Origin of the sequence: Pedobacter sp. AJM (assembly GCF_002197755.1) — a bacterium.
GTDB lineage: Bacteria > Bacteroidota > Bacteroidia > Sphingobacteriales > Sphingobacteriaceae > Pedobacter.
In genome coordinates this window covers 1-57671 of record NZ_NHOT01000017.1, presented here as the reverse complement: position 1 = coordinate 57671, position 57671 = coordinate 1, and the positions used below count along the sequence as shown (strand labels likewise).

Below are 57671 nucleotides of genomic sequence, written 5' to 3'. Positions count from 1 at the left end.
CAGGATTATTGGCAGGAAAACAGCCGGCAACAAATGATGGCCCTCATAAATATGCTGATAAATTCCACGCCCCGTTAAAGCTGAATGCATATTTCGATTACAAGGAAGGACTAGCTGCTGCAAAAAAACTGAACAAGCCCTTGCTGATCGATTTTACCGGACATGCCTGCGTAAACTGCCGAAAAATGGAGGCTAACGTTTGGCCGGACAAAGATATTTATAATATGCTTAGCAATGATTATGTACTGATCCAGCTGTATGTAGATGATAAATCAGAAGTAGATCCAGCAGATATAGTCGTTACCCCGGAAGGCAGGAAACTGAATACGATTGGCAAAAAATGGAGCGACCTTCAGGCAAGAAAGTTCAAGTCCAATTCACAGCCATTTTATGTGCTGCTTAACCCAAGATCAGAAGAGATTTTAATTCAGCCTCAAGGTGCAGATTACGAAATAGCCCACTATAAAAAATTTCTGGAAAATGGCTTAAAGGCGTATAACAGATAAAAACACTGGTGTTGTAGCAATCATCAATATCTTATTCTTCAATAATTTTTCAAAATTTACTATCGCTTCAAAATCTTCATACAAGTTCGATTTCTAGCGGATTACTCTACTGCTTGGAAGCTCATCGAAAGATGGGCTTTTTTGTTTAGAGGGAAGTAGTTTTGCACACGCGGCACGCGTGCGCCAGCGAAGGGCAGATTACGAAATAGCCCACTATAAAAAATTTCTGGAAAATGGCTTAAAGGCGTATAACAGATAAAAACACTGGTGTTGTAGCAATCATCAATATCTTGTTCTTCAATAATTTTTCAAAATTTACTATCGCTTCAAAATCTTCATACAAGTTCGATTTCTAGCGGTTTAACTCTACTAATTGGAAGCTCATCGAAAGATGAGCTTTTTTTGTTTAGAGGGAAGTAGTTTTGCACACGCGGCACGCGTGCGCCAGCGAAGGTCTATGATCCCATCCCCAACTTCGAATGCAGATAACCAAGAATCTCCTCAAGAAAACACTTAATATTTGAGGCTTTTAAATGATGTTAAAGTGTATAAACCCCTCTAGCGCACGCGTGCCGCGTGTGCTTTCCAACTCACCTCCACTCCCGGCAATCCAAATACATCATACTCTTCAAAATTTGTTGCGCAGAAGCCATTTCGCTCTCTAAAACACCAAGTTGATGCAAACCGCATAATTTAAGTTTCGCTAAACACCTGATTTCAAGCACGCCAGCATAAGGATTAGCTGCTTTACCTTTGAAATTGATTTTCAATTCGTTAAGCAAACGCCATAGTTTATGTTTGATGATGGCAAAAAGTGTCAATAAAGCATTTTTCATATTAATTGAGTAAACCTAAGATCAGTAGATTATAAACCTAAATAGCTTGCAATGATCACTAAACATATATAATACTGCCGTAAGATCAAAAAATGGCAGTATGGTTATTAAAATTAATTATCAATACTTTGCCTCATAATAGAGATATTTATATAGTCATGTTAATCAATAACTTATTTGGTACTTTCCTTCCCTTTCTTTTGTAAACATTCCAGTGCATTTGCAACATATACCAAAGGCGCATTCCAATTAATGGCTATTTCATTACTGGCATAAGAAGCCACATTATCCAGGTAAGACAATTCCGGTTCTGCAGATTCATATTTTAGTCCATCCTGCTTTTCCGGATTGGGGCCACCAACCAACATCCCTGGAACCGGATCAGCCACACCATCAGCAAAAGAAATCCGGTGATGTGGGTTCATGGGTGAATAGGTACCAATACCGGTAACAAAAGAATAACCGGTTGCATTTCTTCCCAGGATATAATCCAGGTTTCCAGCGGCGGCATTCAGATAATCTTTATTTTGGGTGAATAAGTAAGCATTAATGAGCAAAACAGACTGGTTCATGGCAACCGAGTTACTTCCCCATACAAAATCCGATCGTGAACTGCCCATTACTGAGCCATAGGCACTTGTCTTGCCTTCCAGCAAATAGCGGTCTGCAATAGAAAGTACCTTTTTCTTCAATATACTGGTGATGCTGCTGTAACTTACAGGAAGTTTATCATGACACCTGATCAGTGAATAATACCCTAAAATACCTACGGAACTCCAGCTGGGTAAATTTACTTTTGCATTCAGGCGCGCAAAGAAAGCCTCATAATATGGCGACTCACCGGTAGTGGCCAGGAGTTCAGCCGCAGCCCAGCTCCATTCATCTTCAAAATCCTTGTCGCCATAAGCACCTGTAGTAACTTTCAGATCAGTTGTCTTGTTCACCAGCTCCTGATCATAAGGCAGATTTGGATTTTTAAGTGCCCATTTCCAGGCTAGAATTGCGGCAGCGCGACAACTGTCGGCCAGGCCGGGGTACTGTTCAGGAAAATCCCTTAAAATCCGGGATGCCTGAGCGGCAACCGCAGCAAGGTTCAATGTTGCGGCAGTACCTTTTGCCACCACATATCTGGGTGCCAAAGCCTGCGCAGGCATAACCATCGCATCGAAACTGAGATTTGTACACTTATTGTATACACCACCATCATGTGGATCCTGCATTTTCAGCATCCAGCGTAAATTGTAAATGGCCTCGGTTAATATATCCGGCACCCTGTTCTTCGCATCTGGAAGCCTTGTTTTCAGCTTCAGGAAATAGTCAGGAAAGTCCTCGTAAGCGGATAGTAAGGTAGCAGTAGAAATCCCGCTGTTGACGATATACTTATTATAGTCGCCCGCATCATACCAGCCGCCCGCCACATTAATCCGGCTTCCGGCTACCCTGTTTTTAGTGGCCGCAGATGGATGAATCAATACTGCGGTATCCGGATGTCCGGATGCGCGATACCATTTCCCGGCATAATCTTTATCCAGGGCCGAAGAAGCCCGTTGGTAATAGAAAGCTTTCAAGCCAGCCAAAGCGAGATCCTGATGCACACTGTCGGCGATCCTGAAAACCGGAGAGTCACCTACACCTGGAACCCGGATCAAATAGTTTCCGGGCTGCTGGAAACTGCTAAAACCGGCAATCCTGGTCTTTATTCCGGAATAGCCGGTGCTTTTTAACCCGGAGAGCGACCCGGTATAGACCGGCTTTCCCGCCGGCATGGCAATCAGTTCAAAACCATCGCCCGCAGCAGCTTCGATAATGACAGCCCTTTTATCCAGACCTGGATAAAAACCTGACTGATCTACAAGGATTCCCTGATGCCCGGCCTTTTGGGCCTGCGCTTCGGTTAACCCCATACTGATCAGCATGAGCAGCACAATATAAATTTTCATAGGCTTATAAATATTTCTCATAATCGGCCTGGCTAATCACTTTAAGACTAACATCATCAACGAACATGGTACCCGATACATAACCCAAAGCAAACAAGAGTTTGATACCCGTAGTACCTGGCGGAACAATATATGCACGTTCATAAAGCTTCCAATCCTGATCGCCGGTAACTGAAGTAATATTAATCCCTTCCCCGATTTTGGCTTCGCCCTTTCCCAGCATTTCAAAAAGGAAGAGTGCACCATTCCAGTCTTCCTTTCCGGTACTTACACCATCTGCTTTGATCCTGGCAGACATCAAAATATACGGTGCATTTTTAGGCAGCGCAACAATTTGATGCATGCCCGTCCATTTAGAAGGATCGCCGGAGAATAAAGCAGCACTCATTTTTCCGGTACTGAAAATATAGGGTGTAGCTTTTGCAGAATAGTCTACCCATCCGCTCAGTTCATCTTCAAAGCCCCCATTTGTCACCAGGTTTTTTTGTGCCATGCTGGTGTAATTCACGGTTAGCATCAGGATCCCAACAGCTGCATATTTTATTATATTCATGACTATAAATTTTATTTTAATAGACTAAAGAAGGGGCTGTTTCATAAATCAATTTATCATTGAACTTGTACCGAATCTTCGGAAAGCTCAACGTGACAGGTTCAGGATGACATTTTGTATTTATGAGACAGCCTCTTTTTCATCAGATTATTTTTGACAGCAAGAATTAATATACACCGATATCATCCAGGAAGATCGTTTCCGGCGCATTACCACTCAACTCCTGAAAGCCAATCCAGTTGAGGCTGGTTGGTTTACCTGGCTGGCTGGCATTTTGGAAACGCTCCAAAGGCACTACATAGGTTGTCCATTTACCGGCATGTAATACAATGCTGACCTGACGGTTGTCGAAATCATTCAATCCGATCTTTACCACCTTGCCTTCGGTTCCGGTTGTTCCATATATCGAGAATTTAACATAAGTTTTATCGCTCAGGTCTACAGGATCATTGCTACCCACAGCATATCCGGCATAATTACCGGTGTACGTAAGTTTGATGGCATGGCTGCCCCTTTTAACCATCTCTGTGTTACTTACATCTCCACTGGCACCGCCAAAATTGAAATCGTAACCTGCTGTGATCTGATCGTCGTAAAACAAGTGTTTAAATCCAAATGGCAATAATATCGGCACTGCCGTTCCATCATAAGATACATACGGACCAGTACTGGTTCCTCCCGGGGTAGTTACACTTACCGCACCAAGGCCACCGTTAGGTACGGTTACCTTTAGTTCTGTACTTTTCGAGGAAACTATCCTCGCTTCAACCGTCCCAAATTTAACACTGGATACCTGATCGAAACGTAAGCCGGTAATGGTTAACTCATCGCCTGCATTTCCGGCAAACTGGCTTAAGTCAGTAATTACCGGAGGTGGTTGTTTGATGCTAAAATCAAAACTTACCGTTCCAGATGCATTAGTCAGCACCAATTTACCGGTTTGATTGATCCAGGAAGCTGTGGCAGGAATCATCACCACGATACTGTTATCGCTGAACAGGGCAGTATTCAAATAGGCTGATATGCCATTAAATTCCACTTTGTTTGTACTCTTCAGGTTTGCACCTTCAATTACATAAGTCACGCCGACATCACCTGAGGTGACTGTAGAATCTAAAGCCGTTGGTTGAGCCACTCCAGGCTTCACCAGGGTGCGCACCCTGGTGATAGCGGGCATGCCTTGCCCCTCTACCTCCTTTTTGCAGGAGGCGATAAATATCAACATGAAAAATAGTCCTGTCAGAGAAATGACTATAGGGTTTTTATATATGATTTTCATAATAACTATTTAAAATTGTAAGGTACCGGTGGCAATAATAATTTAGGATTAAGGGTAGATTCTGTTGTAGGGTATGGCAAACGGAAATTGGCATCAGTGGGCGTATATTTTTGTCCCCAGATGACTACAGGCGTAGTATTGCTGTAAATGCCCCTTTCCTGGTTGGCAATAATGGCGATGGCCTTAGGATGGGAAGTGACATTAAACCCGTCTAACCTGCCCAGATCAAACCAATAATCAGCCTCAAATACAAATTCCATACGGCGTTCCTGATAGATATCCATAATGGAAATAGAGGTTTTAGGAATCAGCCCGGCCCGTTGTCTGATTTTATTAAAGGGCACCAGTGCTGCAGCATCTGATGTACTTTGCGCACCAGCAAGAACGGCTTCCGCTTCAATCAGAAGCACATCTGCATAACGCATCAGATAAGTATTATTCGCTGTTGAAAACGAAGCACCTTTACCGCCATTGTCTGCCGGAGTGCCTACCACATACTTTTTGATAAATGCAGGCATTCCCTGTGCAACTGCTCCCGCCGGTAAGGTGTAACCGCCTTTGGCCTGGTTAATTTCAGGGTAAACATCACCCTGCATCATCACCGTAGGTTTTCTTCTTAAATCACCCGGCTCAAAAGCTGTTAGCAAATCAATGGATGGCGTTACGCTGCCATATCCATCTCCGGTACCCGTAATTTCAGAGTTATAGGCCAGGAAAGATTGTAAGGCATTCCCATGTCCGTAGGCAGATCCGCCCAGCCATTGTATAGCAGCGATACTTTCTTCATTGTTGTTATTGGCTGTTTTAAATAAGTCAGCATAGGTCTTCCCGGAAACATCGATCCCGTACAATTTGAACTCTCCGCTATTGATGACCTGTTCTGCTTTCAAACGGGCATTCGGATAATCACGCATGTACAGATAAACTTTGGCTAAAAGTGCAGACGCAGATCCGCTGGATACCTTACCCTGAGAAACAGATCCGGTTCTGATCATTTTGTCGCAGTTCACTTCGGCAAACTTCAGGTCATTGATGATAAAGGTATACACATCGGTTACCGGATTGGTATTGATCTGATAGTTGCTGACATGGTCCAGGCTATTTTCTATAATCGGCACATTTCCCCAGGTTCTCACCAGATAGAAATAAGCCATGGCCCGCATAAACCGGGCCTCCCCAATGGCATTATTCACTACGGCAGTTGGTACACTGGCCGGAACTTTAGATTTCAGATTGTTGATGAGTGCATTGGATTGGGCCACTACACTGAACAGGGAATTCCAGGCCGACAACAATTGGGTATTGTCGCCCGTTACCGAGAAGTTTCCAAAATTGATCACATCCGGAGAATAGGTATGCGCATTGCCGCTCAACAACTCGGAGATACACCAGGATGCTTTTGCATTCCAGTCAAACCACGGGGAGTTGTACAAAGCAATCGTGCTGGCCTGTACCTGCTCGGTATTCTGATAAAAATTATCCGCACTAAGCGCATCCTGCGGCGGAATATTAAAAAAGTCCTTTTTACAGCTACTGCTAATGGTGGCTATGAAGACTAATATATATAGGAGATATGATTTCATTTTTTTACAATAATTTATGGTCACTAAAATTGTGCGTTGATGCCAAATGTGATGGTCCGGGCAATCGGGTATCTGCCCAGGTCAATGTTATTCAGGATAGCACTTTGGTTAATTGCACCGATTTCCGGATCGTACCCTTTGTATTTCGTAAAGGTGTACAGGTTCTGCACACTGGAATATACTTTCAGGTTGCTGAATTTAAATTTCCTGATCCAGGCGGCGGGCACTTTATAACCAAGACTCATATTTTGAATCCTTAAAAAAGAACCGCTCTCTACATACCGGTCAGATACGACCAGATTTGGATTATCAATACCAATTTTTGGGGCAGGAATATTGGAGTCCGGGTTTTGAGGTGTCCAGAAATTGCTGTAAGCAGCATATTGGTTTTGATAAACGTTCGCCAGGTTGCCCATGGTGTTGTTCAGCAAATTCATGATCTTAGCTCCATAAGATCCATTTAAAAACACAGTGAAATCAAAAGCCTTGTAGCTGAACGTATTGGTAATCCCATAGGTAAATTTAGGATTCGGATTCCCGATCGCGGTGCGGTCTTTCTCGTTCACTACGCCATCACCGTTTACATCTTCATATTGCACATCACCCAGCCAGGTGCTGTTGCTGTTATTGGCAATCGTTCTGCCAAACTGAACCGGTGCAGCACGCAGCTGATCCTCTGTTTTAAAAATTCCTTTTACCCGGTAACCATAAAATTCACCTACTGATCGGCCTACAACCGTACGCGTAACAGGTGTTTGCAGGTAAGCATTGGTTACCGTACCAAATAATTCGGTAAGCCCGTTGCCCAATTCCTTCACTTCATTTTTATAATGGGATAAAACCACATTGGTATTCCATTTAAAATGATCATTATCAATATTGCGGGTATTGATGGTCAAATCAAAACCTACGTTATCAATTTTACCCAGATTGACGTAAGGCGGATTAATGCCACCCAGGTAATCAGGTCCGCCTACCAGGTATGCCGGTAGTGTCAGCTGAAACAAAAAATCTTTTGATGTTTTTTTATAAATATCTATACTGGTGTTGATCTTCCCGTTCAGAAAACTCATGTCCAAACCAGCATTATATTGAATAGAGGTTTGCCACTTTAAGGCCTTATTGTCAATTCGTCCGGCAAGAAAACCAGTACCCAAACCGGTCTGAGATGACCTCAATAAAGAACTGTACAGATAATTGGGAACATCCTGATTACCAACCTCTCCATATCCAAGACGAATTTTAACCCCGCTCACCACCTTATTGATTCCCTTCATAAAAGATTCATCAGACAATTTCCAGGAGGCAGCAAAAGAAGGGAAATAACCAGACTGTGATCCTTCTGCAAATTTAGAGGTCTTGTCTTTACGGATGGTTGAAGTCAGGCTATATTTTGAACCATAGGTATAAATGGCACGGGCATATACAGATTCCTGTCGCTGTGTTCCAATGTACTCATCATTGGTGGCTGTGATGGCCTGCCCTAAGTTTAATGATTGCACATCATTACTGAAAAATCCCTGCCTTCTTCCTTCTATACCTCTCCACGTGGATTCCTGAACTTCATAACCTAAAATTGCACTCAGGTTGTGTTTTCCGAATGTCTGGTTGTAATTCAGGTATTCTTTCCAGATCAGAAATGTACTTTGCTGATGGCGTTCCTGCAGTGAAGCTGTTGGGTTGGTAAAGCGGCCCCATGAATAACTTGGCGTAAACACATTATTGTCAGAGAAATTAAAGTCGCCACCCAGTTCCGATCTTAAAGACAGGGGTTTAAGTACCTTGATTTCATTATAGATATTTGTATTGATGTTGCTCCTGTTTAGTTTATTTTTAATTTGCTGCGCCTGGGCCACTGGATTTAATGCCGCAGCGGCAGCCAGGGGATCTGACAAAGGCGGCCCGGTATAGGAACCATCAAGATTGGTTACTGCGAGGTCAGGTCCCTGCAACAGGGCATTGTAAATGATTCCATTGTTGTCACTTGTGATTACGTTTTCGGCAGAACGGCTGGCCGTAAGTGTAATACCCAGCTTAAACCATTCTTTAACCTGGGCATCCACATTGGTACGCAGGCTGTAACGACGGAAATCAGACCCGATAACGGTACCATCCTGCCCGAGATATCCACCTGAAATATAATAGTTCAAGCCCTCTTTACCGCCAGAAACAGCGATCTGGTGACTTTGCTGAGCCGCAGTCCTGAAGATTTCTTTTTGCCAGTTGGTACCTTCTCCTAATATGGAAGGATCTGCAAATTCAACTCTTCTTCCCGTTCCATAGATGTCGCCCAGCGAGTTCTGCAATCTGGCATATTGCTTAAGGTCCATGACATCCATATACTTCGCTACGCGCTGGAAACCGTAATAGCCATCGTAATTAATAGCCGAGTTTCCTGTTTTTCCTCTTTTTGTAGTGATGATGATCACGCCATTAGAAGCCCTGTTCCCATAAATTGCAGTGGCTGAGGCATCCTTTAACACATCGATAGATTCAATGTCATTTGGGTTGATCAGCGACAAAGGACTAACGGTAGTTTGAGAATTGGCATTTGAAGAAGAGGCCTGTAAGGGTGATCTTCCACTTGTACTTTGGTTGCTGGCATCACCTGAAATGGGTACACCATCAATCACATATAAAGGTTCATTACTCCCGCTTAACGAAGTTATCCCGCGCACACGAACGGATGTATTACTGCCGGGTGCCCCTGAATTCTGGCTGATGGTTAGTCCTGAAGCCCTGCCCTGTAACATCTGGTCGATGCTCACCTGGGGTACATTTTCGATATCTGAAGCCTTGACAGAAGAAATTGATCCGTTAATGTCCGAACGTTTCTGAGTACCATAGCCAATTACCACCACATCGCTGAGTACTGTATTTTGGTTCTTCAAAACCACATTTAATGTGTTTCTTTTACCAGGGACAATTTCCTGGGTTTCCATGCCTACAAAAGAAAATACCAGAATCGATGTAGCGGATGGAACAGAGATTTTATACCTCCCGTTGATATCGGTTACTGCGGTCACTTTCGAATCCTTCACTTTAACCGCGACGCCGGGAAGTGTTACCCCCTTCTCATCGCTGACCGTTCCGGAAACCTCGATTTCCTGAATTTGTATCTGCGTTGATGGCAAATAGGTTCTTTTCTTGAGAATAATTGTTTTTTTAATAATCTTAAAATCCAGGTTTGTATTTTTTAAAACCATCACCATGGCCTGCTCAACAGGCATGTTGATTACATTTACATTGATTTTGGATTTCTCATCAATATCGGCACGCCTGAAAAGCAAATGGTAGCCACTCTGTTTTTCGATTTGCTTAAGAACAGAAAAAATGTCGGCATTGGTATGTTTAAGCGTTAAATTCTGACTAAAGCTACTTGCGCTCACCTGCATTAAAGTCAGAATAAAAAGAAGCACGGTTAGTCTCATTGTTAATAAAATCTGGTAAGAATCACGGCGCAATAGCAGCCTGATCCTATAAAATAAATTCATATCTTTATAGGGTTTGGGTTAAATTATAATGTCGTCTGAATGGGCTTGTAAGTAACCTTTACAATGACCGGATGTGCTGCAAACACAATCCGGTCTTTTTTAAAAACGGTTACGCCGGTTGATTATGCAGTGTTGTAGTAGTTGCTCATATTTGGTTATTTATATTGGTTAAATTATTGGTTAAGCAGTTTTTTCCATTATTCTATAATGGTGAGCACATGGTCGTTCAATTCGTATTTTAATCCTGTAAACTGGAGCATACTCAGCATTTCGGAAAGCGCTACATCTTTAGCTATGGTACCGGTGTAGGAAACTTTTGAAGGGGTTCCTTTAAATACCACCCGGATATCATACCATCGGGAAAGTTGCCGGGCAATTTCTTTGATCTCCATATCCTTAAAAATGAAAAGGTCGTTTCTCCAGGCCATTACCGCTTCGAGATCAGTATTGTCGCTGACTTTAATCGCGGATGACGGATTTACACTGGCTTGCTGACCAGGTTTCAACAGTTTTGAAAAGTTTCCTGAGGATAAATGAATACGACCTTCCAGCAGTGTTGTTTTCTGATCAGCTTCATCGTCGTAGGCCATCACGTTAAAATGTGTTCCGAGCACACTGATTTCGGTTCCGCCGGATCGCACTTTAAAAGGTTGCTTCGGATTCTTCACGACCTCAAAATATACCTCACCGGTCATTTGTACATTTCTTTCTGCACCAGTAAATGAAGTCGGGAACCTCAGACTAGACTTGGCATTTAGCCAGACTTTACTTCCATCCGGCAATATCACGCTGTATTTTCCGCCAACAGGTGTTGTGATGGTGTTGTATACCATTTCAGAAGGATTTTCTCCCTTCCTTTTCTTATAGCTCAGCTCTCCTTCAGCGGTTTTGACCACACTCATATCGTACTGATCAGCCACCTTGCCCAGGTTTGCATCAGTAAGTACCAATGAAGATCCGTCATCAAGGGTGAGTACGGCCTTATTTCCTCCCGGGAGGATGCTTGCAGATTGACTTGATTTAAAGCTTTTCTCCGGAGAAAATGAGGAGGAGTATTGCATCCAGAGCAAAGCCATGCTTAAGCATAAAAACAGTGATGCGGCAACTGCAAGAACTTTCCAGGAATAGCTTGACTTTTCAGGTATGAAGATTGGTTTTTGATGCGACTCTGCTTCGATGTTCCGGAGGATGCGTTCAAAGATTTTGGTTTCCATCAGCACACGCTCCTCATCTGTCAGACCTGAAATATGATCTGGCACGGCATCCATCAGATCAAACCAATGTTCAACCGTTGCGGCTTCACTGGCCGTACAGCTGCCTGAAAGATATTTTCTGATTAAGGACAAGGCTATTGATTTGCCCATATTGGTTTTCAATTATATTTGGTTGGTTAATGGTATAGTCGGTTGGACAGGCTTTTGCCCCCAAAAAAAAATAAAAAAATTTTAGTGCGGCTAAAACAGCAGCCAGGCGAAGGATGAAGCGATCAGAACTTCCTTAAAGTGCAACCTGAAAAGTTTCAGTGCATTGGTGATATGGTTTTCCACTGTTTTCTCAGAGATGCCTAATAATTCAGCGATTTCCTTATTTGATTTATGATGCTGCCTGCTCAATTCAAACACCCGCCGGCACTTTGCAGGTAATTTCGAGATCACCTGGTTGATTCCATCTTCTACCTCATGCAAAAACACCGTCTCTTCAGTAGTATTGGCTGTTTCCGTATAACTAAAAGAAAGCAATTCCAGGTAATTGTTCCGGGTTGCTTCCCTGGCCAGGTAATCAATCACCGAATAACGGATGGAAGTATGGAGATAAGCCTTTAAGGCACCCCTGATGTTTATTTTTTTGCGATTGATCCAGAACAGGGTAAAAAAATTCTGGATAATTTCTTCGGAAGCTTCTTTAGACCTCAGCCGCTTATTGGAAATCAGATACAAATCATACCAATACCGGACATAAATCTCCTTGAAAGCAACCATGTCGTTTTCCTTCAAAAGGATGACAAGTTCCTCATCGGTATGTTTATGCCCGTTGCTCATAGTGAGTAAAAGTATAAAAAAATAGTTTCATTCAGCATGCTGATTTTGTTTGCTGAAAAATATCAACAGCAATGTTTATCACCAGAAGAAATCGGGTTTAATATTGCGTTTAAATCCTGGTGTAAAAGCCAGTATTCAGGTAGATGAGGAGGTAGATTCCGGGAACCTACCCTTCACCTTTGCAAGATGAGAGGAACCTTTATCACAGCCTATCTAAAAACTTTTTCACTCCATAAATAAAAATTACACATGCTCTCCGAGAAACAAAATTGCAAGAAACTTTTTTTTGTTTCTCGATAAATTGTTTCTCCAACCCGAAACACTTTTCCTTGAAACTTTTTTTTGTTTCGGGAAAAAGGGTTTCAAATCATCTATCCAAAATGGTAAAGTCAGCCTCTGCTTACACTCTGTTCTTGAAAATTATCTAGTGAATTAAATTTTTGTCTTTTAAATTGGCGATGCAAATCAATAATCAATAAAATTTATAACATTAACTTAACTTTTCAGCCGAAATGACCAATATCTAAAAAATGGTTTTATGACTGGCTGGCCGATTACGATGCCTTGGCATACTACTTTAAACAAAGGATTCAAATTAATTGATAGGTTATTCGCTACACCCCTCCTTTTTTCAAAAGAGGGGAGCCTGCTGGGCGGGGTGGTTCATATCTAATTGCCTATTCTTTGTATCACTACAAGGAGATTGTTTTGCCAGCTGAAAAAGCCAGCTCGCAGTGACTTGTTCACGAATAAGTTTCAAGATAGCAATTGCCTGATCAATTCTGAAGTACTGCAAAATTTAAGAGAATCGTTCATTTGAATATTTGGAAAATGTTCCAAGATCGTGATGGATGAATAAGCTTTGCTATAACTACTGGCGTGATTTAGCAAACTACCGCTGATATCTGATAATTAAAAAGGTCAAAATAGCCACCCCTTTTCTGCATCAGCTGTTCATGAGTGCCCACTTCTGCTACTTGACCATTTTTCATGAAAATGATTTGATCTGCATTCATGATGGTACTCAGGCGGTGCGCAATGATTAAAACTGTTTTATCTTTAAAATTTCTCCAAAGGTTTTCCATCACACGGTATTCTGTTTTGGCATCCAGTGCACTAGTGGCTTCATCAAAAATCAATATCTCTGGTGTGTTGTACACAGCCCTGGCAATGAGTAACCTCTGGTATTGCCCTTTGCTCAAGTTAATTCCAGATTGTGACAGGTTGGTGTGGTAGCCATTTCCCAATGTATTGATGTAGCTGTCTATTTCGGCAATTTCACAGGCCCAGCGAACCCTATCCAGATGAACTGCGGATTGATCCAAACAGATATTATTGATAATACTATCAGAAAAGATCATCCCGTCCTGAAACACTGCCCCGCAGATTTTACGCCAATGATCGGGTGCCACTTCACTCAAATCCTGGCTTCCATAAAAAATTTCGCCCTGATCGACTTCCAGCAACCTGAGCAGAATTTTTGCAATGGTACTCTTTCCACTTCCGCTTTCCCCTACAATCGCGGTGACTTCACCAACTTTCAGGTCCAGGTCAAAGTTATGCAATACCGGTGTCATGGTCAGGATGTCGTAAGAGAAGCTGATATTCCGGAATGAAATGTATTGATCTGAGAGAGCTGTACTGTGCTTTAATTGCTGAATATGGTTGGTGCTGTTTGCGGGGATTTCCTTCTCTTTAGCAAAAATTGAGTTAATCCGCTTTCCGCTGATATGTGCATTGATATAGGCGTTGAAAAAGGTAGATAGGAACTCGATGGGTACACTGAGTTGCCCGACAATAAAAGCAATACTAAAAAATTGTCCCAGGCTGAGTTCATTCCTGGTGACCATAATTGCGCCAATCGCGGTAAAACAACAAAGGTTAAGAATCCCTAAGGCTTTAAAACCAAGGCTTTCAATGCTGTTTAACCTGAATGAGCGTAAGTTAATGGCATATTCTTTTTGCTGCTTCGCTTCCCAGGTATTCAGCCGTTGTTCTACACCCTGGTACAATTTGATTTCCTGCATGCCGATGATGAATTCGTAGAGGAAACTGGTCTGATCAACATCTACATCATAACGCTGGTAATTGATGAGCTTCTTCTTCTCATTAAAAACAGACATCCAGCCTGCACTAAGAAAACTGTAGGCTAACATCCAAAAGAACAAATAGTGGTTAATGGGAAACAAGATAATGGAATAGAAAATATACATACTAAAATTGAAGATCAGTTGAGGAAATACCTGGGTATTGAATTCTTCAATTTTATTATGATCATCCATTTTCTGTACCAGCTCGGATATTTTATGCTGTTCAAAAAACCTGGGTGTAATTACCGTCAGCCTTTTAAGAAATCTTCTCAGGTTGCGAATAAAAAGTTTGTTGGCTGATTTTTGGATAATAAACTGATGCAGCACTTCAGAAAACACTTTTGAAATGGAAGCCAGAAATAAAAAAGATACGATGCCAATAATGAGCATGTGGTCTTTTTTAACAATGCCCAAATCAATCAACCATTGATTGGTTCTAACTGTTCCGTAGCTGAGCAAGCCGGTGATGAAAAGGATAAATGTGGTGGCAATAATGGTATTTTTAAACTGGAGTACCTGTTTCCAAAGATAATTTTCATACCGTGAGGGCTTCTGATGTTTTTGATAGAGTTTCTCTTCATCAGCAATATCAAATGCAACTGCATAGCCAAATTCCTGTCCGGCAGGATACCATTTCTCCAGAAAATCTTGCTCATTGAGCCTGATTTTTCCATAAGCCGGATCAGCAATATGATAATAGCTTTTCCCTTTGGACATTGAGATGCGATAGAGTACCACATAATGGCGGGATGACCAATGCAGGATGCACGGCAAATCTACCATCTCCCTCAGGTTTTCAGCATCAATTTGTATTTCAGCAGTTTCCAGGCCAATCAGGTTGGCTGCTTTACGGATATGCAGGAAGGTCACTCCACCACGCTGTTCGCCACAGCTCTTACGAATGTATTCCAATGGAATATCTGCACCATAGTGTGATGCAATCATTTGAATGCAGGTATGTCCGCAGTCAGATGACTCTTCTTGGATGTGTGCTTTAAAACGCTTCAAGTTGATAGGTTCCTTTAGGGTTTAGTTTTAATGGGTTTTGTGAGAAGAGAGCATAACGAAGCTCATTGCCTTTGAAATCTTCAATCTGATCATTAGACACGTCCCACCACTGCCTGAAATCTGCTCTAGATATGATTGCTGTCAGGGACTGCTCGAAAATATTCCCGAATGACTGTTGGTGTAGCAGGCAGTTTTTCACTCCGCCATTCGCTTCAATCTCCACCCGTTTATAAAAGTAAGGATGATGATTGCTGGAAAGCAGAAAATACTTTCTGTTCACCAGGTATTTATCAACTGGGAAGGGCTTAGCATACACTGTCGAAGCGGCTTCCCTGAAAAAGGAAATATCTTCTGCATGGCCTGAAGGAATTTCTTTCTGATACCCCAGTACATTGATACTGTCGATCTTGGGGAATTGCTGGTAAAGTTCTTTTAATCTGGATAAAGTTAAATGCTCATCCGCTTCAAGGTAAACAGCTATTGAGCGGAGCGTGCTCGATGATAATCCCAGCAGCATTACAGATAAATCATCCAGGCTTTCAACACCCGCAGGCACCCTGATCTCAAGGTTTTTGCAAAGGCTTTCGTTCAGCTGCAGAATGAAATTTTGATAATCTTTTGTTGGGTTAAATTCCAAAACGCAGTAACTAATGTGCTCTGGTACGAAATACTCTGCAGGCATTTTAGGAAATGCATGCGGTTCGTTGGTATAAAAGGCCAGTTGATGTTCCCTGAGGTAATTAACATATTCATCAAAGGTCTCCCGGTCGTCTCCTTCCAATTCATCCCTGACGCTTGCAACCGGTCTTTCGGATAATTCCTCCAGCAGTTCGTTCAGGCTATTTGGAATAAAAGACAATGTGCCTTTTTTAAAATTGTAAATAACGCTTCTTTCGTTTCCCTTAACATTTCGGTTGTGGGAATAAAGGATCAGGTGGCTTCCGCTTTTAATCATGGCTTTGTTCTTCTATTAGGATGTTGGAATAAGGATTCACCGGAGTATATTGGATATACTCTCTTGAAAAATGCACCTCTGATTGGCTAAACCTGGTATGGGTGTACATTTCCCCAATGGAAGAAGTGTCCGTTAAAATCATGTAACGATAAAAGACTGGTAGTTTCTGAAGAAACTCCTCTTCGAATATCGTTACGTAAGAAACGCTTAAGTTTGGTATTGCTTCGCTCATTTGTCATTATTAATTAGCCATTCGGCGATGTGCTTTTCTACATTTAAATTATTTCGTTCTGATGGTGCTGAGTACTGTCCACCGGGATTCACTTCTAAGAAATAGTATTCCCCCGTATAAGACCTGAGCAGATCGATACTGCCCGTGTTCAAGCCCACACGTTTCATGAGCTCCCGGAGCTTATCCTCAATATTTGCAGGTAATTGATAGTTTACCCAGTGGAGAAAGTCTTCAGAATAATTCATTTTTATATCGGCTGGTCGGCTTTCGCTATCAAATACAGCAGCTGAAGAATAAAATTCACCATCCAGGTAAAAACTTCTGACCTCATAATGTGCGTCTACCTTTTGCTGGAAAAAGGAGTAACTGAAATTCAGTGGAAGCTGATCGATCATTTGCTGATCCATGGTGGTGGTATAGGTTGCAAAAGTTTGTGAACCAGCCCTGAAAAAACCGCTGAATTCAATGGGCTTGGTAATAACTGCACCATTGCGTTTGTGAAAGGCTTTCACTTCCTCCCGGCTGTTGGTAACAATAGTTTCCGGGGTTTTAAGACCGATTGAATGCGCACACGTCTGTACATTTATTTTGTTGATACTGCCAAGCCTGGGGTTCATTAGCCACTTCTTTTCACTCAACAGATCATATAAAGAATCCTGAAAGGAATCCTGTTCTCTATTAAGTTCATAAATTGACTGGGTGTAGGGCCACTGGTTATACCTTACGAAATCAGTCTTTTCAGAAAAGCGTCTGCACCAAACACTATTGATCTTTGGGAAATAATCGGTACCCATCACCATCAATTTTTTATTCAGGTAGTCGATTGAAAAATCCATATCCTGCCGATAAAGATCTTTGGTGGTGATTTTCAGAAAGTCAGCTTTGTAGTACAGGAGCCAGTCGATTACCGGATCTGTCCCCTGTTCAAAGCTTCCGTAAGAAAGTACTAGAATCATCTTTGAGATTTTAAACTGGTTAATTCTTTTTGAAATGGTCGCCTTTTGTGGTATCTGTTTTATCAGAAGATACTGCACCTTTCTTTTTTTTCTTTTTCTTGTCGTTATGACCGCCGTAGACGTTTTTGCAGGCTTCACTATCCATAATGAAGGCTGTGAGTTTTTCAAGTTTTTTCATAAGGTGTATTTTATTCGTAATCCCTCCAATAAGTATCTTGAGAAACGGTATCCACATCTTTCTTTTCAGAAGAGATGGTATCTCCGTCCCCGTGGTCCTTTTTTTCAGAATCGATCAAAAGACTGTCAAGTCCGCCTTTGATTTTTCCGCAGTTTTGTAATGAAAGGCGGAAGTCTTCCAATTTTTCGAGTTTTTTCATGTCATTTTTGCCAATCGGCATTTAGCGTTAAAGATTTATACTAATCAAGAGTGACCGGAATGTAGTCCGGCCCTCTTACAGAAAATTACCAGTCCTTAGTTCCATAAGGGCTGGTAGTAAACTGGTTTAATCGTAATGATCGTTGGAAGCTGTATCCTGACTTGTAGAATCCACATCTTTTTTCTTACTATCCACAGTTGATTCTACCGGAGCGGTAATTCCACCAACTACAGATTTTAACATCTCATTGTTATTGATGAGGTATTGGTTTAGTTTTTCAAATTTTGGTTGTTTCATTTTCTTGAAATTTTAGGTGATTAATCATTTTTTTGGAGAGTCCTGGCTGGTCGAATCGACATCTTTTTTGGAGGTGTCAGTGGTCGCTGTGACAGGTGCTTCAATCAGGCCTCCTTGGATCCTGGCTATAAGCCCATGGTTAAGGATTTTGAAACTGTTTAGCTTCTCCAGCCTTCTTTCAGGCTTAATCGTAGTGGTCATTCGATGCTGTATCCTGTTTTTCCGAATCAACGTCTTTTTTCTTGGTATCCACGCTTGATTCAGCAATGGCCGCAAGACCTCCAGTAAGTGAACTCAGCATTTGGCTGCTCCTCATAATGAATGGGGCAAGTTTTTCAAACTTTGACTTTTTCATGTTCTTTTCAGGTTTGAGATTGAACGTTTTTAATTTTACGTTTACAGTCCAGGATTATGAGTCGTAGTGGTCGTTTGAAGCTGTATCCTGTTTTTCAGAATCAACATCTTTTTTCTTTGAATCTGTGGAGGACTCGGCTGGCACCTGAAGTCCGCCTACAATAGAACGCAGAGCTGCGCCATTTTTGATTGAGAAAGCTGCCAGTTTCTCTAAATTTTGTTTTTTCATTTTTTGAAAATTTTGGTGAATAAATAATTAATTAACGCTTCTAAAAGATTAATTCCGTATCCGGGATTCATCATCATCGAAGTTTTTCTTGGTCCTGTTTTTATTATTGGATATCCATTTCTTATTGTTATCAAAGCTCCACACGATCCTGAGCCATCCCCTGCTGTAGTCATGCCGCTGATCCAAGAATATATATTGGTTACTAAGCGTTGTAGATACCCGCTCGCGCTGGGTATTGAAAATGTCGTTGATGCCAAACTGGAAAGCAAAAGCTTTGTATTTTTTCTGGAAAGATGCATTCAACCTGCCCATGGTCTGGTACCGGTCTATTCCCGTAGAAGAAGGCCCATTGAGCCAGCCACCAAGGCTGAATGTGAAACTTTTACTCAGGGTAAAATTATTGTACAGATTCAGGCTCCAGGATGAAATTTTATTGTCGATCCGGTACTGTGCATAATCTCCCTGGAAAATATTCCTGTTAAAGTTTACTGACCAACTCATATTCCACCATTTCGAAAAATCGCTCTGGCCGCTTAAATTGGCATATAGGTTACGCTCGCGGGCAAGATTTCCTTTGAATGCAATTACTGCCAGATCGGAGTCATTCCTCCTGGTCAAATCGGTGATGACATTGCTTCCGAAGCTGTAGCCCATGGTCAGATAAAAAGAATCCCAGAAACTCAGTTCAGTCTCTATATTATCAATGAAATAGGGACGCAGAAATGGATTACCTTCTGTATAACTATATGGATCAAAATAATACCTGAAAGGATTTAAATCCCTGAAATCAGGCCTAAGAATACGTTTGCTGTAATTTGCCGATAAGCCGATATTTTCAGAGATGGGCAAGCTCAAGTATGCAGTTGGGAAAAGCTTGAAGTAGGTGGAATCCAGCGCAACATTTTCCAGGGGGTCTGCCCCATCATAATGCGTAAGTTCTCCCCGGAGACCAAGTTTAAATTCCACTTTCTTCCATTTGAAGGCATAACTTAAGTACGCTGCAAAATTATCTTCGCCATACCGGAAGTCATTGGACTGATCAGCCATGTTATTAGAGATAAAGCCAAAGTTCGACCGGTTTTCTAATCTTGAATATTTAAGGCCTGCTTCCAGGTTCTGACCCTTTTTGGACTGATTGGAATAATCAGCGGAAAGCCCGATCAACCTTCCCTTGAAATTATTGGTGATGTCATTAAATTCCTCGTTTTGAGAGGGAGTCCCGTTTTGTAGAAAAAACTTGTTATTCACCAATGAGTGCCTTGGGTTATGGTTAGAAAAAAGGGAAGCGCTGAGCTCGAGCTTGTTTTTTTTCAAAGTATCAAGATCAGCGCTATAGGTACCCGTTAATCCATAGGTAAAGGATTTCGTTTTGGTATCGTTATTGGTCAGGGTATAGGCCGAGGCACCGGCATTAAGGTCTGCTCTCGAAATCACAGGTTCAATGTCCCGGTCATAACTTAACAAGTAATCAACATTCAGGTTACTGGATTTATTCAGATTAAAAGCCAGTGACTGGAAATAAGAAAGTGTTCTTCCTTTATGCCTTTCAAAATAATCAGCATCAAGTTTGGTATCGCTTGCCCCGATATTGTTATACACACGGTTTTCCTTTCCATCCGACAGGGAATTGGTAAAATTACCATTGAGGTAGCTTGTTGCTTCAAAGCCTAAGGTTTTATAGCCTAAGGTAGCAGCATTGCGATTTGAGGCATATTTTCCTTGTTCATATTGACTAGAAAGCTTACCGGAAAAACCGTTGAGTACATTTTTCTTTAGTTCGATGTTGATGATGGCAGCTGTCCCTTCGGCTGAATATTTCGCCGGCGGGGTAGTGAGTAGTTCTATTTTTTCAATCTGCTCAGGTTTCAGGCCCTTTAAAAAATCGATGATATTTACACTCGACATAATAGTTGGCCTGCCATTGATAAGGTATTTAACGCCAGATTTTCCATTCACAGAGATTTTCTCATCCAATGCATTCACACCAGGAAGCAGCCTAAAACTCTCAAAAGCATTCATACCGGCAGCATTAGGGTTTTTGTATGGTTCCAATACCCACCGGTCAATTTGCCTACTAAGCATTTTCTTCCTAGCCACCACAGATACTTCAGCAAGGTTCTTCGCTTCAGCCAAAAGTAGAACTGGTTTTAGTTGCATACCTTGCTTAAGTTGATTATTGTTGAGATCCAGTATTAGTTCTTCAAATCCGACGGCATGGATCCAAAGCTGGTATTGCAGGCTATCCTGAATGTTAATTCCTTTCAAACTGATTTCAAAGTCACCGCTATCCTCACTCAATGCAATCCGGTAAGTACTGTTGTGGCCACGGGAGGTCAACCCGATCTCTGCCCCGGCTATACCGGAGTAGGTTGGGGAGATTAACTTTCCTTTTATACTTTGCGCGAGGATGAGCCTTGGGCATAAGACAAGCATCATCCCCGCAAACAGCGTTAATAATGTAGCCTTAGTGATACCTAAACATTTTAGGCGTGAGCCTTGATGATTCAGGTTTGCCGAATTAGTGCTTAATAATATGTGCGCAGTTAGTATCCTCATGATCAGTTACACTAATTTATGGAACCTTATTCCTGAGCAGACTTTTATTATAGCAAGGGCGGCAACTATTATATCAACCCGGCGATTTTCGATATGAATTATAGATTTGTCTGTGTTTTTAGCTAAAAAAAACATATTATTGGATAACGCTAAAATCAAGTGATATGAAATTGACGAGTCTTGTGATTGACGATGAGCCTCACGCAGCTGAGGAATTGGAGTTATTGATAAACCGTACTCCTGGGATCGAAAATAAAAAGACGTTTAATGATGTCACATCAGCTATCGAATTTCTGGATGATTTCGGAAAAGTCGATATTATATTCTGCGATATCAGTATGCCAGAGATCAATGGTCTGGATGCAGGAAAAATCCTGGGTGGGAAATGTGAATTTCTAGTTTATGTGACCGCTTACCGGGAATATGCACTGGAGGCTTTTGGTGTTAACGCCGCAGGCTACCTGCTTAAACCCCTGAGCCATGCCATATTGATGGAAAAGATTGATGATTTAAGAAAAAAGATCAGCCATAAAGAACTACCCGAAATAGAGGATGGCTATATTCTGGCAAAGGGTTCCAATAAAAACAGTTTTGCTAAAATTGAGATCAGTCAGATTGTATATATCGAAGCTTTACTCAATTATGTGAAAATCCATACGACCAAAGAGTTTTTTATTACCTATGTGAGCTTGAAAGATGTGGAGGAAATACTCGGACAGAAGAGAGGATTCATCAGGATATCACGCTCGGTGATCATTTCCATGCGTTATCTGGAAAAAGTGGAAGGAAATGTATTGAAGCTTCACGATGCACCTGATTTTACTGTTGGGGAAACGTTCAGGAGCGACTTTTACGCCCTCCTGAAACGTCATTTGATTAACCCCGGTTAAATCCAGATATCTGTTACTGTTACACTTGTTAATGTATTTGTTGTCGGATCTGTTTCTTTAGATTTAACTTTGCTGTTGGAGCGGAAAAAGAATGCTGTTCTTTTTTTTAATTTGGTAATTTTCTGTGTATTCATAATTTTTTAAGATGAATACCAATTATATTTTTGATCGACGTTCGGTGCAGATTTATTATAGCAACAGACCCATTTATTATATGAAAATTGAAATGGAAGACAAAAAGATTATAAATACGCATCTCATCTGTTGGGGAGTATATATTTCTTATGAGATTATACTAGCTGCTTTAATGAAAGGCCAATTCAGTAGCGTTTATTATTATATTTTATTTTATGCATTAAACATCTCTTTGTTTTATACGCATGCAATTTTCGTAATGCCTAACTTCCTTCCAAACGTAATGCGGATATGGTATTTCGTTTTTTTGCTGTTTCTTGAGATTGGAATTTATTTCCTACTGACGATTCTTTTTAGTCATATCTTGAATCTCCTTCGCGGGCAACAGAGTCCGGATCAGCTGAGCTGGATATATTATGTAGGTTCTTTTTATAGGGCAACCCTATTTATTATTTTTGGCAGCGGATATTATTTCCTATTAACATTTCTCAAACGAAACAATGATGAAATGAGGAAGGCAGTGGAAATTGAGCGGCTGCAACTCAGGCTAGTTACTTTGGAGCGGGATTTTCTGCGTTCACAGATTAATCCGCATTTATTTTTCAACACCCTTAATTTTGTGAAGTACGCAGCGCGAAACGATGCGACACTTGCCGAGGAGGCCATTTTACGTTTATCTGAAATCATGAGCTTTGCTTTGGATAAAAATATGGATGCACATGGTTTACTTTTAGCAGAGACCAAGCAAGCTGAAAATATCATCCGGCTGAATCAGATGCGTTTTGCCGATAAGCTTAAAATTAATTTTAAAATTTCAGGTTTCGATCCACAAACCAGGACTTTACCATTGATTTTACTGACTTTGGTAGAAAATGTGTTTAAACACGGTGATTTGAGTGCAGAAAGCAATGAGGCTTTAATCGAAGTTGGTGTAAACCAAAACATAATCCATTACCGCACCAGAAACTTGAGTGCCACGCGTTCAGCTTTGATGGTGAGCACTAAAAAAGGTCTGGATAATATTTCCTCCAGATTACAGAGTATTTATCCCGGTGAACATACTTTTAGTGCTGAAACAATCGATCAAAAATGGTTTGAGGTATATGTCTCATTTCCTGTAGTTTCTTAAAGCAAAAGGCTTTGATTCCAGAGGTCAACTTCCATTAATTCAGTTCCGGCGCCAGGAGTGTAAATTAATTTTGAAAGACTATTGTTCTGCTCATTTACATCGTGGCGAATTTATAGTTAAACTATCAAGCCCTTTTTTATATTATCAATTAAATGCCTACATCTTTCAGGAAGAGAGTTATGAAGGTACTACGCTTAACTTTTCAGCCGAAATGACCAATATCTATAAAATGGTTTATGACTGGCTGGCCGATTGCGATGCCTTGGCATACTACTTTAAACAAAGGATTCAAATTAATTGATAGGTTATTCGCTACTCCCCTTCTTTTTTCAAAGGAGGGGTGCCCGCAGGGCGGGGTGGTTTTTAATTTACATATTCTACTTTTTAATCTCGCTCAGTGAAACTCAACTGATAAGTAAATCAACAAATAGCATTTAAGATAAAAGCTATTGGAAAACTTATTATCGTTACCTTACCTAAAATCCCAATCAGATATGAAAATTGCTGTTTTTAGTACCTGTTCCTATGATCAGGAATTTTTAGCGAAATTTAACACGGGGCATAAAATCTTTTTTTTGAACATTCGCTGAGCTTATTAAGTGTAATTATAACTAAAGATTTTGATGCGGTATGCTTATTTGTAAACGACAAGGCAGACTACTACGAAGTTTTAGAAAAACTAAAAGACAATGGTGTAAAACTGATCCTTTTACGCTGTGCCGGATTTAACAATATTGATCTTGAGGCTGCCGAAGAATTGGGTATTAAAATTTTAAGGGTCCCTGCGTATTCTCCTGAAGCAGTGGCAGAACATACCGTAGCCATGATGCTTACCTTAAACCGCAAAACCAATAAAGCCTATAACCGGATTAGGAATGGCAATTTCTCACTGGAATCTTTAATGGGTTTTAATTTAAACGGTTGTAAAGTTGCACTCATTGGCACCGGAAATATTGGAAAAGCCTTGTATAAAATACTGAAAGGCTTTGGCTGTAAAGTTACCGCATTTGATCCTTATCCGGATGAAACCTTAGTTTCAGAAGGATTGGTTTATGCGAATTTGAAAGACACCCTTTGTGATGCTGAAATTATTTCTCTGCATTGCCCATTATCAGATCAATCGTTTCACATGATTAATGAGCAGACTTTAAAATTTTTCAAAAAAGGTGCCATGCTGATCAACACCAGCAGACGTGGACTTATAAATACTGCTGATGTAATTCAGGCATTAAAATCTGGTCAGCTTGGTTATTTAGGGCTTGAGGTATATGAACAGGAATCAGCCTTGTTTTTTCATGACCTATCTAACGAAGTTATTCAAGATGATCAGATCACTCGCCTGATGTCGTTTCCAAATGTTTTGGTCACTTCCCATCATGGATTTTTTACGCGTGAGGCCATGCAGCAAATTGCAGAGATTACTTTTGCTAACGCCGATGCTTTCACTACAAGCGCTGTAATGCCGAATGAAATTAAGCCATAACGGAATAAGAACAAATTGAAATTAAATCGCCTTACATTTTTCTGCCAGCCATGAGGCTTCCTCGTCAGTTAATTCCTGCTTCAACCGGTCATAAACCAGTTGATTATATGCATTGAGCCATTTAATTTGTTCGGGAAGTAACCATTCTTTCTGGATCATCGAAGTATCAATATAAGCCAGTGTTACCGTTTCAAACTGAAGAAATTCACCAAAAAAAGTGGTTTCACCAGTAACGGTGAGCACAAGGTTTTCAATCCGCACCCCATGTTTGCCCGGCCGGTAAATTCCGGGTTCTATGGAAGTAAGCATACCCGGATCTATTGCTACCGCAGCATTTGACGGGCCAATATTTTGCGGCCCTTCATGAACATTCAGGTAATAACCCACGCCATGACCTGTGCCATGGCCATAATTAATGCCTTGCTGCCACAACTGCTGGCGGCAAATTCCATCAAGCTGATATCCACGGGTACCTTTAGGAAATTTAGCCGCAGTACCAAAAATCAGTGCAGAAAGTACCAGCGTGTAATCCCTTTTCTCCTCATCGGTTGTTTCGCCTAAGGGAACTGTTCTGGTAATGTCAGTTGTGCCGTAGAAATAATGCCCGCCGGAATCTAACAGGAAAAGTCCCTGAGGAAGCAATTCAAGATGGTTAATTTCATCAGGAGCGTAATGTGGCAATGCGGCATGTGGTCCGTAACCTGCAATGGAAGCGAAGCTGATGCCTGCAAAATTTTTACCCCGCTCACGAAATGCTTTAATTTTCTGCGATGCAGACCATTCCGTTATCCTGATCTTGCCAAGGTTTTCTTCCAGCCATTTAAAAAAACGGGTAAGTGCCACACCATCACTCACCATCGCCGCCCGTATATGCGCTATTTCAACCGCATTTTTAATAGCCTTAAACCCGACCACCGGATTGGTTTCCCTGACTACCTGTACTGTTGAGGATAACTGCTTTAAAAACTGATAGGAAGTTCTTTTACCATCCAGCAAAATCCTACCATTTTCCAGCTGCTGAATATCAGCGTTGATTTCGTGATATTCCTTCAGCTTCACGCCTCTTTCTGCTAATAAATTCGCATCAGCAGGAGATAATTTTTGATGATTAAGATATAATGTCACTTCGTTTATGGTAATTAACGCATAACAAAGTACCACCGGATTATAACTGACATCATTTCCCCTGATGTTAAAAAGCCAGGCGAGATCATCCAAACTGGAGATCACATGAACATTCGCCTGATGTTCTGTCAAGGCAACCCGAAGTGCAGAAAGTTTGCTGTTGAAGGTTTGCCCGCAATCTTTTTCAGGCAATAAAACAGCAGGAGCTGTTGGCAATGCTGGCCGGCTCTGCCAAATTTCAGCCATTAAATCTAAATGCCTGATATTAATGTGATGAGTAGCCAGGGCAGTTTTAATTTCTTCACCTAAAACCATCGACATCAGTTGATAATCAAATGCCACAACAGATTCTTCAGCCAGTTTTTCACCTAACCAGGCGATATACTCCGGCGTATGCTGAACCTTTAACCTGACCAGCTCATATCCGCTTCCTGCTAATTGCTGTGTCGCTTGTTCGAAATAACGGAAATCTGCCCAAAGCCCGGCAAAATCAGGCGTAATTACCAATGTTCCGGCAGAACCGCTAAAACCTGAAGCAAACTGAATGCACTTATAGCGATCGGGAACGTATTCACTCATGTGCGGATCAGAAGAAGGAATGATATAGGCATCTACGCCCGCTTCCTTCATTTTTTCCCGGAAGGCATTTAATTTTTCCTGATGGGTCATATCCATTAATAAGCGTTGTTTCTGATTTCTTCTACTTCGCTGATTTCGATCGCTAAAGGTTTACCCAATAACCGGAGGCCTTCGGTGGTCATGGCATAATTATTCTCCAAACGGATACCACTAAAATCTTTAAACTTTTCTACTTCGGCATAATTGATAAAGGATTCAAATCTCCGGTCAGCTTTCCATAAATCGATCAATTCGGGAATCATGTAAATTCCGGGCTCGATAGTAAATACATAACCGGGCTCCAAAGCACGTCCTAACCTTAAAGATTTAAGTCCAAACAGTTCTTTTTCTTTCTTTAAAGTATCGTCATAGCCCACATATTCTTCACCCAGATCTTCCATATCATGAACATCCAGTCCCATCATATGGCCCGTACCACACTGAAAAAACAGGGCGTGGGCACCGGCAGCAACCGCTTCGTCCATATCACCTTTCATTAATCCCATTGCTTTCATGCCTTCAGCCAAACTTTTACAAGCCGCGTAATGCACATCAATATATTTTGTATGTGGTTTTGATTCTGCTTCAGCACTTTGAAGTGCAGCCTGAACAATAGCATACACCTCACGTTGCCTGTTATCGAATTTTTTACCTACCGGAAAGGTCCTGGTTAAATCGCCACAATAACCCATTGCTGTTTCCATTCCTGAATCATTCAACACCAGCTGTCCATCCTGCATTACATTTCCGTGAAAATGATTGTGCAGAATTTCGCCATGAACGGTTAAAATAATCGGATAGGCAATATTGCCACCGGTTCGCAGTGCTTCGCCATGAATCAATGCGGTAATCTCTTCTTCTTTCAGGCCAGGCCTGGTTTTTTGCATGGCCAGCAAGTGCATATCAATGCTATGGTTAACCGCTTGCTCTATTTCGGTAATTTCTACAGCTGATTTGATGGACCGTTGTGCCGCAACAGCTTGAATAAATGGTAATGATGCCGATGGCTTTAACTGATTCACATTGAGGCTTAATAAATCAGCCAGCTTAATTTTATTTTCTGCCCGGTAAGGTGATAAATAGTGAATTGTTCTTTTTAAGGAAACTGCCTTGCGGATATGATCAGACAGTTCAGCCGATGGAAGTACTTTGGAGATCCCCGCAAGATTTGCTTTTTCCTGAATAGTCTCCTGTCTGCCCATCCATACGATATCATCAATGCCCATTTCATTTCCGAAAATCATTTCCTGGTTTTCGTCTATATCAATCATGGCCACCAAGCCCGGGTGCGCAATTCCGAAATAGTATAAAAATGTGCTGTCTTGCCTAAAGCTATAGGCATTATCAGCATAGTTCATCGGACTTTCTTCATTTCCAAAAAAAAGAAGTAAGCCAGATTTTAATCTTTGAGCCAATGCGGCTCTTCTTTCTACATAAACACTTGTTTGGAACATTTGCTTTATTTTCTGGTGGATCAAAAATTTAATCAAAAATAGCAAAAGCAATAAATAATGCTTGCTCATTTACGTCACAATCTTAAACAGGATAAGATCATGCACTATAGGGTGAAAATCAGTAAAGATAGCCCGGCAGATTTACACCAAATTAGCATATGGATAAAATGGAATCGAAAAAAAGCAGTTACCCCAAAAGTATTGGGTACATCATTGCCAATGAGGGTGCTGAACGCTTTAGCTTTTATGGCATGCGGTCCATCCTGGCCACCTTTCTGGTGTTCCATTTCTTTAACCCTACCATGAATGCGGCCTTGCAGGCTACAGCAGAAGCCAAAGCCAATGAAACCACACATTTTTTTGTATCACTGGCTTATGCACTTCCCTTCGTGGGCGGCCTGGTGGCCGATTGGTTCTTTGGGAAATACAAGGTAATTATCTATGTATCCGTGGTGTACTGCATCGGGCATTTGTGTCTGGCTTTATTTGATCACGACCTGGAGAAATTTAAATATGGCTTAATTTTAATTGCCATTGGTGCCGGAGGCATTAAATCTTGCGTTTCGGCGAATCTTGGAGATCAGTTTACGGCAAGCAACAAACACCTGATGTCGAAAGTTTATGGTTGGTTTTATTTTAGCATTAACGCCGGATCTGTATTGTCCACCATCCTCATCCCATTAGTTTATGACCGTTATGGTGCCAAATGGGCATTCGGAATCCCCGGAATTTTAATGGCTTTAGCCACGGTAATTTTCTTTCTGGGCAGAAAAACTTACGTCAATGTTCCGCCATCCGGTGTCAATAAAAACAATTTTGTGTTCATCTCTGTATACGCGCTAATCAACTGGCGGTCAAAAAAGAAAAAACAATCGTTACTGGATGTAGCGAAAGAAAAATTCGACCATCAGAAAGTGGAAGATGTCAAAACGGTTTATAATGTACTGGCGGCATTTGCTTTTATCCCGATTTTCTGGGCACTGTGGGATCAGAATTTGTCGGAGTGGGTGTTGCAGGCCACTAAAATGGACCGGCATATTCTCGGTATTCAATTCCTTCCTGAACAAATTCAAACTGTGAATCCATTTTTCCTGCTGTTATTTATTCCCATATTTAATTACTGGCTCTATCCATTTCTGGATAAAAAAGGGTTAAAAACAACACCGCTTAGGAGAATAGGTGCCGGCTTAGTGCTTTTGGCGGTATCTTTTACCATTATTGCATTGATCCAAACCAGCATTGATAAAGGGGCAAGTCCATCCATTGTATGGCAGATTCTGGCTTATGCCGTTCTAGCAGCGGCAGAGGTTCTGGTTTCTATTACCGGATTAGAATATGCCTATACACAAGCCAGTAATTCAATGAAAAGCACCATGATTGCCATCTGGTTACTTACCACCGCCCTTGGAAATCTCTTCACTGCTTTGGTAAACCGAAGCATCTCAAGCGGTGGTTTTTTTGCCCAGTTTAAGGGTGCAGATTATTACTGGTTTTTCATCGGCCTGCTCGGGATCTTTATTGTGGTGTATTTCTTTGTTTCGCCGAGGATTAAAGAAAGACAGGAAACCGAAGTTATACCAGTTATTCAACCTGAATTAAATTAGCAAATATGATTGTTCAATTATGTAAAAAACAAAGATGCATCTCCTATGCAATTTTCACCGTCGCAGGACTTCTTTTTACCTTAAGCACCAATGCGCAGGAGCAAAAAAGTGATGTAAAACCGCTAGCGTCGAACCTGGAGCAACTGTTGATTACGCGTCCGCCAGATTCACTGGGCTATCCAAAATTTTATGAAAAATATACAGATGCCTTTGGGATTCCTGTGGTTTCATCGGCTAAGGTTTCTGATGCGGCATTGTTAGTAGCCCGGGATATCATCAATTATATGCTGGTAAAAAGGCCGGATATCCGCAGTGCAATGATCAGTATGAAAGCCCGCCTGTCTATCATGGCCTGGTCTGAAATGCAAACTGATCTGCCTGAATACAGCAACTGGAAAAAACCGGCACTTACCGACGGGCGCCTTACCCCAACAGAAAAAGAAAACTATAACAAACCCGGTGGAATAGCAAGCTTAACGGACAAGGGTTACTGGAATCAGCGTGCCCGCGGGATGGGTGGGATTCAAACTTCCTGCGCGGAAGAAAATCTTTTGGGTTTCCCCGGAACAAAGTATTATGGCGAAAATATTATGGTGCATGAGTGGAGCCACAATGTCATGTCGGCCTTGCGGAAAGCCGATCCGGAGCTTTACAAGCAAATTGATGTGGCCTACCAAGCCGCAAGGAAAAAGGGCATGTATAAAGACCAGTATGCCATTAATACCGTTGCAGAGTATTGGGCAGAGGGTAGTCAATGGTGGTTTTGGTCGAATTATGAGTTTAACGATGGAAAAGTCAGGGTGCAAACCCCTGATGATTTGAAGGCATATGACCCAACACTGTATCATATTCTTTCACAGGTATATGCCGGGCATCATATTCCTGCAGACGTTTATTATGGTAGGAACATTCCTTTTGGCGGCCCGACAGTGAAGCATTGAGTGATAACTTTGAGCAAGTTACACAAATGGCATATGTGCGGGGGCATTCAGCAATCTCTCTTGCAAAATAGATTGCTTCGTCGGCTGAAAAAGCCTTTCTTCGCAATGACGACTAAAAGTCTCATTTCAAATTTACTTCTTCTGAAAAACCTTAAACCCTTTAAAAGCACCATAGCCAGCAATATCACCATAAGTTGCATGATAAACCCCAACTTCCAAAACCTCAGCCGCCAGATCATCACGTTTAACAGGGCTTCCGGGAAGATTTATCCAGTTCCTTCCATCACTGCTTCCCCGCATAAAAAACGTATTCCCAATCCGCTGGATTTGCAGATAGCTGTAAAAATCCCATCCTGAAAGATTATTGAACTGCCTCCGCCCTTTCGTACTCAGATCAGTGACGATATTGCCAATGCCCCAACCGGGCATAATACCATTTTGAATAAGTTTATGATTCGTCTCCGGTAGTTTCACCATGATTCCTGCCTCGTTCGCACCATAGGCTTTCTTTTTAGCAAGCCCAATGAGACCTGAAAGTTTCACTTCGGCAACAAAATCTCCTTTTAAATTAAGATATGCAAACGGGCCTGAATTACCCGAGCCATCCCAGGCGGTGTTATGGGAGATCATTTTTAACACACCATCCTGCTGAACAAGCGTATCTGCTGATCCCACGAAACCATCCCATGATGTCCCGGTTAATCCTTCTTTTGATCCCGGAATTGATTGAGCATTTCCATTCTGCCTTTTAGTGATCAATAGCGAGGAATCAGTTTTTACAGTAAGGGTGGACGAAGGTTCCGTTACATTTCCAAAATTATCTTTCACCTTCAGCATATATTGATAACTATGCTCCGGCTTCACGGAAAAATCAATAAAGGCGGCAGTATCATTCCACTTGGCCACACCATGATCTACATTGGTGAAGAGATATTGAAAAACACTACCGGGCAATTCCGGCCGGTCAGCTACCATGTATACCATATTAGGTGTAACCAACGCAGGAGTTGAAGCAAAGCTTGCCTTTAAATTCCTGACACTTTGCCTTTGCTTCCAAAAGTTGAACGCGTTTCTTCTGGAAAGCTCATCTAAACCTTTATCATAAATGAAAAAGGAAGATATTGCTGTCTGACCGCCTGATGTTTCCAGCAACAGCTGCTGGTTGTTCTGTATATTTGCTTCAGCTAAACGGGCATTGAGTTTCCCGTTGACAAAAACCTGAAACTTTCCATGTAAATAGTTGAAGATGATTTGCTGCCATTTACCATTGCCTAAAATGGCCATCTTTTTTCCGGCTCCAAAATAAAAACTGGCTTTCGAACCGCTGGCTGACATCATAGAAAAAACAGCACTGAATGGTTTGGTAAAATTCACTGCTTTGGTACTTTCGTCCGGCAAATGCAGCTGTGCGCCGTCATGTAATACAACTGAAACTTTCCCGGCCACATCTTTTACCTCCAAAAGGCCTTTGGTGTACAGTTCACCTAAAGCCGTCCCATGGTTTTTCCATTTCTTCAGCTTTCCATAATCAAGGTTCTTCGCATCTGCATACACCACTGCATGATTATCGGTTCCTTTGGCATAAGCTGTTGCTATTTCTTCAAAACTTAAGGGCTTATCATAAACTTTCAGTGCTGCGAGGGCTCCGGAAAATCCTGCAGTTCCATCTTCATTCCCACCAACCAGAAAGTGTGATAATTTTTTAATAAAAAGCATTCTTCGCGCAGCCCGATCCAGTTTCCCATCCACATAAATACGCTCCATTGTTCCATCAAAAACCATTACCATGTGGTGCCATTGATTTGCTTGAGGAACAACTTTGTAGCCTAAATCTGCCCAACCCAAATGAACCGCTGCACCAGAATTTTTACCGGAGCCATAACCTACAGAAACATTTGTAAGATCATCACCGCTTCTATCTGTCCAGGAAACCAGTGTTTCTTCTTTTTCAATTTCCGGATTAAGTACCCACATACTTACAGTGTAGCTGCTGTTGCCCAGCAAAGATGGCGGGGCCAAAATTGAAGAAGATAAACGTTCTTTTCCAGAAAACAGCAAGGCCTTCTTTCCATCTATCATCGTAACTATTGGTTTCGCTGTTCCTAAAGCAGAAAATGTACCGCCTGATTTCCCAGGATTTGGAATATTTTGAATGGCCGAACCGATACGGAGCTTGCTAAAATTCAAATCAATTAATAAACCCCTCGAATCAAAGCGCTGTAAAGATTCCCACTTTTTAACTGCTGTATTCATCACAGGCCGATAGGAGGCATCATCAAAAACCTGAACATTCCAGATAGCCTTGTTTAAACCGGGATATTCGGTGTGCAGAATGGTATTGCGTATATACCTGGCCTTCACGTTTCCAACATCAATTATCGGACTTCCATGTTGGGTATTGCGGCTTTTATCAGCATACCATTTCCAGGTTTTGCCATCAAGAGAATATTCAATTTTATACTGATAATACCAGGTGGCATACTCAAACTTGGTATGTACACTTCTAACATTCACGACCTTGCCCAGGTCTATCTGCAACCAGGCCGGTCCAATGTTGTTTTTTGGTTTCCAAAGCGTTCCGTTGTTATCGTCCACCGCATACTCAGCTTTAAAATCCTGGTCGTAAACAGATGATGCGGTTACTGTTTTTCCTAAAGCAAGGTTATCATGCGGATTTTCATTTTTTGCCAGATAACCAATCCCCGTATGTGTTGGTATCAGTTTTAGAATATTTCCCTTTTCGTCAAAAATAATTTTATCGGCTGCCACTTGCCTGTGGTAACCACCATCATTGTGCGGATTGTTGTGCCGGTGATAGATCAGATAAAAATCTTCACCCTGCTGTAATACAGACTGATGGCCTGGCCCATGCACCGTTCCATCATTATTGGTTGCCAAAATTGGGTTTTCAGCAGCATATTTGAAAGGCCCCATCGGATTTGTTGCCGTTGCATATTGCACCCGGTAAGTTCCATCTTCACAATAACCAGATGAATAAGTGAGGTAATAAATCCCTTTTCTTTTAAAGACAAATGGTGCCTCGAAAAAATCTTTTGCATCTGTATTGGGAATTTGAGCCAGTTTTGCAAATGATTTCATGTCTGCATTCAGCAAGCCAACGCCACAGCCATGGTTCGGGTAAATGCCCCAGGTGCCCCAATACATGTAATATTTCCCATCATCATCTTTAAAAGTCTGGCCATCAAGTGTAATGACATTAGGCACCAGAAAGTTAGGAACAATGGGTTTGCCTGGTGCCAATAGCGGAGTCCACGGCCCCACTGGTGAAGCAGATGAAGCACCAAAGATTTCTACGGGCTGGCAATAATAGAGGTAATATTTTCCATCAGGACCTAAAGTAGCATCTGGTGCCCAGTAATGATGGGTAGTCGGCCAGTTCATATCCTGCAGGGTCCAGTTCACAAAATCTTTCGAGGTCCAGACTTGCGAGGGTCCGAAACCACCGCCATTGCCATCTGTAGTTGCATAGATATAATAAGTATCTCCAATTTTCTTTACCGTGGGATCTGCAAAATAACCTGGAATAATCGGATTCCCATTTCCTTTTTTCAACTGTGGCGCTTGTGCCAAAGCAGATAAACTAAAAGAGCCGCTCAGAATGGATAACAGCAAAAGGTTTAGAACAATGTTTTTCATAATGATCAATTAATGTAAAAACCAACACATCCTTTGCCTCCCAACACAGCTGTACAGACCATTACTTTGCCGATGAAACCAGGTTTACATTTGGTGTTTCAGCCTTTAAAAGATGCCTGATAAAGAAATCCCTTTTGCGTCTTCGGCCATAAACGCCACCATCACTATGCCCCATCCCTGGAATGCTTAAAATATCAAAATCTTTATTGGCCTTAATCAAAGCATCAGCCAGGCGATAAGTAGATTCCGGCGGAACATTTTCATCGGCTTCGCCAACAATCAGAAATAAATTGCCCTGAAGTTTTGCCGCATTGGTAATGTTTGATTGTGCATCATAATGTTCACCTACCGGATAACCCATCCATTGTTCGTTCCACCATTGTTTATCTATTCGATTATCATGGCAACCACAGGCAGAAACCGCAGCCTTATAAAATTCGGGATGAAAGAGTAACGCACCGGTAGAATTCTGTCCACCGGCAGACGTTCCATACACACCAATTTTATTGATATCGGCGTTAGGATATTTTTTCGCCATGGCCTTCATCCATAAAATCCGGTCTGTGAAACCTGCATCAGCCAGGTTATGCCAGCAAACATCATGGAAGGCTTTTGAGCGGTTGGCTGTCCCCATTCCATCAATCTGAACAACAATAAAACCCAATTCTGCCAGGCTTTGCATTTCACTGGCTGGTAAAAAGCTCTTCGGCACAAAGCTATCCTGTGGACCCGCATAAATATTCTCGATAATGGGATAAGTTTTATTGGGGTCCATATGGGATGGCTTACAAACCACTCCCCAGATATCGGTCACCCCATCACGGCCCTTACTGACAAAAACTTCCGGCAATTTTACACCCGTATTTAAATATGGAGTAACATCACCATGCTCAATTTCCTGTAGCGGTTTTGTACTTGCCGTAACCTTCAATTTGGTTACAGGCGGGATGTTTACCTGCGAATAAGTATCGAGATAATATTTTCGATCAGGAGAAAAGCTAACATTGTGGTTCCCTACCTCTGGCGTGAGGTTAACCAATCCCTTTCCGTCGAAACCAATTCTGTAATAATGCATAAAATAGGGATCCTCACCTTTATTCATACCGCTGGCTTTAAACCAAACCTGGCGTTTAATGATATCCACACTATCCACATCACGCACTACCCAATTGCCTTTGGTGATAAGGTGTTGCTTACCTGAAATGCCATTGACAAGGTAGAGGTGCTGCCAGCCATCCTGTTCACTGGTATATAGGATTTCATTTGTTTTTGGGAGATAACGGGTATAAATCCGACTCTCGTAAATGAATGTTTTTGTTTTTTCATCAATAATGTTTCTTGTTTTTCCGGTTAATGCATCTACCTCAATCACCCTGAACCGCTGATGCCCCCGATCTGCTTTTTCATAAGTATAGTACCGGTTATTACGCCAGTGCAATGGCTGCGGACTAAAAAAATCAGTGGCTTCTACATCCACTTTCTTTGAAGTTTTAGTGTTCAAATCAAAAATATAGGGCTGGTAAGATGTAAAATCATCTCCCGGTTGCGCATACTCGCGAGATTTTAACTCTCCCCTGGTGGTTCCCGGAACAGAACTTAAAACATAATGGACTTTCTTAATTTCCTTCGGATCAGTTTTATAAGCCACCACCGTTTTTCCATCCGGCGACCACTCAAAATTTCCATAAGGTTTATCAGCCGTGCCATCCTTACTTATTGGCGTTTCAGTTTTCGATGCCACGTCAATTAAGATCAAATTCCCCCCACGAACTTCTATTTCACTTTTTCCGTCAGGCGATTGGCGCACAGTTTTGCTTCCCTCCCAACGCGAATATTTACGCTGCAAAGGCATTTTTGAATTATATTTAAAAATCGCTGTATCAGTAGCAGGCTTGATGCTATAATCATCCAGATTTACCTCATACCACTTATTTTGGGATTTCAGCTTTAAGGTATGCTGATCAGTGAAATAAAGCATTGAAAATGGTAACCGCATGGCCGATTGCTTTTGACCACTAACAGCCGATAGCCTCTGTGCAAGTTGTTCTGCATCGAAAGCAGATTTTCTACTGCCACTGGCCACATCCACATAAATATATTCCCAGTTTTTATTTGGAAGGTTTTTCTTATACCAAAAAGCTGTGCCATCCTTTTTCCAGAATGGAACAATGTCGTTATTAGTTGGAACATTACGTATGGCGGTATCCAGTTGACTGGCCCTTTGGTAGGCCTCAACAATGTCTGCTGCAGTTGGCGCATAAGGCTTTTGCTGTGCCAGAACAATTAAAGAAGTTAAGGAAAAAAAAGAAGCGAAGGCCATTTTTCCGATCAGGAAATTCATTTTCATCTTGCAGGGTTAAGCTGTAAATATAATTTAACAGGCAAAGAATTTCCCGTTATATTTTAATACATAACATGATTATTTTAACCGACTTAATATTTATTTAGCGGTATAAAGACGCTTGATCAGATAGTAGATCGGAATTCCAATCAGGGTAATGATTAAGCCCGGCCAGGTAAATTTTGGTTTAAATACGATGAGCAAAATACAGAAAGCCAAACCCATCAAAATATAAATAACAGGCAAAACCGGGTAACCAAAAGCTTTATACGGCCGCGCCGCATCCGGACGTTTTTTACGAAGAATGAAAATCCCAAAGATGGTGAGCATATAAAATCCAACCACCACAAATGAAATCATGTCAAGCAGATCACCATATTTCCCACTGAGACACCACAAGCAGGCAAAAACACATTGAATCCATAAGCCAAAGCCTGGAACCGAGTTCTTGTTAAGTTCGGCCACTTTCTTAAAGAACAGACCATCTTTCCCCATGGAATAATACACCCTTGCACCAGCCATGATCAGGCCATTATTACAGCCAAAGGTAGAAACCATAATCATCACTGCGATAGTAATGGTTCCGGCGGTGCCGAAAATATGATTCGCTGCAGAAACCGCCACCCGATCTTTATCTGCATAGGCGATATCGTGCAAGCTCAACACACCAGTGTACATTACATTGGTTAAAAGATAAAGTACAGTTACTATAATGGTTCCTAAGGCCAGGCTTAAACCAATATTGCGTGCCGGATTTTTAATTTCACCTGCAATGAAAGTAACATTGTGCCAGGAATCGCTGCTAAAAATTGACCCGACCATGGCTGCGGCAATGGCACCAAAAGCGGCTAGAGTTGTGTATGACGAGATTATTCCATCAGCATTTAACGATCCTAAATGCCACATGTTTTCCCAGTTTGCTTTCCAGATTCCTTTATCTAAAAAGAATAAACCAAATACAATCAGACCAAAAAGACTGAGCAACTTGGCCACGGTAAAGGTAGTTTGAATAGCTTTCCCGGCATTAACTCCTCTGCTGTTTACGTAAGTAAGTAGTACGATAACACCTATAGCCAGCAATTGAGCAGGAGAAATGGTGAAAAAGCCTAAATCTATAGCAACTAAATCTTCACTGAATGCAGGCAATAAATAAGCTGTAAATTTGGCAAATGCCACACCAACCGCGGCTATGGTTGCCGTTTGTATAACTGTGAAAAAACTCCATCCATATAAAAAACTGATGAGTGGGTTATAGGCTTCCTTTAAATAAACATACTGACCTCCGGCCTTTGGAAACATTGCACTCAGTTCACCATAACTTAAGGCCGCAGTAAGCGTCATAAACCCGGTAATTAACCAAACCACCAGCAGCCAGCCGGCACTTCCTACATTTCGGGTAATATCTGCACTGACAATAAAAATTCCTGATCCAATCATACTACCGGCCACTAACATGGTGGCATCCAACAATTTCAATGAGGGTTTGAAGTGGCTTTTTTCTTGTTCCATGGCATTTTTTGAGATTAATAATAGGATACACTCCACCCATCCGGTTAAAAACCAGAACTGTTTTAGGATTGAAATGTTAAGAATCGTATTGTTTGGAGAGGTAATTTGATTTCGCTGGCCAAAATCCTAAGATTGATGGTAAAGGGTTTGCAGTTTTATTTTTATATGAGTTCCCAATCAGATTCAGGATGACGGTTTCTTTTTCAAAAACAACTATGCTCCCATATAGCTCACCCTGCTTACCATATTATAGCTGTCTACATAAGCCCTTGGCGATTGGCCTATAATACTTTTAAATACCCTGTTGAAATTGGTGATGCTATTGAAACCGGCTTTATAAGCTACGCCAGAAATACAATCTGTTTTCGCTCCGGAAATCAGGCTTTTACAGGCATCATTAATTCTGACTTCGTTTAAAAAAGAGACAAAGGTATGGCCGGTATGTTTCTTAAAATAACGACAGAAAGCCTGTGGTGTCATAAACGCAACATTGGCGACATCTTCCAGGGTAATCTGGCTATTGTAATTTTCGGTAATGTAGCCAATGATTTTGCTTAAACGCATACCTTCATTTTCACTTACATTTGACGAATATAAATCAGAACATAAAGGAATGGTATCATCGCCGATAGATTGCAACGTGACCATTAATTTAACAAAGGCAAATAACAGATCGGTACCGGAAGCTTCCTGAACATCGATCATTTTAGCCAAAATTTCTTCGGTATATATAAAAGGCACCTTAAAACCATGTTTGTTTTTGGCTAAGAAAGCATTGGCTAGCTTCATTTCCGGAAGGGAAAACAGTGGTCCTAATTTTCCATTTGAATTAAAGTAAACAGAATATGATGCCACAGACCGCTCACTTTTACTTTGAAAATATTCCGGATTGCTTTTAAACAGGTGTGGAAGTTTTGCGCCGATGACAAAAATATCTCCGGGCCTGAAGGCGTGCATATCACTCCCGGCTATCAGTGTACCTTCTCCTCTTTCAATGTAAGTAATCTGCCATTCGTCGTGCCTGTGCAGATATTGATAAAAATAAGGTAGTTCAATGTGCTCAGAAATAACACTCTTGTCATCAGGCACAAGCATGGTAAATGGCAATACTTTCATGTGGTTGGTTGGTTATTTGTTGATGATTGAAGATAAGGATATTAACTGTAAAAATTAAAAAAAACCCATGTTAGGTTAAAATCCTGCTACAATGCGATAATATTCTACACAATATCAACGCAACCACTATCATTTTACATTATTAAATTGCCTGCTTAAACAGATTACGATCTGCTTACTAAAAACGGCTCTACTGACATTTGCAGCTTTTCTTCGGCAATGATCTGGCTGACCAGTAAACCGGTTGCCGGTCCAAGACTCAAGCCCATCATTCCATGACCCGTAGCAATAATTAAATTTTTTCTGTGTGTACTTCGCCCAATGTATGGTAATCCATCAGGTGACGAGGGTCTGAATCCATACCAGATGTCCTTTTTATCCGGAAGTGCCGGATGCAGATCAGGGAAATATTGAGGTACAGATTCTACAATCCCCTTAACCCTTTGCATATTTATACGGTTGTTAATGCTATCCAGCTCCATCGTTCCGCCGTATCGAATGCCACCATTCATGGGCGTAATGGCCACCCTCGCCTCGCATAGTAGAGCAGGAATGGTTAAGCGTTGCTTTGGTTCCGGTTCCATAAAGGAATAACCTTTACCAGGCATTAAGGAAATTTTTAAATCAGCCATTTTGGCTACAGCCGGAGACCATGATCCTGTAGCAATTACATATTGATCTGCTTCCCATGCTGTGGCACCAGTGAACACTTTCGTAATTTTATTTCCGGCCGATTCGATCTTATCTACTTCTTTTCCACTCACCAAAGAAACGCCATTACCCCTTAAATAAGTCAGTAAAGCATTCATGAGTTTGCCCGGATAGAGGTGGGCGTCACAACGATAATGAACGGCCCCCAGTACATCAAGATTTAAATCTGGCTGTAGTGCTTTACACTCGGCAGTACTTAAAACAGCCATATCCAGTCCAAGTGCTTTGGCTTTATCAGCCAGATGCGCTTCTTCTTCACCGGCTTGCTCCGTTTTATAAAAAGCTAAGATACCGTTATTGGTAAGTTCAAAGTTAAAACCCGGTTCTTTTGATAAATCTTCGTAAAGTTTTTTGCTTAAAAGGGATAAATCTCTGAGGGGTTCTGCAGATTGCGCGACATGCTTTTCAGTTGCATGTTTCATAAATTTCAGTCCCCAGCCAATGAGGCTTGGATTTAAAGATGGGCGAACGTAAAAAGGACTTTTACTATTGAACATCCACCGGATACCCTTGCTGAGCATTCCTGGTGCCGCCAATGGAATAAAATGACTGGGCACAATCATGCCGGCGTTTCCAAAGGAACAATTATCGCTTAAATCGCCTTTATCCAGAACAGTTACCTCAAATCCTTTTTTTTGAAGATAATATGCCGACGTGAGTCCAACAATTCCTCCTCCTATAACTAATACTTTCGACATTATACTTTTATTCTATAAAAACAATTACTAAATCACCTGAAATCCGTGCGCATAAGGATCATCTTCAGCATCTATCTTGATCGTGTTGTAACCGAAAACTTTTGCCCAACCTTCTACACTTGGAATAATGGCTTTAAAACCATCCAGTTCAATTTCTTCTTCTACCCTTCCGGTAAACTTGCTGCCAATAAAACTTTCATGGATAAAATCTTCTCCTTTTTTAAGTTTCCCTTTTGCATGCCATTGGGCCATACGGGCAGATGTGCCTGTACCACAGGGTGAACGATCAATGGCTTTATCTCCATAAAAAACTGCATTTCTGGCGGTTGAAGTTGGATCTAAAGTCGCACCTGTCCACAATACATGGCTGCAACCATTAATGGTAGCGTCTTGTGGATGAACAAAAGTATATTGCTCATTGATGCGCTTTCTGATTGTCTGACTCCAGGTGATGAGCTGCGATGCCGTATAATTTTCCAATCCCGGGAAGTTGGTTTGCGGATCAACAATGGCATAAAAATTCCCACCGTAAGCCACATCAAACGTCAGCGTTCCCAAATCCGGACATTCAATTTCCAGATTTTCTGCAGCCAGATAAGAGGCTACGTTTTTTAACTTAACAGATTTTACTTTTTTCCCTTCCTGCTTGTACTCAATCTGAACCAAACCTGCCGGCGCTTCCATTCTGATTACACCCGGAATTTTTGGCTGAATCAGTCCTTCTTCTATCGCAATCGTAATGGTACCGATGGTTCCATGACCACACATGGGCAGGCAACCACTGGTTTCGATAAAGAGAACAGCCACATCATTCTGAGGATCATGTGGCGGATAAAGAATACTTCCAGACATCATATCATGACCGCGGGGTTCAAACATCAATCCTGTTCTGATCCAATCAAATTCTCTCAAAAAGTGTTGTCGTTTTTCGCTCATATTGGCACCCACCAGCTGTGGCCCGCCACCTGCCACTAGCCTTACCGGGTTTCCGCAGGTATGCGCATCTACACAAAAAAAGGTTTTACTCATAAGTCTTTCGTCAATTGCTGGTTTACCATTCTAAAAATACCCAAAGGGTTCCCATCTTTTAACTCATCTGGCAAAAGATCTTGCTCCCAATCCTGATAAGCCAGTGGTCTGACAAAACGATAAAGTGCTGTAGAACCTACTGAGGTAAACCGGCTGTCGTTTGTTGCCGGGAATGGTCCGCCATGCTGCATCGCTGCACAAACTTCAACACCCGTTGGTACACCATTTAAAATAATACGCCCTGTTTTAGCTGTTAGCTTATGAATGAGTGACTGATATTGACTAAGCTCATTTTTATCGGCCATTAAGGTCACCGTAAGTTGCCCCTGCAATACAGCAATCACGTCTTCCAGTTCTTGTTGATCTTTCGCCACCACTAAAAGTGAATATGGTCCAAAGATTTCTTCCTGTAATTTTGGATTTTTGATGAAACTTGCTGCATCTACCTGTGCTACTTTCGCTTCAGACTGGTTTTGTAATGCTTCATTTTTCACTTCAGAAACCGCAAGTAATTCAATGCCATTTTCAGCAATGATGTTCGCTGAAAGTTTCGTATAATTTTTCGCAATTCCTTCAGTAAGCATAGTTGCAGATGGAACTACTGAAATTGCGGTAGCGATGGCTTGTTTAAATTTTTCAAGCCCCGGAGATGCAATAGCCAACATTAAACCCGGATTGGTGCAAAATTGCCCTGCTCCCAACGTAATGGATGCTGCATATTTTTTAGCGAGTTCTTCCGCCTGATTTTCTATCGCCTCCGGCAGCAATATAACAGGGTTAATACTTCCCATTTCAGCAAATACCGGTATAGGTTGTGGTCGTTGTTGCGCCAGATTAATCAGCGCCATTCCGCCATGGTATGAGCCTGTAAAAGTTACCGCTTTTGTAAGTGGATGTAATACCAGGGCCGCACCTACCTGATAGCCATCATCATACAGTAAAGAAAATACACCCTTTGGCATATCTGTTTTTTCTACGGCCTTCACAATGGCTTCACCAACTAGGGCACTGGCACCATAATGTGCAGGGTGTGCTTTAACCACTACTGGGCAGCCGGCAGCCAGGGCCGAAGCTGTATCTCCACCTGCTACTGAAAAAGCCAGAGGAAAATTACTGGCACCAAATACCACGACTGGTCCCATCGGAATCAGCATCCGGCGAATATCTGATCGGGGCAGAGGTTGTCTTTCCGGCAAGGCCGTATCAATAATTGCATCAACCCATGAGCCTTCTGCTACCAGGTTGGCAAAAAGCCTTAGCTGGCCGGTTGTTCTGCCTAACTCGCCTTGTAACCTGGGTAACGGCAAGCCACTTTCTGCAGATGCACGAGCCACCAAATCTTCTCCAATAGCCGCAATTTCATCTGCAATGGCATTTAAAAATGCTGCTTTTTTATCTTTATGGATATTTCTATAGGTTTCAAATGATTCGGTAGCCAATACCAAAGCCTCATTGATTTCCTGTTCACCGGCCTTACAAAATTCACCATCAAGCAATAAACCCGTTGCCGGATTTACTGCTTTAAGTTTAAGTTCAACGGCTTCTTTATAAGCGCTGGCCACTATATTTTTTCCGTTCATATTTGATTGTGTTATTTACCCCAGCTTCCTGCAGGTAATTCCGGACGAACAGCTAATGCGTCGTTAATAATTTTTAATACTTTTTCTCTTTCTGCGCCTTCAAGTGCTAAACGTGGCGCTCTTACCGCTTCCGTACCTAAACCTGTAGCTACTTCAGCAAGTTTAATGTACTGAACAAGTTTCGGATGAATATCCAATTCTAACACAGGCAAAAACCAACGGTAAATGGTTAATGCTTCCTGAATACGGTTTTCTTTAATCAGGTTAAAAATAGCGACAGTTTCTTTTGGGAAAGCATCAACAAGACCGGCCACCCAGCCATGGGCACCCATTACAATACTTTCCATAGCTAATGGATCTACACCTGTAAAAATTTTAAAACGATCACCAAAACGGTTGATTAACCGAGTTACGTTTGAAACATCCCTGGTGGATTCTTTGATGGCCTGTACATTTGGATATTTGGTCAGTACTTCAAACATATCCAGGGTTACTTCAATTTTATAATCAACAGGGTTGTTGTAAATCATGATGGGCAATGAAGTGGCTTCAGCAATGGCTCCGAAAAATGCCAATGTTTCATCTGCCGATGCATTGTAGCGCATTGGAGGCAATAACATTAGGCCTTGCGCGCCAAGAGATTCTGCCTTTTTTGCTACTTCAATTCCTTTTTTTGTGGTAGATTCTGAGATGTTTAACAGAACAGGCACACGACCGTTTACTACTTCTAAAGTGTGGGATAATAACCCGAATTTCTCTTCATCTGTTAATACACTGGCTTCGCCAAGTGATCCGCCAAGGATAATACCCTTTGCACCAGCTTCCAGCTGGGCTTCGATGTTTACATCAAAAGCAGCGAAGTCTAATTCATCATTTGCTGTAAATTTTGTCGTTACAGCCGGGAAAACCCCTGTCCATTTTATTGCCATTTTACTATTATTTTTTATAATTATATTTTTCAAAAAATTTATGAGATGCTTGATGAGTTATTCCAGAGAACAAAGCCTGCATGTAACTTTTATATTGTAATTCTCATCTTATATTCAAAGTTACGCCATAGCTTCAGGGTGGAATTGTTGTATTTTAACCGATACCAACTATAAATAGACCATTTAGGTTAAAATCTAACTGTTCATTTTAACCTGCAGGTAATACATGAATTCAATCGCTGCTTTTTCCAGTAAAGATTCTTGCCCTTGCAATAGTTTGCAATGTGCCCAGGTTGGTGTCGGAATAAGTTTTAACGTTTTAACACCCTCTTTTTTAAGGATTAACGGCAAATTAAATCCGTCAACACAGTTAGTATACCGGTAAAAGACTTCATCATTTTTAATGTAATATTCAAATACAGGTACCTGGGTAGTTCGTAAATACTGATCAAAGACTTTTGAATAAGAATAACCGGCTTGTTTGGAAACATAAGCTTCTACCTGAGCGCTTGTTACCGTTTGGTGATAAAAAACTTTATTTAGTCCCCGCAAAATGGACCTGAAAAGTTCATCATTATCCAAACTATGCCTGATGGAATGCAGCATATTGCCTCCTTTCGGATACATGTCTCCGCTACCCTGAGCATTTACGCCATAAGGTGGAATAATCGGCCGATCATTTCGGATCCCTTTTCTGATGCCAAAATTATACGCATTACCTGCGTCAGTTCCGAAATTATAATCCACAAACAGGGTTTCGCTATAATTGGTAAAACCTTCATGTACCCACATATCCGCAAGATCTTTGGTGGTAATGTTATTGCCGAACCATTCATGACCACTTTCGTGGATGATGATAAAATCCCATTTTAACCCCCAGCCATTGCCAGACATATCCCTGCCTAAATAACCAAACTTATATTTATTGCCGTAAGAAACTGCTGACTGGTGTTCCATCCCGGTATGAGAGGCATCGATAAGCTGATAGCCATCTTCATAAAAAGGATATGGGCCCAGCCAATGTTCAAAGCTTTTCATCATTTTATGAACCTGATCGGGCATGTAGGTGCTGGCTTTGCCAAGGTTATAATCCAACACCCAGTAATTTAGGTCTAGCTTTCCTTTTTCACCTGCATACTGTTCCTTAAAATTTACATATTTACCAATATATGGAATAATGCAATAATTACTAATGGGATTAATTACATTATATTTATAGGTTACTGTACCATCGTGATTATCTTTTTTAAAAACCAATCTGCCATTGCCAATGCCTACAAGGGTATCAGGAATGGTCATTGTTAAGGAAGCGCCTAAATCTGGTTCATCACTTTGATGGTCTTTATTAGGATACCAGACTGATGCGCCCAAACCCTGGCAGGCAACAGTCATCCATGGCCTGGATAGAGAATCAGTTGTGAAAATGAATCCTCCATCCCAGGGCGCACGTTTTGCCTGATGTACATTTCCATGATAGAAGATTTTTACACGGTTAACTGTTTTTAATTTCTGACCGGGAACATGGGCATACCAAACACTTCCTACGTGCTCAAATTTAAGTTTTGCATGTTCATTATACCAAATGCTATCAATCAACAGTGGTTCCTGAAGGTCAATTTGCATGCGGGTTTTTCCATCATTCGGTTGAACTACCTTATAAATGATTTCATTGGCACCAGATATGCTTTTGTGCCCATAATCAGGTTTAAAAGCAAGCTCATACCGTTGTACATCCCACCAGGTTCTTTCAGCATTCAGGCTTCCCCTAAGCGTATCAGCTAAAGTGTAGGATGGCGATTTTACCTGAGCAAAAACTGCTGGTGCATATAAACCGGCAAAAAGCAAAAAAATGCGGATTAAATTTTTCATCGTAAAAAACTAAACAGATAATGCGGTTGATATTGACGCTGTACGAAGATGGCCAAAGTGTTTGTTAATCAGGAATTTTTAGTACAAACCGGATAAAATACGGGATGAATCAGACAATTAATGGCAATTGCTATGGTATCATAATCACCTTAATTTAATCATATATTTAAAACAGGGTTAAAATATGCTTAATAATGGCAAATTATAGGGGTTTACAAGCTATACCTTTTGTTTAATTTTATTGATTAGATAAACCCTTACCATCATGAATAAGATTATGATTAAAGGCTTGCTGATATTGGCCCTGTCAGGCGCTGTAGATACTCAAGCTCAAAATTACTTTCCACACTTTAACGATAGCCGGATAAAAGTTAAAAACAGCACGCCAATTAAAGCCTATGCTTTTGATCTTTCGCAGGTAAGCTTGCTGGAAAGCACATTTAAAACCGCTATGCTGGCAGATGAATCCTATCTCGCCGTCATTGATCCGGATCGCCTGTTATCGGGTTTCAGAAAAAATGCAGGACTTGAGCCTAAAGGCAAAATTTATGGCGGCTGGGAAAGTGATGGTTTGGCCGGCCACTCATTAGGCCATTATTTATCGGCCATATCCATGCAATATGCTACCACTAAAGATCCGGCGGTCTTAACCAAAGTAAATTATATTGTTGATGAACTGGTGGCTTGTCAGAAGGCTAGAAAAAACGGTTATCTGGGTGCTTTTGGAAATGAAGATAAAATCTGGGGTGAACTGGCAAAGGGAAATGTGAAAACCGGTGGCTTTGATTTAAATGGCGGCTGGTCTCCATGGTATACCGTGCATAAAATTATGTCCGGACTTTTGGATGCCTACTTTTACACAGGCAATAAAAAGGCCCTCAGCGCTTCAGTAGCCCTGGCAGATTGGACTCAACATATCGTAAGCAAACTAAATGATGAGCTTTTGCAAAAGATGCTTTTTTGTGAATACGGCGGAATGGCCGAAACATTGGTTAACCTGTATGCCATAACCGGCGAAAAAAAATACCTGGACTTATCTTACAAATTTTATGATAAACGCATCCTTGATCCTTTGGCTAAAGAACAGGATATCTTACCCGGAAAGCATTCCAATACGCAAATTCCTAAAATTATTGCCAGTGCCAGAAGACATGAAATTACAGGCGATCAAAATGACAAGGCCATTGCAGATTTTTTCTGGAAAACGATTGTTTACCACCACTCTTATGCTACCGGAGGCAACAGTAACTACGAGTATTTAAGCGAACCCAATAAATTAAATGATAAGCTAACCGAAAATACCACCGAAACCTGTAACACGTATAACATGCTGAAATTAACAGGCCACCTCTTTGCGGAAAACCCGTCAGCAGAATTATTTGATTATTATGAAAAAGCCTTGTATAATCACATTCTGGCCTCGCAAAACCATGATGATGGAATGATGTGCTATTTTGTGCCATTACGCATGGGCGGTAAAAAAGAATACAGCGATCAGTTTAATACCTTTACCTGTTGCGTAGGCACGGGTATGGAAAATCATGTAAAATACAATGAAAGCATTTATTCCAGAGGAGATGATGGCAGTTTATATGTAAACCTTTTCATTCCATCAGTTTTAAACTGGAAAGAAAAAGGACTAACCTTAACGCAGCAAACGGCTTTACCACAGGGAGACCATACCACGCTTAAGCTCAAGTTAACCAAAGCATCTACCTTCGCTATCCGGGTAAGAAAGCCTAAATGGTCTACTGAAACCACTATAGCGGTGAATGGTGAAATTCAAAAAATTATGCCTGATCAAACAGGTTATTATGTGATTACCCGAAAATGGAAAAATGATGATCAAATCAGCTATGTTACACCCGAGAAATTATATACGGAGGCCATGCCTGATAATGCAGACCGCCGGGCTGTATTTTTCGGACCAGTATTACTTGCCGGAGTTTTAGGAACGACAGAACCAGATCCAATTAAAGGTGTTCCGGTATTTGTAAGTGCCAATAAAGACCCTAAAGATTGGTTAAGTGTGGTAAATCAGGCTGAACTTAAATTCCAGACTAAAAACATTGCCCAACCGCAGGAGGTAACCATGATCCCCTTCTATCAAACAAAAAACCAGTTTTATAGTGTTTACTGGGATGTATTTACCCCTGAAAAATGGGTGGTACAGCAGAAAATTTACGATGAACAGAAACGTAAGCAAAAAGAACTGGAAGATAAAACGCTTGATGTTTTCAGATTTGGCGAGATGCAACCAGAACGCGACCACAATTTCACGGCAGCTAAAGAGTCAATGGGAGAAGAACATGGCAGCAAGTGGCGTATGGCTGGTGAAGAGGGTTTTATTCAATTTGAGGTTAAGGTAGATCCCAATGCACAGAATACCATTATTGCATCTTATTGGGGCATGGATAACCGGGGAAGAAACTTCGATATTTTGGTTGATAACGTAAACATTGCATCAGAAGATTTAAACCGGTATAAAGAGAGTCGCTTTTATGAAATTTCCTATAAAATCCCTCCAGAATTAAGTAAAGGCAAAAAAAAGGTAACGGTTAAACTATCTCCGAAAGCCAGGAATAGTGCGGGTCCTGTTTACAGTATCAGAGTGATTAAAGAAAAATAATCAATACAGCAGCAAACTGATTACACTTCTGATATCAGCTTCTTATTTGAGGATTTCAGAACCCAACTTTCAAAAGCTTGGAAAAAACGCAGTGGCTGTATCATAAATTCAAAATGTCAAGGAGCCTGTCGAAAGACTTGTTAAAAAATGTTCTTAACGGTGTTTCGACAAGCTTAACCTGACAAATCTAAATTATTAATGAAGGGACAACCTTTTGAAATAAATGAGCTGGTGAATTTATTTTTGAATCAACACTGCTGTGGTTCCCGTTGGAGAAAGATTAATAAAACTTGCTCCACGTTCCTTCGTGTTTACAGACTTTATCTCATAAGTGCCTACACCCGATATTTTTGCAGGCTGGGCAATTCGGATGATGGCAGTTGGTGTATATGCATCTGCCTTTTCTAAGTTCAGCTTTACTTCACCAGTTGAGCTATTATATTGCAGGGATGCTATTTTACCGGCATCAAGTGAAATCCACAATCCAATTGGGGCTAAGTAAACCGATGATTTTGCGGCAGTAGTTAGTTTAATATCAATCTTATTCTTGATCTTCTTCAAGTTCCCGCCAAAAGCCAGCCAGCCAAATTCAGGATGTTCCAGCACATACGTTGAGGTATTTACGGCATAACCAAAAAAGCCAGAGCCATAATCTCCTGTAATGCCATCATTCTTTAACGTAGATGGATAAGCATGAAAAGCTGCAGGTGCAAATCCATCTTTAGTGATATTAGAGATGGAACCCATTAAGCCACCATAGCCGGCACGCAACAAATAAAAATCAGCAGGATTTTTGCGGTAATCCATCAATAACGGAATGGCATTTAATGCAGAACCATAGTGGTGAATCATCCTTTCGATGCGCTGCAATTTACCACCGTATAAAAAATCCCAGTAACGGCGGGCATTTCCATTATATGCCCAATGTGGGATCACTGGCATATATGCTAAAATAGCATCAAGCGTTACTTTTGCTTTATCATTATAGCCAAAATAATTCGACCATACGTAAACTTCTTCCTGCCCGGTAGAATCCCAGGGCATTTCGCTACCAAAGGGATATTCCAGTGATTTCCAATGATCGGCACGTTTTTTCATTTCCAGTTCCAGCTTAGCCGCTTCTTCCATCAAACCTTCATTTTTCAGATCAGTTAGGATAAGATAAAAAATGGTTCCTTCCATTTGCCCGAATTGCGCATAATAAGGCGCAATGTTTACCATGGCCATTCCTGTCTCGGCAGCATCAATAAGGTGTTCTTTCCAGGTGGATGGATTTACCAGGCCTTTATAATTTCGGGCTAAGCGATACATCATCCAGTGTGCAGCTGCAACATGTGGATAATTATAGGAACGGCCCAGATTATCAGCTTCTTTTTTAGGCCAGGCAGACCAGGTTTTAAAATTTATGCTGCTGGAATAGGTATTTTTAGGCATCGAGTCCGGCTCATAAAAAAACAAACTCTTTTTTACGCCATATTTTTGCGGACCGTTTTTAAGCTGAATATTTCCAAACATCACGGTATCTACAAATTTTTGCAACTTATCAATTTCAGCCTTCTCCGGATGAACCAACTGTTTCATAATGGCACCAAGCCAGGAGCCAGCTCCTCCTTCATCACTCAGGCCGGCAATCCATGCGCGATTATCCTGTATCACCTGTTGCTGTTCTTCATTGTCATAAGTAATCACCGATGGCGAACGTTTAAATTGATCATTTGGTTGTTCAAACCATTGTTTTGTCGTTAAGAAATTTCCATAACTGACAATAACATTGGCTTCGGGCTCAATAATTTTATAATTCACCGTCTGCTCCAAGCCATCTTCATATAAAATGGTTAATCTGGCTCTACCCCATATACTGCCATTAACAGCATAACTTTTCCAGCCATTTTTGGTTGTGCCTATAGGCTTAATTACCATCGAATTTTCCGGAAAGGCTTTGATTGTTTTAATTTTACTGCCATATTTAAGGAACAATTTAGCATCTACATCTCGGGGAATTACATAACCTGGAAAGGAAACTGCCACTGGTCGCTTATTTTCGATCAGTTTTTGTTCCGTATCTCTTGCCGTACCGGACAGAACAAACTGGAGTCCATACGTTCTGGTTTCATTGGGCTTTAAGCTGGTTGATGTTGGCACATTCCATTGATCAGCATTTTTCCATTCATTCTCCGCATAGGCCTTGCTATAAATCATCCACTCATAGAAACCTTCAAAGGCAATTCCTCTGGGTGTACGGTCATCATTTAAAGGGTTATAGGCTTCAAATGGTGTTTTGCCAAAAGGCAAAACTAATAACGATGGCGCATGACCGCTTAACCGGGTTACCTGTAAATAACCTGCATCATTTCCAATATAGGGATCATAAAAAACATTTTTAGCATGGGCTTGCTCCAGTGTCCGGCCTTCCAGAATATTATCAAAAATCATGGGTATACCCAATGCACCAATTTCTATATTTTGAGCAGATTTGTTTCTCAATTCAAATTTTAAGATCAGTTTACCATCATTCATTTCCCAGCTTCGGATGATTTGTAAAGGAATATCTGCAGGCAGAGTAGCGGCAAGATCTGCTGATGCCAGCACCTTACCATTCGCAGCCAATGCTTTTACCGGCATCCTTTTGCCAGCGGTGCTGTAGCTGGTCCACGCTTTACTATTTTCTGTTTTAATCTTCAGGTTAAGATCACCCAGGTGGTAAAGTCCGTCTGAACTTCTGACTTTCAAACTATCACCCGGCACAAAATCAAAATCTTTAACATTTTTGGGTTGCAATCCAGCAACTGTCTGAGCTGATTTAACCAGTTTTAAATTAAATGCGCCGGCATCAAAAGAGAGATAACCTTTCTCTAGACCTAATGTGGAAGGTTTTTTACCTAAACTGATCCACGGCGATTGTGCATTTACAATCCTAGTGCTTACAAAAAGCACGATCATAAAGATTATGGCAGGTAATAATGGCCTTTTGCTCCTTCTTGTTATTTTAAGTGTTTTATTCATGATGGTTAACATTAAAACTATGCTCAGTATAGTCAATCAAAAATACTCTTTAAAGAAACAAAGGAAAACCAATCTGACAATTTAGACAAGATTGGTAAAGTATCAGCTTAATTATGGTGAATGAAAGTTTCCGAAACTAATAATTTCAGTCAGAATCAGTAGAACTTAGAATTATCATTCGATCATTCCCGGCAATCAGACTATTTGAAAATTCGGTAATCAATCCTTTTAAAGTGATGAAGCGTATAACTTTTCTTTTAATCAGCCCCATAATGAATATTATATTTAATTAAAAGATAACAGCTGGCTGGGGAATGGATGATGTACAATCATAGCCCTGTTGTGGATCATTAAATTCATTATATTTGCCCAACCAATCATATGAGCACAGTAACAAACTCGGTCTTTTCTAAAATTTTTGCCTTTTTACAAAAAAAACAATGTGTTATTGGCATATATGTTATATTGGCTATTGTTGCCGGTACAAAACAATACCTTCACCATTCGTTCAACAATTATCTTATTTTCAAATATGTTTATCTGCATACACTTGATTTGCAGAATTTATATAACAATTATGCAGAATATGGCGACAGCAACCATTATGGAATCATTTTCTCTTTACTGATTGCTCCTTTTGCCTGGCTGCCTGATGGCCTGGGCATGATTTTGTGGAACATTGCTAATGTTTTGGTACTACTCTGGGGTATTTATAGTCTGCCGCTTTCACTCAATAAAAGAACAGTTATTGCCTGGATTTGTGCACATGAAACACTTACAGCCCTATTCAGCTTTCAGTTCAACATTGCTTTAACCGGATTGATATTGCTTAGCTTTTCTTACTTAATAAAAAAACAAGAAATTAAATCTGCCATTTTTATCGCCTTAGGCACATTTGTAAAGCTATATGGCATTGTGGGTTTGGCATTTTTCTTCTTTAGCCGGCATAAAGTAAAGTTCATTTTGGCAGGCGTGCTAGCTGTATTTTTACTCTTCCTGTTGCCAATGGCCATTTCCTCACCTCATTTCGTGATGCAATCTTACGTAGATTGGTATCATTCCCTTGTTCATAAAAATGCTTCAAATGCTTCCCTTACTTCTTTTCAGGATATTTCTGTAATGGGCATGGCAAGAAGAATAAGTGGAGACGTCAATCTTCCAAATATGCCTTTTTTACTTGGCGGGTTAATCCTTTTCGCTTTGCCCTATTTAAGAATCAGCCAATATAAACACCTTGCTTTCCGCTTAATGCTTTTGGCATCTACGTTAATATTCACGGTGATCTTTAGCAGTGGATCTGAATCGCCCACTTATATCATTGCCTTTGCAGGTGTGGCCATCTGGTTTATCGTTCAAACATCGCCAAAAAATAATTGGGTAATAGGCTTGTTTGTGTTTGCGTTTTGTTTAACCAGCTTATCTCCAACAGACCTGTTTCCAAGAGCTGCAAAAGAATTTATTCGCCTATATTCACTCAAAGCCCTACCTTGCATGATCATTTGGTTTACGATTATTTACCAAATGATGAAAGAAGATTTTAAATCATATTTGATTGCTGATAAATGAAGAAATTAGTTTCTATAGTCATACCAGCTTACAATGAAGCTGATAATATTTTTGTGATCTCTGAAAGTATCAAGAACGTTTTCTCCACCATCAATTATAATTATGAAATTATCCTGGTAGATGATGGAAGTGCAGATCATACCCTTGAAAAAATCAAGGAATACTCATCCACTGCAGAGAACATTTTCTTCCTGGAATTTAGTAGAAATTTCGGCCATCAGCTTGCAGTGAAAGCCGGTATGGATCATGCCTTCGGCGACTGTGTGATTTCAATGGATTGTGACATGCAGCACCCGCCAGAGCTAATTCCTGAAATGCTTAAAAAATGGGAAGCTGGTTTTGAAGTGGTTTATACCATCAGGGCAGAAGATAAAAGTCTTTCTAAAGGAAAGCGAAGCTCATCCAATCTTTTTTATAAAATACTGAATTGGTTATCTGACATTGATCTTGAACCTGGTGCTGCAGATTTCCGCTTACTGGATCAGAAAGTGGTAAATGTTTTCCGGAATTTTCACGAAAATGAACCCTTCCTTCGTGGTTTGGTAAAGTGGTTAGGCTTTAAGCAACATGCCATAAAGTATCAACCGGCAGCACGTTTTTCCGGATCAAGTAAATATACCCTAAAGAAAATGATTCGATTGGCCCTGCATGGCGTTACCGCATTTAGCATAAAGCCATTATATTCGGCTGTTTACTTAGGCTTTATCTTATCATTAGCTTCTGTTTTATACATTCCCTATGTGATTTATGCATTCGTTAATCATGTTGAAGTTTCCGGTTGGGCATCCATGATTATGACCATTGTATTTTTCGGTGGTTTGCAATTGATTATTTTAGGAATCATCGGTATCTATGTAGGTAAAATGTTTATGCAGACTAAAAACCGTCCAAATTATATTATCCGTTCAACCAATATCCCTCAGCAATAATGGTATTATTAAGTTTTGATATTGAAGAATTTGATATGCCTTTTGAATATGGCAAGGATATTTCGTTTGCAGATCAGATTTCCATTTCAAGAGCAGGTACGATCGCCATTTTGGATTTATTGGATAAACACCAGGTTCAAGCGACGTTTTTTTGCACGGTTACTTTCGCCGAAAATGTACCTGATCTAATTGAGCGCATAACCAAAAGCGGACATGAATTGGCTTCACATGGCTATTACCACTCTGATTTTAAACCGGAACACTTGCTTCAGTCTAAACTGAGACTACAAGAACTCTCCGGAAAAGAAATTACTGGTTATCGCATGGCCCGCATGATGCCTGTTGATGAAAAAGAAATAGAAAAGGCTGGTTATACCTATAATACTTCAATTAATCCCACTTACTTACCTGGCCGCTATAATAATTTTAACATCTCCAGAACCTTTTTTACCAAGCAAAATGTACTGCAAATTCCAGCTTCTGTAAGTCCAATTATCAGGTTTCCGCTATTCTGGCTTTCCTTTCACAATTTGCCACTTGGTGTCTACAAGTTCCTGGCTCGCTGGACTTATCAAAAAGATCGATACTTAAATATTTATTTTCATCCATGGGAATTTACTGATCTTAATGATGTGGAGAGGTTTGGCTTTCCTGCTTACGTGAGAAAAAACACAGGACAAAAAATGATCAGAAGAATGGATCGCCTGATCACCTGGATGAAAGCAAAAAAATATCCGTTTGCTACCTTTCAGGAATTTATCAATACAAGAACTAAAGCCAGCTGATATTAATAAGTTACCGCTAGTTTTAAGGCATTGTATGCATTTACTATGCCACCACTAACACAAATTTCACTAAATAGCGCCCTGGTATTCTCACCTTTTTCGTTTTTATATTTGACCTTGCGGTTTACTTTCGAAACAGATTTCATAATGATCTCCCTAACCTGAGCAGGCTTAAGTTGAGGGTAATAACTCAAAATCAAAGCAGCCAAACCTGATACCACCGGCGAAGCCATACTGGTACCATCAAGCTCTTCATATTTACCATCAGGAATAGTAGAGTTTATTAAAAAGCCAGGCGCAAAAACATCAACATTATATTTCCCATAATTTGAGAAATCAGCTTTCAATGTTTCATCGTCTTTATATGCACTTGCGCCAACCTCAATCCAATTGGTAGCACTAGGCAAACTAAATTTCGCAGAATCAAGTGGTACCTGTTTTGGAACAGCAATACCCATTGGAGGCCTCATGCCCATGGTATGTTGTCCGACAGGTTTTTGTGGTATAAAATCTGGTTTCAATGGTTTGCGGTGTGCCGACTTGTATGCCTCCGCTTCAGCACCATCATAGTATTTATTTGGAAAATTTTCTTCAACATCATTATTCTGATGATCATTCCCAGCAGCATGAACCAGCAGTACACCATTAGATTCAGCATATTTTACTGCTTCATCAACAACCTTTTTATCCCATTTATATGCCTTTCCGAAGCTCATGTTAATCACCCTGGCACCATTATCTACAGCATATCTGATTCCATTAGCTACATCTTTATCCCGTTCATCGCCTGTTGGTACAACCCTGATGGCCATTATACGCACATGATTGGCCACGCCCAAAATGCCTAAATTATTATTACGATCAGCACCAATAATCCCGCTTACATGCGTTCCATGCATGGCATCCGGCCCTTTTACATCTGCATTTCCATAGTTTCTATCCTGACTATTAGCATAATCATCCCCTACCAGTTCTGCCCTTTTATCATATTTAGGATTCAGATTGTATTTCAGCATGGCATCATATTGCTTATAACCATCTTTAATATTCTTATAAAACTTATCAAAGCCACCATCTTCTCTTGAACCTTTTTTGATAATGGTTTTAACCTGCTCTTCTGTCTCATCATCAGCCTTATATTTTTCTATATCTTCATAAGTTGGAATTTGCTTATGATTTATGGTGGCCACAGAATCCAAAACCTTATTAATGGCAACAAGTACAGAAAACGTATTACTGGCATCTTCATATTTCTTTCCAAAATCACCCACCATTTTTTTATAAAGCCTGAATTCTTCCTTTTGATTACTATCTAATGGTGTCAGATTGGTGGTAGACTGATACTTTGGTGTATAGATTCTAAGAAGCCGAACCAATTCCAGATTATCAAATTCCAGATTACCTTTTTTGGAACCAATAAAATTCCATCCATGAATATCATCGATATAACCATTCTCATCATCGTCAATACCATTTCCAGGAATCTCTTTTTGATTAACCCATAAAACCGGTTTTAAATCAGGGTGATTAATATCGACCCCGCCGTCAATAACAGCTACAATGATATTTTCTTTTGGTTTTTTATCCTTTAAAAGATCACGATAAGCTTTCTCTGCACTAATTCCAAAATAACCACTCTCCGCCAGATCCAGATTAAACCAATTCGCAGGAAGCTTTACATTTTTATTCTGTGCATAAGCACCCATTTGAACAAGGATGAAAACAATAAGAGTAAGTAATTTTCTTTGGCTGAAATTAGTCATATGATGAAGTACGTAATGGTACAATAATACGGATTTATTAAATGGGCACTTAAAGATTTTACATTTTTTAACAGGAAGAAAGTGAATCATTTGCAAACGAAAGTCAGCAACGATTGGCTCTTTCAGTGTCCTGCTGTACACGACAATCTTTTTGTTGAGATATTTCTGGAAATAGCATGTATGGTTAACAAAAAGGATTTTCGTTCCCATCAGGTTTATTAAAGACAGGCCTGGTGCCTTTTTTGAAAGCCTGCGCCTGTTGAGGCATTTAAATCCACTCTTCTTTTAAGATCCTGAGTCCCATTTAGGAGAACCAGACAAGGGTTTGGAAGAACATTGATTGAGAATAACTTTAACTGGCTTTTCTTCAGACTCCAAATTCGACTACACAACGTTTTATCACCCTAAATCTGCGAAATCCCTGAAATCTGCGGGAAACAATTATAGATGAGATCTATTTTGTTGTTCGTCGATCGTTATTGGTTAATAGCCTTAAAAGATCCTGAATTTCAATGACACAACGTTTCATCACCCTAAATCCGCGAAATCCCTGAAATCTGCGGGAAACAATTATAGATGGATTCCTAATCTCCTTGTTTTTCTATCGTTATGGATTAGTAGCCATAAAAACATCCCGAATCATGTCTTAGTAATATTCAAACAACAATTCAGCCTTTGCTCCTTGGTCTTTGCTCTTTAAACTTTATAAACCAAGAAACCCCTGCAGTTGTTACTGCAAGGGTTCTGATTAAATGCCTGCTTAAGGCTTTTAAGATTTGGCACCGACCTACTCTCCCACGTGTTACCGCAGTACCATCGGCTCTGGTGGGCTTAACTTCTCTGTTCGGAATGGGAAGAGGTGGACACCACCGATATAGGCACCTAAATGTTTTT

General features: G+C 40.8%; 43 protein-coding genes and 1 rRNA gene (1 of these 44 running past the window's edge). 11 read left to right on the top strand and 33 right to left on the bottom strand.

The window, feature by feature from the left end:
- Positions 1 to 506: the 3' portion of a protein-disulfide reductase DsbD gene (locus CBW18_RS20310; RefSeq protein WP_088303198.1), read on the top strand. 1141 nt of this gene lie to the left of the window's left edge; 506 of the gene's 1647 nt are visible here — the last part of the coding sequence; its start codon lies beyond the left edge, outside the window; it ends in the stop codon at positions 504 to 506.
- A gap of 590 nt (positions 507 to 1096) precedes the next feature.
- Here the strand turns inward: CBW18_RS20310 and CBW18_RS20305 are convergent.
- The 18 genes from CBW18_RS20305 to CBW18_RS20245 form a co-directional block, all read right to left on the bottom strand.
- Positions 1097 to 1342, bottom strand: a complete 246-nt coding sequence (locus CBW18_RS20305) for a hypothetical protein (RefSeq protein WP_088303197.1) — start codon at positions 1340 to 1342, stop codon at positions 1097 to 1099.
- A gap of 173 nt (positions 1343 to 1515) precedes the next feature.
- Positions 1516 to 3282, bottom strand: a complete 1767-nt coding sequence (locus tag CBW18_RS20300) for a glycoside hydrolase family 9 protein (protein WP_088303228.1) — start codon at positions 3280 to 3282, stop codon at positions 1516 to 1518.
- A gap of 4 nt (positions 3283 to 3286) precedes the next feature.
- Positions 3287 to 3835, bottom strand: a complete 549-nt coding sequence (locus CBW18_RS20295; protein ID WP_088303196.1) for a hypothetical protein — start codon at positions 3833 to 3835, stop codon at positions 3287 to 3289.
- A gap of 166 nt (positions 3836 to 4001) precedes the next feature.
- The gene (locus tag CBW18_RS20290) at positions 4002 to 5114 is read right to left on the bottom strand and encodes an IPT/TIG domain-containing protein (RefSeq protein WP_088303195.1); all 1113 of its coding nucleotides are present in this window, start codon (positions 5112 to 5114) and stop codon (positions 4002 to 4004) included.
- Positions 5115 to 5119: 5 nt separating this feature from the next.
- Positions 5120 to 6697, bottom strand: a complete 1578-nt coding sequence (locus CBW18_RS20285) for a RagB/SusD family nutrient uptake outer membrane protein (RefSeq protein WP_088303194.1) — start codon at positions 6695 to 6697, stop codon at positions 5120 to 5122.
- A 23-nt stretch (positions 6698 to 6720) separates the two neighbouring features.
- Positions 6721 to 10191, bottom strand: coding sequence for a TonB-dependent receptor (locus tag CBW18_RS20280; protein ID WP_088303193.1), 3471 nt, complete (start codon positions 10189 to 10191; stop codon positions 6721 to 6723).
- A 197-nt stretch (positions 10192 to 10388) separates the two neighbouring features.
- Positions 10389 to 11555 carry a FecR family protein gene (locus CBW18_RS20275; RefSeq protein ID WP_088303192.1) on the bottom strand — a complete coding sequence of 389 codons (1167 nt, stop codon included), beginning with the start codon at positions 11553 to 11555 and terminating at the stop codon, positions 10389 to 10391.
- A gap of 90 nt (positions 11556 to 11645) precedes the next feature.
- Positions 11646 to 12230 carry an RNA polymerase sigma-70 factor gene (locus CBW18_RS20270; RefSeq protein ID WP_088303191.1) on the bottom strand — a complete coding sequence of 195 codons (585 nt, stop codon included), beginning with the start codon at positions 12228 to 12230 and terminating at the stop codon, positions 11646 to 11648.
- A gap of 884 nt (positions 12231 to 13114) precedes the next feature.
- The gene (locus tag CBW18_RS20265) at positions 13115 to 15328 is read right to left on the bottom strand and encodes a peptidase domain-containing ABC transporter (RefSeq protein ID WP_088303190.1); all 2214 of its coding nucleotides are present in this window, start codon (positions 15326 to 15328) and stop codon (positions 13115 to 13117) included.
- Positions 15315 to 16283, bottom strand: coding sequence for an SPASM domain-containing protein (locus CBW18_RS20260; protein ID WP_088303189.1), 969 nt, complete (start codon positions 16281 to 16283; stop codon positions 15315 to 15317). The genes CBW18_RS20265 and CBW18_RS20260 overlap by 14 nt, the downstream gene beginning before the upstream one ends.
- A complete protein-coding gene (locus CBW18_RS21300; RefSeq protein WP_140418727.1) occupies positions 16276 to 16515 on the bottom strand; it encodes a hypothetical protein in 240 nt (79 codons plus the stop codon). Before CBW18_RS21300 ends, CBW18_RS20260 begins: the two co-directional genes overlap by 8 nt.
- Complete coding sequence (locus tag CBW18_RS20255) at positions 16512 to 17471, bottom strand: hypothetical protein (RefSeq protein ID WP_088303188.1); 960 nt, start codon at positions 17469 to 17471, stop codon at positions 16512 to 16514. The genes CBW18_RS21300 and CBW18_RS20255 overlap by 4 nt, the downstream gene beginning before the upstream one ends.
- Before the next feature lie 19 nt (positions 17472 to 17490).
- Positions 17491 to 17649: a hypothetical protein gene (locus tag CBW18_RS21510; protein WP_172406590.1), complete on the bottom strand. Its 159-nt coding sequence runs from the start codon at positions 17647 to 17649 to the stop codon at positions 17491 to 17493.
- Between the two features lie 10 nt (positions 17650 to 17659).
- Entirely contained in the window at positions 17660 to 17848 is a 189-nt protein-coding gene (locus tag CBW18_RS20250; RefSeq protein WP_140418726.1) for a hypothetical protein, read from the bottom strand.
- A 126-nt stretch (positions 17849 to 17974) separates the two neighbouring features.
- Positions 17975 to 18145, bottom strand: a complete 171-nt coding sequence (locus CBW18_RS21505) for a hypothetical protein (protein WP_167354784.1) — start codon at positions 18143 to 18145, stop codon at positions 17975 to 17977.
- Between the two features lie 184 nt (positions 18146 to 18329).
- Positions 18330 to 18500 carry a hypothetical protein gene (locus CBW18_RS21500; RefSeq protein WP_167354783.1) on the bottom strand — a complete coding sequence of 57 codons (171 nt, stop codon included), beginning with the start codon at positions 18498 to 18500 and terminating at the stop codon, positions 18330 to 18332.
- Positions 18501 to 18554: 54 nt separating this feature from the next.
- The gene (locus tag CBW18_RS21495) at positions 18555 to 18728 is read right to left on the bottom strand and encodes a hypothetical protein (protein WP_167354782.1); all 174 of its coding nucleotides are present in this window, start codon (positions 18726 to 18728) and stop codon (positions 18555 to 18557) included.
- A 48-nt stretch (positions 18729 to 18776) separates the two neighbouring features.
- Entirely contained in the window at positions 18777 to 21164 is a 2388-nt protein-coding gene (locus CBW18_RS20245) for an outer membrane beta-barrel protein (RefSeq protein ID WP_172406589.1), read from the bottom strand.
- Positions 21165 to 21448: 284 nt separating this feature from the next.
- Here CBW18_RS20245 and CBW18_RS20240 point away from each other — a divergent pair, with 284 nt between their 5' ends.
- Positions 21449 to 22174, top strand: a complete 726-nt coding sequence (locus tag CBW18_RS20240; RefSeq protein ID WP_088303185.1) for a LytTR family DNA-binding domain-containing protein — start codon at positions 21449 to 21451, stop codon at positions 22172 to 22174.
- Here the strand turns inward: CBW18_RS20240 and CBW18_RS21490 are convergent.
- The gene (locus CBW18_RS21490) at positions 22171 to 22308 is read right to left on the bottom strand and encodes a hypothetical protein (protein ID WP_172406588.1); all 138 of its coding nucleotides are present in this window, start codon (positions 22306 to 22308) and stop codon (positions 22171 to 22173) included. The genes CBW18_RS20240 and CBW18_RS21490 overlap by 4 nt on opposite strands.
- A gap of 11 nt (positions 22309 to 22319) precedes the next feature.
- Here CBW18_RS21490 and CBW18_RS20235 point away from each other — a divergent pair, with 11 nt between their 5' ends.
- The 3 genes from CBW18_RS20235 to CBW18_RS20225 all read left to right on the top strand — a co-directional run bounded on the left by CBW18_RS20235 (position 22320) and on the right by CBW18_RS20225 (position 24921).
- A complete protein-coding gene (locus CBW18_RS20235; RefSeq protein ID WP_088303184.1) occupies positions 22320 to 23438 on the top strand; it encodes a sensor histidine kinase in 1119 nt (372 codons plus the stop codon).
- A gap of 70 nt (positions 23439 to 23508) precedes the next feature.
- Entirely contained in the window at positions 23509 to 23739 is a 231-nt protein-coding gene (locus tag CBW18_RS20230) for a hypothetical protein (protein WP_088303183.1), read from the top strand.
- A gap of 285 nt (positions 23740 to 24024) precedes the next feature.
- Positions 24025 to 24921 carry a 2-hydroxyacid dehydrogenase gene (locus CBW18_RS20225; RefSeq protein WP_371567010.1) on the top strand — a complete coding sequence of 299 codons (897 nt, stop codon included), beginning with the start codon at positions 24025 to 24027 and terminating at the stop codon, positions 24919 to 24921.
- 21 nt (positions 24922 to 24942) lie between these two features.
- Here the strand turns inward: CBW18_RS20225 and CBW18_RS20220 are convergent, their stop codons facing one another.
- Positions 24943 to 26721: an aminopeptidase P family protein gene (locus CBW18_RS20220; RefSeq protein WP_371567005.1), complete on the bottom strand. Its 1779-nt coding sequence runs from the start codon at positions 26719 to 26721 to the stop codon at positions 24943 to 24945.
- Positions 26721 to 28118, bottom strand: coding sequence for an aminopeptidase P family protein (locus CBW18_RS20215; protein ID WP_088303226.1), 1398 nt, complete (start codon positions 28116 to 28118; stop codon positions 26721 to 26723). The genes CBW18_RS20220 and CBW18_RS20215 overlap by 1 nt, the downstream gene beginning before the upstream one ends.
- Before the next feature lie 167 nt (positions 28119 to 28285).
- Between CBW18_RS20215 and CBW18_RS20210 the strand changes: the two genes are divergently transcribed.
- Both CBW18_RS20210 and CBW18_RS20205 read left to right on the top strand, forming a co-directional pair.
- Positions 28286 to 29722 carry a POT family MFS transporter gene (locus CBW18_RS20210; protein ID WP_253249103.1) on the top strand — a complete coding sequence of 479 codons (1437 nt, stop codon included), beginning with the start codon at positions 28286 to 28288 and terminating at the stop codon, positions 29720 to 29722.
- Positions 29723 to 29727: 5 nt separating this feature from the next.
- Positions 29728 to 30663, top strand: a complete 936-nt coding sequence (locus tag CBW18_RS20205) for a glycoside hydrolase (protein ID WP_216359276.1) — start codon at positions 29728 to 29730, stop codon at positions 30661 to 30663.
- A gap of 132 nt (positions 30664 to 30795) precedes the next feature.
- Here CBW18_RS20205 and CBW18_RS20200 read toward each other — a convergent pair whose 3' ends face one another.
- From CBW18_RS20200 to CBW18_RS20160, 9 genes are all read right to left on the bottom strand, one after another.
- Positions 30796 to 34320 carry a family 43 glycosylhydrolase gene (locus CBW18_RS20200; protein WP_088303181.1) on the bottom strand — a complete coding sequence of 1175 codons (3525 nt, stop codon included), beginning with the start codon at positions 34318 to 34320 and terminating at the stop codon, positions 30796 to 30798.
- Between the two features lie 61 nt (positions 34321 to 34381).
- Positions 34382 to 36667 carry a S9 family peptidase gene (locus CBW18_RS20195; protein WP_253249102.1) on the bottom strand — a complete coding sequence of 762 codons (2286 nt, stop codon included), beginning with the start codon at positions 36665 to 36667 and terminating at the stop codon, positions 34382 to 34384.
- 93 nt (positions 36668 to 36760) lie between these two features.
- Complete coding sequence (locus CBW18_RS20190; RefSeq protein ID WP_088303180.1) at positions 36761 to 38170, bottom strand: APC family permease; 1410 nt, start codon at positions 38168 to 38170, stop codon at positions 36761 to 36763.
- Positions 38171 to 38383: 213 nt separating this feature from the next.
- Complete coding sequence (locus CBW18_RS20185) at positions 38384 to 39286, bottom strand: AraC family transcriptional regulator (RefSeq protein ID WP_088303179.1); 903 nt, start codon at positions 39284 to 39286, stop codon at positions 38384 to 38386.
- 164 nt (positions 39287 to 39450) lie between these two features.
- Complete coding sequence (locus CBW18_RS20180) at positions 39451 to 40695, bottom strand: FAD-binding oxidoreductase (RefSeq protein WP_088303178.1); 1245 nt, start codon at positions 40693 to 40695, stop codon at positions 39451 to 39453.
- Between the two features lie 27 nt (positions 40696 to 40722).
- Complete coding sequence (locus tag CBW18_RS20175) at positions 40723 to 41724, bottom strand: 4-hydroxyproline epimerase (RefSeq protein WP_088303177.1); 1002 nt, start codon at positions 41722 to 41724, stop codon at positions 40723 to 40725.
- Complete coding sequence (locus tag CBW18_RS20170; protein WP_088303176.1) at positions 41721 to 43304, bottom strand: aldehyde dehydrogenase (NADP(+)); 1584 nt, start codon at positions 43302 to 43304, stop codon at positions 41721 to 41723. The genes CBW18_RS20175 and CBW18_RS20170 overlap by 4 nt, the downstream gene beginning before the upstream one ends.
- Positions 43305 to 43315: 11 nt before the next feature.
- Positions 43316 to 44233, bottom strand: coding sequence for a dihydrodipicolinate synthase family protein (locus tag CBW18_RS20165; RefSeq protein ID WP_088303175.1), 918 nt, complete (start codon positions 44231 to 44233; stop codon positions 43316 to 43318).
- Positions 44234 to 44428: 195 nt separating this feature from the next.
- On the bottom strand, positions 44429 to 46102 hold the full coding sequence (locus tag CBW18_RS20160; protein WP_088303174.1) for a M1 family metallopeptidase: 1674 nt from the start codon (positions 46100 to 46102) through the stop codon (positions 44429 to 44431).
- 265 nt (positions 46103 to 46367) lie between these two features.
- Between CBW18_RS20160 and CBW18_RS20155 the strand changes: the two genes are divergently transcribed.
- Positions 46368 to 48731: a glycoside hydrolase family 127 protein gene (locus CBW18_RS20155; protein WP_088303173.1), complete on the top strand. Its 2364-nt coding sequence runs from the start codon at positions 46368 to 46370 to the stop codon at positions 48729 to 48731.
- Between the two features lie 237 nt (positions 48732 to 48968).
- Here the strand turns inward: CBW18_RS20155 and CBW18_RS20150 are convergent, their stop codons facing one another.
- The gene (locus CBW18_RS20150; protein WP_140418725.1) at positions 48969 to 51734 is read right to left on the bottom strand and encodes a DUF5695 domain-containing protein; all 2766 of its coding nucleotides are present in this window, start codon (positions 51732 to 51734) and stop codon (positions 48969 to 48971) included.
- Between the two features lie 381 nt (positions 51735 to 52115).
- Between CBW18_RS20150 and CBW18_RS20145 the strand changes: the two genes are divergently transcribed.
- From CBW18_RS20145 to CBW18_RS20135, 3 genes are read left to right on the top strand one after another with little or no spacing between them, the layout of a single operon-like run.
- The gene (locus CBW18_RS20145) at positions 52116 to 53300 is read left to right on the top strand and encodes a glycosyltransferase family 87 protein (protein WP_088303171.1); all 1185 of its coding nucleotides are present in this window, start codon (positions 52116 to 52118) and stop codon (positions 53298 to 53300) included.
- A complete protein-coding gene (locus CBW18_RS20140) occupies positions 53297 to 54229 on the top strand; it encodes a glycosyltransferase family 2 protein (RefSeq protein WP_088303170.1) in 933 nt (310 codons plus the stop codon). Before CBW18_RS20145 ends, CBW18_RS20140 begins: the two co-directional genes overlap by 4 nt.
- Positions 54229 to 55014, top strand: a complete 786-nt coding sequence (locus CBW18_RS20135) for a polysaccharide deacetylase family protein (RefSeq protein WP_088303169.1) — start codon at positions 54229 to 54231, stop codon at positions 55012 to 55014. Before CBW18_RS20140 ends, CBW18_RS20135 begins: the two co-directional genes overlap by 1 nt.
- Before the next feature lie 2 nt (positions 55015 to 55016).
- Here the strand turns inward: CBW18_RS20135 and CBW18_RS20130 are convergent, their stop codons facing one another.
- Positions 55017 to 56720, bottom strand: a complete 1704-nt coding sequence (locus CBW18_RS20130) for a S8 family peptidase (RefSeq protein ID WP_253249101.1) — start codon at positions 56718 to 56720, stop codon at positions 55017 to 55019.
- Positions 56721 to 57551: 831 nt separating this feature from the next.
- Positions 57552 to 57663, bottom strand: a 5S ribosomal RNA gene (gene rrf, locus CBW18_RS20125).
- Positions 57664 to 57671 lie beyond the last annotated feature (8 nt).

Bases quoted from the DNA above. Each gene is read 5' to 3' on its own strand.
- CBW18_RS20210 (WP_253249103.1), top strand. From the start codon at position 28,286: ATGGAATCGAAAAAAAGCAGTTACCCCAAAAGTATTGGGTACATCATT.
- CBW18_RS20185 (WP_088303179.1), bottom strand. From the start codon at position 39,286: ATGAAAGTATTGCCATTTACCATGCTTGTGCCTGATGACAAGAGTGTT.
- CBW18_RS20270 (WP_088303191.1), bottom strand. From the start codon at position 12,230: ATGAGCAACGGGCATAAACATACCGATGAGGAACTTGTCATCCTTTTG.
- CBW18_RS20255 (WP_088303188.1), bottom strand. From the start codon at position 17,471: ATGATTCTAGTACTTTCTTACGGAAGCTTTGAACAGGGGACAGATCCG.
- CBW18_RS20295 (WP_088303196.1), bottom strand. From the start codon at position 3,835: ATGAATATAATAAAATATGCAGCTGTTGGGATCCTGATGCTAACCGTG.
- CBW18_RS21510 (WP_172406590.1), bottom strand. From the start codon at position 17,649: ATGAAAAAACTTGAAAAACTCACAGCCTTCATTATGGATAGTGAAGCC.
- CBW18_RS20305 (WP_088303197.1), bottom strand. From the start codon at position 1,342: ATGAAAAATGCTTTATTGACACTTTTTGCCATCATCAAACATAAACTA.
- CBW18_RS20260 (WP_088303189.1), bottom strand. From the start codon at position 16,283: ATGATTAAAAGCGGAAGCCACCTGATCCTTTATTCCCACAACCGAAAT.
- CBW18_RS20200 (WP_088303181.1), bottom strand. From the start codon at position 34,320: ATGAAAAACATTGTTCTAAACCTTTTGCTGTTATCCATTCTGAGCGGC.
- CBW18_RS20165 (WP_088303175.1), bottom strand. From the start codon at position 44,233: ATGGCAATAAAATGGACAGGGGTTTTCCCGGCTGTAACGACAAAATTT.
- CBW18_RS20205 (WP_216359276.1), top strand. From the start codon at position 29,728: ATGATTGTTCAATTATGTAAAAAACAAAGATGCATCTCCTATGCAATT.
- CBW18_RS21300 (WP_140418727.1), bottom strand. From the start codon at position 16,515: ATGAGCGAAGCAATACCAAACTTAAGCGTTTCTTACGTAACGATATTC.
- CBW18_RS20215 (WP_088303226.1), bottom strand. From the start codon at position 28,118: ATGTTCCAAACAAGTGTTTATGTAGAAAGAAGAGCCGCATTGGCTCAA.
- CBW18_RS20220 (WP_371567005.1), bottom strand. From the start codon at position 26,721: ATGGATATGACCCATCAGGAAAAATTAAATGCCTTCCGGGAAAAAATG.
- CBW18_RS20130 (WP_253249101.1), bottom strand. From the start codon at position 56,720: ATGGGTGCTTATGCACAGAATAAAAATGTAAAGCTTCCTGCGAATTGG.
- CBW18_RS20245 (WP_172406589.1), bottom strand. From the start codon at position 21,164: ATGATGCTTGTCTTATGCCCAAGGCTCATCCTCGCGCAAAGTATAAAA.
- CBW18_RS21505 (WP_167354784.1), bottom strand. From the start codon at position 18,145: ATGAAACAACCAAAATTTGAAAAACTAAACCAATACCTCATCAATAAC.
- CBW18_RS21500 (WP_167354783.1), bottom strand. From the start codon at position 18,500: ATGAAAAAGTCAAAGTTTGAAAAACTTGCCCCATTCATTATGAGGAGC.
- CBW18_RS20275 (WP_088303192.1), bottom strand. From the start codon at position 11,555: ATGGGCAAATCAATAGCCTTGTCCTTAATCAGAAAATATCTTTCAGGC.
- CBW18_RS20280 (WP_088303193.1), bottom strand. From the start codon at position 10,191: ATGAATTTATTTTATAGGATCAGGCTGCTATTGCGCCGTGATTCTTAC.
- CBW18_RS20160 (WP_088303174.1), bottom strand. From the start codon at position 46,102: ATGAAAAATTTAATCCGCATTTTTTTGCTTTTTGCCGGTTTATATGCA.
- CBW18_RS20180 (WP_088303178.1), bottom strand. From the start codon at position 40,695: ATGTCGAAAGTATTAGTTATAGGAGGAGGAATTGTTGGACTCACGTCG.
- CBW18_RS20190 (WP_088303180.1), bottom strand. From the start codon at position 38,170: ATGGAACAAGAAAAAAGCCACTTCAAACCCTCATTGAAATTGTTGGAT.
- CBW18_RS20175 (WP_088303177.1), bottom strand. From the start codon at position 41,724: ATGAGTAAAACCTTTTTTTGTGTAGATGCGCATACCTGCGGAAACCCG.
- CBW18_RS20250 (WP_140418726.1), bottom strand. From the start codon at position 17,848: ATGAAAAAACTCGAAAAATTGGAAGACTTCCGCCTTTCATTACAAAAC.
- CBW18_RS20195 (WP_253249102.1), bottom strand. From the start codon at position 36,667: ATGAAAATGAATTTCCTGATCGGAAAAATGGCCTTCGCTTCTTTTTTT.
- CBW18_RS20170 (WP_088303176.1), bottom strand. From the start codon at position 43,304: ATGAACGGAAAAAATATAGTGGCCAGCGCTTATAAAGAAGCCGTTGAA.
- CBW18_RS20300 (WP_088303228.1), bottom strand. From the start codon at position 3,282: ATGAAAATTTATATTGTGCTGCTCATGCTGATCAGTATGGGGTTAACC.
- CBW18_RS20240 (WP_088303185.1), top strand. From the start codon at position 21,449: ATGAAATTGACGAGTCTTGTGATTGACGATGAGCCTCACGCAGCTGAG.
- CBW18_RS20235 (WP_088303184.1), top strand. From the start codon at position 22,320: ATGAATACCAATTATATTTTTGATCGACGTTCGGTGCAGATTTATTAT.
- CBW18_RS20140 (WP_088303170.1), top strand. From the start codon at position 53,297: ATGAAGAAATTAGTTTCTATAGTCATACCAGCTTACAATGAAGCTGAT.
- CBW18_RS20290 (WP_088303195.1), bottom strand. From the start codon at position 5,114: ATGAAAATCATATATAAAAACCCTATAGTCATTTCTCTGACAGGACTA.
- CBW18_RS21490 (WP_172406588.1), bottom strand. From the start codon at position 22,308: ATGAATACACAGAAAATTACCAAATTAAAAAAAAGAACAGCATTCTTT.
- CBW18_RS20285 (WP_088303194.1), bottom strand. From the start codon at position 6,697: ATGAAATCATATCTCCTATATATATTAGTCTTCATAGCCACCATTAGC.
- CBW18_RS20150 (WP_140418725.1), bottom strand. From the start codon at position 51,734: ATGAATAAAACACTTAAAATAACAAGAAGGAGCAAAAGGCCATTATTA.
- CBW18_RS20135 (WP_088303169.1), top strand. From the start codon at position 54,229: ATGGTATTATTAAGTTTTGATATTGAAGAATTTGATATGCCTTTTGAA.
- CBW18_RS21495 (WP_167354782.1), bottom strand. From the start codon at position 18,728: ATGAAAAAACAAAATTTAGAGAAACTGGCAGCTTTCTCAATCAAAAAT.
- CBW18_RS20145 (WP_088303171.1), top strand. From the start codon at position 52,116: ATGAGCACAGTAACAAACTCGGTCTTTTCTAAAATTTTTGCCTTTTTA.
- CBW18_RS20155 (WP_088303173.1), top strand. From the start codon at position 46,368: ATGAATAAGATTATGATTAAAGGCTTGCTGATATTGGCCCTGTCAGGC.